Raw genomic sequence first — 57671 nt, 5'->3', positions numbered from 1 at the left:
GCCCGGGAGCCGACATGATCGTGGTGCTGGACCACGCCAGCCGCGAGCCGATCTACGTGCAGATCCATCGGCAGATCATGCATGCGATCGTGACGGACGCCATGCCGGTCGGCGGTGCGTTGCCCTCGACCCGGCAGCTCGCCCGGGACCTGTCGGTCAACTACCACACTGTCCACAAGGCATACGACCTGCTGCGCGTCCGGGGGGTCGTGGAGATGGCGCCACGCGGTCGTGTGCTCGTCCGTCGACCAGATCCGTTGGGCCCACCCGACGAGTGGCTGGCGGAGTGGGACGCACGCTGCACGACCCTGATCGCGGAGGCCTTGGCGCTGGGGGTCTCGCGTGGCGAGATCCTCAGGCGCTGGCGAGGGCTTTTCGACGCCGTCGAACCAGCGCACCCGGCATGACGCCGCCGACGACGATCGTCGTCACGGCACTGGCGGCCGGCCAGGCTCTGGCAACCAGCCCAACGCGCGGGCTCTCACCCCGAGCTGGAACCGGCTCACCACGCCCGCCACCTCCATCAGCTTCCTGACATCGCGGCGGACCGTCCGTTCCGCCAGGTCGAGGCGGGCGGCGACGGCGGCGTCTGTCAGGCCGTCCGCGAGCCCGGCCAGCACGGCCGCACGGCGCTGGCCGATCGCGCGCACGTCCTGTGCGCTCGGCTCCGCGCTGACCGGCGCCAGCTCCCATATCCACTCGAACAACTCCGCCACCGCACGCACCTGATCGGGAGCGGAGACGACCAACCCGGGCGCTCCCGCCGCGGGCCCACCGAGCACGGCGACGCGATTGTCGGCGACCACGACCGACAACGGCACTGACGTCACCACCCGCACGGGGCCCGGCAGCAAGTTCAAAGAGCTGTCGATCGGCTCGCGGGTGCTCACCGCGTCGGGGCGCGCTTCCGCGAGAACACGCACGACCGGCCGACGCTCCGGCGCGTCGGGCACTTCCATCATCGGCATCAGCGCGGAGAGGACAGTCCCGGCCGCCATCACCATCGCCTCGCGGCATCCGGCCAGTGCGCCGCTGACGCGTCTCACCAGGTCGCCTCCGGCAATGACCTCGACCGCAGGAGACGTCCCCGCGCCGGTCCGCCTGTCGGCTCCGCCGATCGCTTCATCCGTCAGGTGGTGCCAATTCTGGACTTCGTCGAATCTCTCGCCAGTCATCCCGCCCCCGACCCGGGTCAACCACGAATCCACGGAAATATATCGCTGTCAAATTAGCGCAGCATCCGCGAACACGCCGTTCGAGACGGCTGTCCATTGTGGCCCCACGATCGAGTGAGGGCGCGAAAGCCCTAGACGGACAGGGCTTCAGGAATTGTGGCCGGTTTAGGCCAACGGGGTCGGTCAGGCCGGCACCTGGATGAGGTTGCAGACATCGAACACGCCGACGACGCGCCACGCGGAGTCGCCGGCGTGGGTGCGGGTCGTGCGATTCGGCGCATAACCGCCTAGAAGCACCACCCTGTTCTGCACCGCGACCTGGATCTCGGCTTCCGCGAGCTCAGGATCGGCGGACAGCCGGCCCACCACCGCCGTCGCCAGCTCCAGATCCGCCGCATGGCGGTCGGCCCGGGGCGGTCGACCCACCGGGCCGTCGTCCGGGAAGCTCGTGTCATACATGGTGCGGACGCCCTTCGGGGTCGGAGCCGTGCGCATCGTCGCGGGAGCCGCCCCGCCCGGCGCCGCGAACCGCTGGCACGCCGGGCAGGACAGTCCCGCACATCCAGGGCCGTGCACCGCATCGACCACGTCGCCGCGGCCGGTCATCGCACCGCCAACCGGATGGCCCCAGTCTCGGGGCCGCACATGGCGGTATTCGCGCGACGTCATGACGGTCTCATGACGACAGCGTCACATCGCCCTCGTGAGTGCTGATGTCGAGCACCTGCGCCGCACGGGCCAGCGTCAGCAGGCGGTTCAGGCGCGGGCTCACCGACCGCAGTGTGAGCCGGCCGTCCTGCCGCCACAGGGCTCGGTGCAGGTCCAACAGCACCTCGATGGCGGCGGCGTCAATGAGCTCGCACGCCGCCAGGTCCACGACCACGAGCCGAGGCCGCAGGGGGAGGATCTCACGGAGCGTGGCCTCGAGAGCGGGAGCCGTCGCGGTCGACAGGCTTTCGGTGACCGCGACATGGATCAGCGGCACCGTGCAGATCGCCCGTCGGGTCGTCGTGTTCACCCGCCCGCTCCCCTTGCCGCCGTCGTCTCCTGCCAGGATGGGCATCCGGTGTGGCGAAGGCCGCGCGGCGGTATGTCAGTTCGATGACAACGGCGCACCCGACCGCCTGCCGATGCGGACGTCTCCGAGGACGGGCATGATGCGAAAGGTGACAGCCGTGCTGGTGATCGAGGATGACAACCGTATTCGCCTGTCGTTGGTGCTCGCCCTCGAGGACGAGGGATACACGGTGGTGGGGGTCGGCACCGCGGAGGAGGGCCTGCTGTTGCAGGGCAGAAACGCGGCCGACGTGGCGATCGTCGACCTGATGCTGCCCGGCATCGACGGCTTCGAGTGCATCCGGCAACTGCGCGAGCGTGACGACGACGTTCCGATCGTCGTAGTCAGCGCGCGCGACGACAAAGCGGACATCGTCGCCGCCCTGGAAGCCGGCGCCGACGACTACGTGGTCAAGCCCGTGGCCATCGAGGAGCTGACCGCTCGGCTACGCGCCCTGCAACGCCGCCTGCGGACTTCCGCACCCACCGACGACGTTCCGGCCCTGGTGTTCGGTGATCTGGAGGTCCGTCCCGAGGCCGGCGAGGTGCGGTTCCGCGGCTCGCAGGTGGCGGTGACCCGCACCGAGTTCCGCCTGCTCTGCGAGCTCGCCGAGCATGCCGGTCGGGTGCTCTCCCGTGCGCAGTTGCTCTCCCGGGTGTGGGGCTACGACGTCGGCGACGAACGCCTCGTCGACGTGCACGTCGGTCGACTGCGCAACAAGATCGAAGACGACTCCGGCGCGCCCAGGCACCTCGTGACGGTGCGGGGGCTGGGCTACAAGCTGCAACGGTGAGACGGCCAAGGGGTCTTCGGGCCAGGATCACCGCGGGGTACGCCGCCGGCGCGCTCGTGCTGTCGGCGTGCCTGGCGCTGGCCTCGTACCAGCTGATCCGCACGACGTTGCTCGACGAGCGCGAGCGCACGGCCGTCCGGGCCGCGTACTTCAACGCGACGATCGTCCACAGTGGCATCAGCGGAGACCAACCCGACGTGCTGGAGGTGCTGCGTTCCCTCGACACCGGAAGCGCCCGCCAACCCGTGCTGCGCCTCGATGGTCGCTGGTACGCCCGGGGTGCCGACAGCGCGGTGACCGACGCCATCCCGGCGCCGCTGCGGAAGATCGTCGAGGGCGGTCGGCCGGCGGTCCAACGCATCGGCTCGGCCTCCGGCCCGGCGGTGGTCGTGGGAGTTCCCCTGACCGGCGGCACCGCGTTTTACCAGGTCGACTCCTTGGCCGAACTGGACGGAACCGTTCGTACCGTCGGCGCCGTGCTCCTGGCGGTCGCCCTGATGACCACGGCGGCGGGCGGCGGGGTCGGCTGGTATGCCACCCGGCGGGTGCTGCGGCCGTTGGGCGAGGTCACCCGTGCGGCGCGGGACATCGCCGGCGGCGACCTGACCGCCCGGTTGGACGCGGCATCGGATCCCGACCTGAGCAGCTTGACCCGGTCGTTCAACGGCATGGTCGACGAGCTCTCCGGACGACTGGAACGTGACCGCCGGTTCGCCGCCGACGTGGCGCACGAGTTGCGATCTCCGCTGCAGACGCTCGCGGCCTCGGCCAGCGTGCTCACCCGGCGACGGGACACCCTCGACGAGCGGTCGGCCGCAGCGGCCAGCCTCGTCTCCGTTGAGATCCAACGCTTTCAGGTGTTGGTCAACGACCTGCTCGAGCTGGCCCGCAGCGATCAACCCGCGCAGCGGGAGCCGGTCGCGGTCGCGGAGCTCGCGCGGCACGTCTGCCGATCCCGCCGCTTGCCGGAGGATCTGGTGATCCTCGTCGACGGCACCCCGCAGCGGTGGCACGTCGACCGCAAGCGGTTCCGCCAGATGCTGGGCAACCTGCTGGACAACGCCGTCCAGCACGGGGGCGGACCGGTCGCTGTCCGGCTCGGCGCGGAGGGGGACCGGTGCTACCTGGAGGTCGACGACGAAGGACCGGGCGTGCCGCCAGCCGATCGCGACACGGTGTTCGGCCGCTTCGTTCGTGGACGGGCCGCGACCGCCCGCGGCGACAGCGCGGGCACCGGTCTGGGGCTGGCCCTGGTGGCCCAACATGCCGCGGCGCATCAGGGCGGCGCCGTCATCCTGGACCGGCCCGGCGGCGGCGCCCGGTTCCGCGTCGACCTGCTGGGGTGCGCGCCGTGACCCGCCGTTTCGCCGCTACGCTCGCGGTCGCCGCCCTCCTGCTGGGCGGGTGTGGCATCACCACGGAGAAGGTCCCGCGCGAGATCGAGGCGCCCCGCGGTCCCTTCCCGGTCTTCACGCCGGCCACCGCGGCACCGCCGGGGGACAACCACGTCGCCGAGCGCCTCTGTTTCGTCCGCGACGGCCGGCTGGTGGCCGTCACCCGCCGGTTGTCGACGGCGCCGACTCTCGCCGAGCAGTTCGCACACCTGTTGGCCGGGCCGACCAACGCCGAACGCGACCAGACCCTGACGACCGCACTGACCGGAACCCCGACGGTGTCCCCTGCGCCCAGCGGAACCGCGGTGGCTGTCGAGGTGCCGGCGGCCGGAATCGGCGCGGGCCGCAGCGACGAGGCCGTCGCCTACGGCCAGGTCGTCTGCACGCTCGCGGGCCGGTCCGACGTCAGCGGGGTGGTGTTCACCCGGGAGGGGCAGATACGCGGTGTCCCGCGCGGTGACGGATCCCTGTCGGAAGGCCCGCTCAGCGCCGTCGACTACGCCGACATCATGAGCTGAACGGGCTGGGCTTCACCCCTTGTGGGGCTGCACGTAGTCAGGCCGATGAGGCTAGGCAGCTCTTCCGCCGCACAGCCGCAGTGCCGAGGCGCTCGCCTACCTCGCCGCCGTGCACGCACCGGTCTGAACGGATCAGGGCACCGCGGCGGGCTCCGGGGTGACGAGGCCGTCGAGCATGACGTGGATGGCCTTCGCGCGGGCGTCGTCGCTGTCCGCGGTGAGGGTCATGCGGACGAAGGAGGCGATGTCCTCGGCGGTGATGCCAGCCCGTAGCCGGCCGGCGGTTCGCAGCCGATCCGTGGCCGGGCCGACCACGGAGGTGATCAGACGCTGGGCGTGGTGGTCGGCCCGCTCGCCCGCACCGGCCAGTTGGGCGAAGGTCGCCGTTTCCCGCTCCGACATGTCGCAGCTCTGGGTGAACACCGCCCGGAAGGCGCTGACCGGGTCAGCGCCTTCCATGGCGCGGTCGGCGTTGTCCTTCACCGCCGCAGCGAGGTCGTCGAGGACCGCCTCGATCAGCCCCTCCTTCTCGGGAAAGTGCCGGTAAAGGGTGGTGGTGCCCACGCCAGCCCGGCGCGCGATCTCGTCGAGGGCGATGTCCGGGCCCTGCTCGGTGAAGGCCTCGCGGGCGGCCGTGACCAACCGTTGGCGGTTGCGGAGCTGGTCCCGGCGGGGAGCCCGCATCGTCGGACCTCCGATCGAAGTGGTGGCGACATCACCACTTTAGCGCTATCGTCAAAACGGTGATGCCACTACCGTTTTACGCGAGGCCGCGGGACGCCGCCTTCTGGACGCTGGCCGCCCTGGGCACAATCGGCGGGGCCCTCGGGATGCTTGGCGTGGTCAGCCCTGAGCGTTTGTCCGGTTTCGAGAACCCACCCGAGCGAGGGCCGGGTGACCACACCGCCGCCGTCCTGGGCAGCAGTTCCTTCGCCGCGATCGGTGAGGGCGGGGCCTACCTGCTCGGAGCAGCGCGGGGCTGGCCCGGCTTTCCCACCTTCGTGATCGCCCGCCGGGCGCTGATGGCGGGTGGCCTCGCTGGGCTCGCGGTCACCGGTCGCGCACCGAGGGCGTTCCTCCATGCCGCGGGCTGGGAGGCACTCGGTGCCGCGGCTGTCGCGGGCGCCCTCTGGCTGGACCGGCGAAACGCCGCGAGGCCGGCATGAGCGTGCCCGCCCCGATCGCCCGCGCCCGCTACGCCAGCGTGACCACCTACCGCCGGGACGGCCGACCGGTCCCCACTCCGGTCGGCGTCGTCGCGGACGCCGGCGAGCTGTTCGTGCTCACCGAGCGCACCAGCGGGAAGGTCAAGAGAATCCGTTACAACGCCACGGTGACCGTCACACCATGCGACATGAGCGGACGGGTCGCCGCGGACGCACCGATGGTGCGCGGCCAGGCCCGGCTGCTGGACCGCGAAGGGACGGCCCGCGTACGCCGCCTGATGTCCCGCCGCTTCCCGATCTCCCGGTTGGTGTTCGCCGCCGACCTGCTCCTGCGCCGACGCGACCGCCGCATCGGCATCGCCATCAGCCTCTGACGCCAACCCCCGAACAGAACAGGTCCACATGCGACTCTCGTCCGATCCCGTGCCCGCCAATCCCCGCCGTTGGTTGGCGTTGATCTTCATATCCCTGGCTCAGCTGATGGTCGCCCTGGACGCGACGGTGGTGAACATCGCGCTGCCCTCGGCCCAGCACGATCTCGGCTTCTCCGACGGCAACCGGCAATGGGTGATCACCGGCTACACCCTCGCGTTCGGTGGCCTCCTGCTCTTCGGCGGCCGGCTGGCGGACATCGCCGGCCGCAAACGGATCTTCCTGGTCGGGCTGCTCGGCTTCGCCGTCGCCTCGGCCGTCGGTGGCGTCGCGGCCGACACCGGGACGCTGCTGACCGCGCGCGCCCTGCAGGGCGCCTTCGCCGCGCTCCTCGCCCCGGCCGCGCTGGCGCTGCTCTCGGTGACCTTCACCGAAGCGAAGGAGCGTGCCCGGGCGTACGCCGTCTTCGGAGCGATAGCCGCTGCCGGTGGTGGCGTCGGCCTTATCCTCGGCGGTGTCCTCACCGAGTACCTGGACTGGCGCTGGGCGCTGTTCATCAACGTCCCGTTCGCTCTCGTCGCGACGATCGGTGCCATTCCCACGATCCACGACACGACCGGGGTGCGCCGACGCGAGCGCCTGGACGTCCCCGGTGTCATGCTCGCCACCGCCGGTCTCGTCGCGCTCGTCTACGGCTTCACCCGGGCCGAGTCGGACGGCTGGACCGCCGGCTGGACGCTGGGCTCGTTCCTCGCGTCCGCCGTCCTGCTGCTCGCTTTCGTGCTGGTCGAGGCGAGAGTGCCCAATCCGCTGCTGCCGCTGCGGGTGGTGACCGAACGCACCCGAGGCGGCGTCTACGCTTCGATCGGGCTTTCCATGGTCGGCATGTTCGGCCTGTTCCTCTTCCTGACCTACTACCTGCAGGTCGTCCAGGCCTGGTCACCGGTCCGCACCGGGCTCGGTTTCCTTCCGCTCATCATCGCGATGATCCTCGGCCCGACCCTGATCGGCGCCCGGCTCAGCCACCGCGTCCGGCCCGGAGTCCTCCTCGCTGGGAGCTTTCTGACCGCGGCGATCGGCCTGCTGTTGCTGACCCAGATGACGGTGGATAGTTCCTACCTGGCGCTGATCCTGCCCAGCCAGGTCCTGCTCGGCCTCGGTACCGGCACGGCGTTCCTGCCCGCGATGAGCCTGGCGACCCACGGGCTGCGCAGGCACGAAGCCGGCATCGCCTCCGCGATCATCAACACGTCGCAACAGGTCGGTGCCTCCATCGGCACCGCGCTGCTCAACACGGTCGCGGCCGGCGCCACGGCGACGTGGCTCCTCGAACACGCCGGAACCGCCAACCAGGCGATCGTGCACGGGTACGCCACCGCAGTCTGGTGGGCGGTCGGCTTCCTGGTCGTCGCCGCGTTCCTCGCCATCACTCTGGTACGCGTACCCCAACCAGACGGCACCGGCACAGCGGACGAACCCAACGACGGTCCAGCCGGCGACGCGACACCCCTGCTGGTCCACTGACCGTCGCCTCCGTGGTGGTCCATGCTGACCGTAAGCATGTCCGCGACGCCTCTCGGTCAATTTCCCAAAGAAATGACCCTAGCGAGTGCGGGCCGCCACCGAAGCCGTTCGGGAAGCCTCCCGATGCACATATTCCTCGAAACCATCAGCGGTAACGAGGCGACGAGTCCAATTCGGGCCGAGCTAGCGTGGAGAAACGGCAGCGGGTTCTGGCACTGGGCAGCGGCCGGCACAACTACTTCATCGGCGTACACGCCCTCGATGTCGAGACGCTCGGCATCGACAAGGAGGCCACACCGGCCTTCCTCGGGTTCAACAAGGAGCACAACCAATGACCGCGGAACCGCTAGGAGCATGGGTCGCCGCCGACTTCGAGCTCGTCGCCGACCTGGATGACCTGATGGCGACCGGCGTCACCGCCGCCGACTCGGGCCGGGTCTTCATCTCGGTGCCGCGCTGGGGCGACCCGGTGCCGTACACGGTCGCGGAGATCGTCGACGGCAAGCCGGTCCCTTATCCGAGCCGGCAGGTCAACGACGAGCTCCTGGTCTCGGTGCAGAGTGTCGTGATCGGCCCCGACGGGCACCTCTGGGCACTCGACACCGGCAGCCTCGCGTTCGCCCCGTGGATCGAGGGCGGCCCCAAGCTGGTCGAGATCGACCTGGACACCGACTCTGTCGTGCGCGTCATCCGGCCCGCGGCCGAAGCGCTGACCGCGACCAGCTACCTCAACGACGTCCGCTTCGATCTGTCGAAAGGCGGCGGCGGATACGCGTACCTCACCGACTCGCAGGCCGAAGGCGCCCTGGTCGTCATCGACCTGGCCACCGGTGACACCTGGGCCAAACTCCGCGGGCATCCCAGCACGCACGCCGAGGACGGCTTCCGCGCCATCGTGCAGGGCGTCGTACGCGAAGGAGAGCTGTACAACGGAGGCGCCGACGGCATCGCGATCAGCGCCACGGGCGATCGGCTCTACTACTGCCCGCTGGCGAGCCGCAGACTCTACAGCGTCCCGACGGCGGCCTTGCTCGATCGGGACCTCGACGACGACAAGGTCGCCGAGCAGATCGTCGACCACGGCGACAAGGGTGCCTCCGACGGTCTCGAGACGGACGCCTCCGGGAATGTCTACGTCACCGCGTACGAGCACAGCGCCGTGTTCAAGCTCGCCACCGACGGCACCTGGTCCACGGTACTGAACACGCCTGGCGCGCTGTGGCCGGACACGCTCGCGGTGGGAGCGGACGGCAACCTGTACGTCAGCCTCAACCAACTGCCACGCACCCCGCTCTTCAACCACGATGTCGACGACCGCATCCCGCCGTACCAGATCGTCCGGATCCCAGTCGGCGCCGCGCCGGTACGCCTGAGGTAGCTGCGATCCCGCCCTAGTCGTGCCGATGGCCAACGCTGCCGACGACCCGCTGAGGTCGAACAGGTGCACATATCCGGGCCCGCCCCGGGCCGGGGTGCTGCTCAGCATCGCTCACGGCGCCTGCCAGGGCACAACGCTGTGCGCCTGGCTAGCGGGCCGGTCCTGTCCGGCCGAGGCCTCCGCCAAGGCTCCGTCGCGGAGGCGAATGACCCGGTCGCAGCGCTCGACCACCTGTCGTTCGTGAGTGGCGATCAGAACCGTCATCCGGTGGTCGCGGCGCAGGTCATCGAGGAGGTCGAGGACGGCGTCGCCTGACTGCGAGTCCAGGTTGCCGGTCGGCTCGTCCGCCAGGAGAACCCGCGGTGATCCCATCAGGGCGCGGGCGATGGCGACCCGTTGTTGCTCGCCGCCGGACAGTCGAGCGGGCAGGGCTTCCTCCCGCCCTGCCAGCCCGACGGTGGCGAGCAGCTCGCGGGCCCGAGCCGTCTTGTTGTAGGCGGTCCGGTACGGAAGCACTGGTGCGATCACGTTGTCCAGGGCGGTCAGCGCGGCGATCAGATGGTAGCGCTGGAACACGAAACCGATGCTGCGGCGGTACGCGGTCAGACCCGTGCGGCCGAGCGTGGTGACCTCCGCGTCATTGACCAGGATCGAGCCCGAGTCGGCCTTCTCGATCGCTCCGATCAGATGCAGCAACGTCGACTTGCCTGACCCGGACGGTCCGGTCAGCGCCGTCATCCCGCCGGCGTCGATCCGCAGCGACACGCCATCGACGGCCGTCAGCCAGCCGTCTCCGGCCCGGAAACGCTTGACGACGTCGACGCACTCGATCGCGGCCGTCTCGTGGTGGTCGGTCAACCCTCTACTCCTCGGCCAACAACGCGGCGGTGGGGACGGCCTGACGCAGCCACAGCGCCGTAACGGTGGCGGCCAGGACGGTGACGACGACGCCCGCGGCGGCCGCGGCCCCCGTGGTGAGGATGACGCTCGCCATCTGGGCGCCGCCGGAGAAGCCGAGAGCCAGACCCGCCGCCGCCGCGGCGCCGAGCAGCGCGCCGACGAGGGCGAGGACCACGCCCTCGTACGCGACCAGGCGTCCCAGCGCGCCACCCGACCAGCCGATCGCCTGCAGGGTGGCCAGTTCGGAGGCGCGGTCGCGCAGGTTGAGGTACAGGACGTCGACGACGGCAAGGACTCCGAGCGCCACGGTGATGACGACCGCGGTCTGATCCACCCCGCGCACCGAGAGGGCGACCGCGTCGCCGAGGACGGTGCCGGTCGCGGCCCCGTGGAAGGTCCGCTGCAGGACGAGCAGCAGTGCGAGCGCGCACACGCTGACCGCGAGCGCGACGCTGCCCACGAGCGCGCGGCCGGGCGTGCGCCACACGTTGGTGAGCGCGAGAGCTGCGATTGACCGGGAGCGGCGCCCAGCGCGCCGGTGCGGTCGGGATACGGTCCGGGAGAGAGCCGCTACCGGATGCCTGCGGCTGCCGCGGACGGCCGGCAACAGCCCGGCCAGGATCGTCAGTCCGATCGCCGCCGGTACGGCTAACGCGGCCTGGCCGATCGGCACGGGCGTGCCGGCCGCATGGCCGGCGGGCCAGGCCAGCGTGGCCGCCAGTACACCGGCGACCAGGCCCAGTAGCACGAGCTCGCCGAGGATCGCGGTGAAGACCCGCCACCGTGCCCAACCGAGGCAGGTCAGGATGGCGAGCTCGCGTTGGCGGTCGTGGACGGCGGCGGTGACCGCGTTGGCCAGGAACAGCCCGCAGACGATCAGAATCAGGCCGAAGAGCAGTGCGCTCTTGCGGTCGATCGCCGTGACCAGCGTGGTGGCGACGTTGAGCTTGGACCAGGGCTCGGCCACGGTCAGGGCGGGGCGGCCGAAGGTGCCCGCGGTCAGCGACACGGTCTGCGGAGCCGGTGAGGACCCGAGGACGATGTCGACGTCGAGCCCGGTGCGCACGGCGATGTCCTGCGCCACCAGGCGTACGCGTTCCCGTGACAGGTCGTCGTAGCCACTGACGCCGACGACACGGACCCGGATGACGCTGATAGCGTCGTCGACCGGTCGCGGCGTCTGGGCGATGAGTTCCCGCAGCGTGTTCAGGGAGATGAGCACGCTGGGTGCGGTCGCCAGGTAGCCGCCGAGGTTGTCGCTGGGCAGCAGCGGGCGCTGGCCGAGCAGGTCTCGCGTGGCCGGGTCGGCACCAATGGCCTGGGTGGGCGTGTAGGTCTCCAGCGGTACGGAGGTGCGCGGGTCGGCCGAGGCGACCTTCGCCTGGTCGAAGACGCCGACCTGGGCGGCGAACACCCACGGCTGAAGGTCGTCGTTGTGCAGTGTCAGCCAGGTCGACGAGCGGAAGCCCGTGTCGTGACCCAACCATGGGCTGGGCACGGCCCAGGCGCCGCTCTGTTCGTCCGGTGGGCGGCCGTTCTCGGCGGGCGGCTGCGGTCGCGGGATGAGGGTGCCGTCCGCGGCGACGGTGTACCGCGGTGTGCCGATCCGGACCACCTCGGTGATCTGGCCGCCAACGGGTGCTCCGTCGCGATAGCCGCCGGCGTCGTCGCGGATGATCCGCTGGTAGGCGTGCTCGATGGGAACGGCGGGTACGTCCGGCAGCCGGGCGACGCTCTGCTGTCGCAGCGCCTTGGTCGACAGGTCCTTCGGCGCGCTGTCCTCGGCGACGGAGGTGACGCGATCGACCGTGGCGGCGATGGACTCGTCGACGTTGGCGTGGGCGGTGAGCAGCGCAGGTGCGGTCGTGACCGGGAATCCCTGGACCTGTGTCCGGGTGAGTCGGTCGGAGGCGGACAGGTAGCGTCCGGCGATGACGGCGCGGTCGAGGCCGACCATCGCCGACTCGGCCTGGGGATCGACGGCCGCGACGAGCAGGGCCATCGGGGCCAGCACGGTGAGCGTGATCCGGTCGCTCGGTGTGGAGTTCCAGGAGGTGTAGCGGCCGTCGGGCAGGACCTGCACGACCATGTCGAAGACGCGGCGGTTGGTGCTGGTCTGGCGCAGCGCCTGATAGCCGACGCACAGCGGCACCCGGGTGCCGTCCTCGGCGACCTCGTGCGGCGCGGGCGTCCCCGAGCCGCAGGCGGCGGCCCCCGGAAACGCGGGCGGGAGCTCGGTGTCGTCCGGCGTCGGGGCCGGTGGCCACAGCACCGGGCGGCGGGTGACGTACACGAACGCCTCGACGTCGTCGGGTGCGGAGGTCAGTGCACGGTCGGCGCTCCAGACCGGGCGCACGCGCAGCACCTGCCGGGTCAGCCGCGGGTCGATCCGGTCAGTGAGGTCCACGTCCACGGTCACCGACGCGAGGGTGTAGCCGAGCATGGCGACCGGTGCCGCGACGTCGACGCCGGGTACGTCCTGGATCTGCTGCCACTGTGCGGGTGTGATGCCGCCATGGGTGCCGGCTTGGAAGTTCGGCTGGATCAGGCCTCTGTCACGCTCGAGGTCGGTGCGAGCACCGGGTGGGCGGACCAGGATCTGGTACGGGGCGCGGCTGCCTTCCGCGACGGTGCCGACCATCGCGAGCCGCGAGGTCGTGGTGCTGGCGGTGAGCACGACGAAGCCGGTCGTCGCGACCAGGACGCCCAGGATCAACGCCAGTGACCGTGCGGGTCTGCGGCGCACGTGCGCGAAGATGTAGCCGAACACGTTGCTTCTGCTCCCTAACGGTTCGGGTCAGGGGGCGCGGGACGCGGAGGGCCGGAATCGAGGTGCATCGCCGCGGCGTCGATGAGCCGGGAACCACCGAGGGCCACGATGACCAGGCGCCTGGTGGGCAGGCGGGCCTTACTCCGGCCGGCTTCCAGGTTGCGCACGGTGCGCACGCTCAGGCCGGCCCGCTCGGCCAGCTGTTCCTGGGTGAGCAGTTCCGCTAGTCGCCGTGACTTCACCCATTGTCCAAAGTCGACCGATGCCGAGGCATCGTCATGGCTGTGCATCGGCGCCCCCGGAACGTGTCGGAATGAAACGTTACATTTGCGTGTAATTTATCCTTCCGGCAAGTTGCGGGTGTGTCAACGGCTACCAGGCGCGACCCGGGCGCAACAGGTCCACCACATCGTCCAAACGCATGAGAATCAGTGCCGTCGCCACGCCGGTGGACGCCGCGATCAGCAGCCCGGCGTCGTGGCTCACGGCGGGGGAGCCGTTCGCGTTCGCGGCGAGGCCGCAGAGTGCCAGAGTCAGCAGCAGCCCATTGCGCACCACATGGATCATGGTCAGCGGACGCTCGCTCGACCCGAAGCACCGGCACGTCGCCGCCCGTCGCGTGGAGATCGCCCGACCGATCGCCGCAGTGAACCCCACGAGGACGGCAGCGGCGGCGGCCAGGCCGGCGCCGCCCGCACCGGGAAGCACCAGGAGCACCACGCACAAGCTTTCGGCGGCCACCACGAACAGGGCCACCGCAGGCGCGCGGCGCGCGGACACCCATGGCCGGACCGACCTGACGAAGGCCTTGAAGGACGGTCGACCACGCACCTTGGACGCCAGAGCAGCAACGAACACGACGGCCATTACGACACGAGTGGCCACCACGACGTACTCCATGTCTCAGCCCTCTCCCGTTGCCATCAGCCGCACCACCATGCCGACCAGCGCGCTGGCGGGGACGAAACCCACGGTTCGTGAGTCGTAGCTGCCATTCGGGTTGTCCCCCATGACCACAAAGGACCCAGGGGGCACGCGCGTGTCGGGCACCGGCACGGCGGGGGGCACGGCGTCTCCCGGCACGGCGGTGACCCGCTTGACCATCAGCACCCGTCGGCCCCAGTCCGGGGCAGTATCGATCCTGGGCACCGGAGGCAGCGCCACCACGACCACACGACCTTCGCGGACCCGGTCCAGCCCGACGCGCCGGACCAGCAGCCGGTCGCCCTCGCGATACGTCGGCCACATGCTGGACCCGTCGACCGTCACCACGAGCAGCCATCGGCGCATCGCCCACCACGCCGCGACCAGCGACGAGGCGACAACTACCGTGGCGACCACCATCACGAGGCCTGCGCAGCCAGCGTTGTCTGGCCGTCCGCGTACCCGTCGGCCTGCAGGCGGTAAAGGCGTGCGTACGGTCCCCGGTTGTCCATCAGTTGGTTGTGGGTGCCGCGTTCGGAGACCCTGCCGTCGCAGAGCACCACGATCGTGTCCGCGTCGCGGACCGCGGAGAGCCGATGGGAGACCAGCACGCTGGTCGTCCCGGACCGGTGCTGGCGGAGCCGCCGGTGGATCTCGTACTCGGCTTCGGGATCGAGCCCCGAGGTCGGCTCGTCGAGGATCATCAGGTCACGCCGGTCCCGCATGAAGGCCCTGGCGAGGGCGATGCGCTGCCACTGCCCGCCGGACAGCAGAGTGCCGGTTCGCCCACCGTCGGGACCGGCGTCGTCCATGAAGATCCTGGACAGCAGAGTGTCGTAGCCGGAGGGGAGCCGTCCTACCAGGTCGTGGGCGTCGGCGCGTTCCGCGGCCGCGGTGATGCGTGCACGGTCCGCCAGCGCCTCGACATCACCCACGCCGATGTTCTCGGCGACCGCGAGGTCGTACTCCATGAAGTCTTGGAAGAGCGCACCGATGCGGGACCTGAACGCCACCGGATCCATCTCGCGCAGGTCCGTGCCGTCCCAACGGATCGCGCCCCGGGTCGGATCGTAGAACCGGCACAGCAGCTTGATCAGCGTGCTCTTGCCCGCGCCGTTGAGCCCGACCAGCGCCGTTGCCTCGCCTTGCCGGATGGTCAGGTGCAGCCCACGTAGGACCCACGGTTGGTCGGGGCCGTAACGGAACCACACGTCGGTGAACGTGATGCCCTCGGCCAGCACAGGGGTGGGCGCGGGTATCTCCGGCACGGACAGATCCGGTCCGATGTCGGTCACGGCACGGAACTGGTGGAACAGCAGCAACGCTTCGTGTGCACCGGCGACCAGCGCCACGATCGCCTGCACGCTGGCCTGCACTCCCGCTACGGCGGCGATCAGCATCGCCACGTCGCCGACGGTGAGGTGGCCGTTCGCGGCCAGCCACACCGCCCACAGCAGGCTCGCGCCGGTGACCACCGACGCGAGCACGGCCAGAGCGGTCTCCGCCCCGGCCTCGCGGCGGTCCTGTTGTTCCTGCTCGCCGCCGGCCGCACGCATCTCGCGGACCATGCGTTCGCGGAACAACGGCCCCAACCCGAGCAGCCGCAGCTCCTTGGCCGCCGGCAGGCTGACCAGCAGGTCGGCATAGTGCAGCTCCCGGCGTTCCAGCGGGGCGAGCCGGCCGAGCAGCGTGGCGCGTTCGCGGCTCAGGCGCAACTGAGCCGCCAGCGCTGGAGCGCCCGCCAGCAGCACCACCAGCGCGAGCCACGGGTCCAGAAGGAACAGCGCGACCACGAAGCCGCTGAGGGTCAGCATGCCGCGGGCGATGCCGAACGCGTGCTCCACCAGCCGGCCCGGACCGCCGCGACCGGCCTGCTGCGCCACCACGAGCTGGTCGCGGAACTGGGGATCCTCGATGTGCCCCATGCCGTTGAGCTGGCCGACCGAGTGGTAGAGCCGGTCCATCGAGAGGATCGCCACCGCGCGGTTGAGTCGTCCGTGCAGGTACTGGCCGACGGCCGGAGAGACCCCCATGAGGACACCCAGCACGACCAGACCCGACACGGGGCCGAGCAGCGCGGGCCAGGCGCCCGGCGCGCCGAGCCGGTCCAGCAGCAGCTTGGTCAGCCATGCCGCCGCCACCGGCATCAGCCCGGACACTGCGGAGTTGAGGGCGTAGGCGATGGTGGCACCTGGCGCCGCCGTAAGGGTCAGCCGCAGGGCGGCGACCAGGTTCGTCCCGACCTGGCGTGGCGACAGGCGCTCGATCATGCGGGGACCGGCGTGGGCAGCGTCTCGACCGTCGCGCTGCTGGCCACCACCCGTCCCCGCGCGTCGACGACACACAACGCCGGCAGGCCGCCGACGCCGAACGCGGTTGCCATCGGGCCGCCCGAAGGCTCGACCACGACCTCGCCGAGCTGGCCGAGGCGCCGAGCGTACTCGCTCGCCTCGTCCGGCTCGCCCACCACGACCGAGACCACCGCACCCGCGAAGCCGCGGGCGTACCCCTCGAAGGCGGGAAGCAGCTCCTGGCACGGCGCGCAGCTCGGCGAGACGAACCCGACGAGCGTCCGCTCCTCGGTCGACGCACGGGACACGACGCGACCGGAGGTCGTGGTAGCCGCGAATTCCTCGACGGTGGCGCCCACTGGCGCCGTGGTGCCGGTGGTGGAGGCTGCCAGCTGGTTGATGAGGTGGGTCTGCTCGCGCAGCCGCCGGATGACGCCGAGGCTGAGCACCAGATCGAACAGGCACAGTGCGCCGACCAGCGCCACCGCTGCGGACAAGTACGCCAACTTGAGCTCCTTCGTGAGTCGGTGCGGGACCGGAGGGCCGCCGAACACCCGCCGGTCCCGCACGTAACGCTGACCGGGCACCAGTTAGACGCAGTAGCCGATCGTCACCCAGCTGCCGCAGGAGACCAGACAGCCCGCGATGTAGATGCAGGAGCGTCGCTGGTACAGACCGCTGACCCCGTTGCGGTAGCAGCGGTACTGGTAGAACGACGGCGGACAGGCTGCCGAGGCCTTGGCCTTCGGCACCAGGGAACTGAGCAGGCGGTCGCCGAGCGAGGCGATTCGATGCATAGAGGTCAACCCTCTCCAGGAATATGCACGAGTGAACGGAACACGCCGGCGCAAGTCACTGTAGGAACGGCCGCGCTGCCCCAACAGGCAACGGACAGGCAACTCACCGGCAAAACACGCCGGTCAATGCCAGCTAGGATTTGACGAAGACGAACTGGTCGAGGTCGAACAGGCTGCCGGTGCCGGTGAAGGTCAGATACACGTTTGCGCTGCCGGTCGGCACACCGCTCAGGTTGGCTGTGACGGTGGCGTAGTTGTTCCATCCGCCGGTGTTGGATATCGCGACAGAACCGAGGACGGGGCCGGACTGCGAGCCAGTACGGATCTGCAGGGTGCCGCCGTTGCCGCCGGAGGACACCCGTGCCTGCAGCGAACGGCTGCCGCCCACGTTGACGTTGTTGTACGCGGCCCAGTCGCCGGCCGCGATGTAGCCGAGCCGCTGCCCACCGACCGCGCCGGAGTTCGCGACGGCCTGCACGCCGCTCTGGGAGCTGAACGCCTCGGCCTGGACGGTCACGTTCGTCCCACCGGTGGGCGGCGGTGTCGTCGGCGGAGTGTTCGGGCCCGGCGCGCAGTTCGCGTCCACGCGCCGCGCGGTGTAACGGATTCCGCCCAGGAGCACAGCCCGGAAGTTGGCCTCCGAATAGGACGCCTGGGTGTGGCCCATGCCGGTGTAGAACGACCGGCCGCCGGCGTATTCCTTGCACCAGGTGATCGGGTGGTCGCCGTTCATGGTGCCGCCGCTGTACGAGGACTCGTTGAGCGAGGCAAGGACGCGTGCGCTCGAGCGGGGGTTGGTGCGGTAGTTGTACCACTCGTCGAATCGCACGACGCTGGAGGGAAGACCGGCCGTCGCCGGGTGGGTGCGGTCCTCGAAGATCACAGTGGCGTTCTGCTGCGCCGGATGCGACTGGAACCACGCGCCGACGAGGTTGCCGTAGAACGGCCAGGAGTACTCCGTGTCGGCGGCGGCGTGCACGCCCACGTAGCCGCCGCCCGCGGCGATGTAGGACTGGAAAGCGTTCTGCTGTGCGGTGTTGAGGACGTCGCCGGTCGTGTTGAGGAAGACCACCGTCTCGTACTGGGCCAGGTTCGCGGTCGTGAACGCCGTCGCGTTCTCGGTCGCGGTGACGGTGAAGCTGTTGGCGGCGCCCAACGTCTGGATGGTCGAGATCCCGACCGCGATCGAGTCGTGCCGGAACCCGGCGGTCCGGGAGAACACCAGCACGTCGTACGGGGTGTCGGCCGCCTGCGCGGAGACGGCGGTGAAGGAGAGAGCGGCGAGGAGGGACAACGCCGCTGCCAGGGCGAGTTTGCGCATCTGGGCTCCAAAGTCGGCTGAAACACTGAGTCGGCTGAAAACTCCGGCCCGGCGCCGATCCGGGCCGGAGTGGGTCTGTCAGGGCTTCACGAAGGTGATCTGGTCGAGGTCGAACCCGGCACTGGTGAAGGTCAGGTAGACGTTCGCCGTGCCGGCCGGCACCCCGGTCAGGGTGGTGGTCACCGTGCTGAAGCTGTCGTAGCTGCCGGTGCTGGGTAGAGAAACCGAGCCGATGACCGGTCCGGTGGTCGAGCCGGTTCGGACCTGGAACGTGCCGTTGGCGGTGCCCGAGTACCTGGTGGTGAGCGAGGTGGCTCCGCCGACGTTCACGTTGTTGTAGGCGGCCCAGTCGCCGGCGACGATGTAGCCGGCTGTCTGGCCGCCGACGGCCGCCGTGTGGTTGGCGACCTGGACGCCGCTCTGTGAGCTGAACGCCTCACCCTGGATGGTGACGTTGCCGCCGCCGCTTGTTCCGGTCGGGAACGTGAACGAGTCGACGGAGAAGAGGTTGTTGGTGCCGGACGGACCCGTGAAGACGAGGTAGAGGGTTGTCGGGGCGGAGGGAAGGTTGGTGAGGTTCGTGGTCACGTCCGTGTAGGTCGTGGCGCTGCCCGTGCTCGGCACCGTCAGCGTTCCCAGCAGGGTGCCGGTCGCCGAACCGGCCCGGACCTGGATCGTGCGGGCGGTGCCACCCGTGGCGGACCGGGCGACCCGCGCGGTGATCGAGGTGGCGGTCGAGAGCGCGTACGGGGTGAACGCGATCCAGTCGCCGTTGTTGACGCTGCCGACGCTCTGGCCGCCCTGGGCCTGAGTCTGGTTGACGATCGTGACGCCGGACATCGAGGAGAAATGCTCGGCCTGACGGGCGCGGGGCTGCAGTGTCACCTGGGCGGTGCCGGTGAGCCCGCCGTTGTCGGTGTAGGTCGCGGCGAGCAGGCCGAACAGGTTCTCCGAGGTGTCGTGCTCGCCGTCGATCGGCGTGACCATGGTGCCGGAGCAGCCGGTCCGCGAGGTGATCGGGTGGCCGTGGGTGTCGTGTCCGAGGACGTAGTTCACCGTGACGCGGCCGCAGTCGATCGTGCCGTCCTCCGGGTCGGTGACGGTCACGGTGTACGGCACGGAGTCGCCGAACGAGAACAGCCGACCGTTGGTCGGTGTGGTGAACGTCAGCGTGGGCGCGGTGTTGCCGACCCGGACGATGACGTTGGCGGTGCCCGTGGCGCCCTGCGGATCCCGCACGGTCAGCGTCGCGGTGTAGGTGCCGTTCGCGGTGTACGTCTTGGACGGGTTGGCCGCCGTCGACGTGGTTCCGTCCCCGAACGCCCACGAGTAGGTGATCGCGCTGCCGTCGGGGTCGCTGCTTCCCGCGGAGGAGAAGGTCACGGGCAGCGGTGCCGACCCGGAGGTCGGTGAGCCGGTCGCGACGGCGATCGGGGCCCGGTTGCCTCCGGTGCCGACGTAGTCGATGCGGTAGACGGCCGAGTTGGCGTCGCCGCCGAACCAGCCGAGCCCGTAGTCGAGGACGTAGAGGGACCCGTCGGCGCCGAAGGCCATGTCCATGATCTGGGTGCCGGACCACGGGAAGGTGTCGATCGCGCCCCGGGAGCCGTCGGCGTTGACCGCGATCGGTTTGATCCAGCGCCGGCCGAACTCGCCGGCGAAGAACTGGCCGTCCAGCGACTGCGGGAACTTGGTCGTCAACGGGTTCGCCGCGTTGTAGCGGTAGACCGGTCCGGCCATGGGCGACTCGGATCCGGAGCCGAACTCGCTCGGGCTGCCGGCGTCGCCGGCGTACCGGATCCAGGCCGGCCGTGCTGCGGGCAGGGTCGTCAGGCCGGTGTTGTTCGGGCTGTTGTTCGTGGCGCCGGCCGCGCAGGCGTACTTGGCGCCGCTGGTGCTCGTGGCGAAGTTGTAGTCGTTGTAGGTCTCGGTGGTGGTGTTGGTCCCGGTGCAGTACGGCCAGCCGTAGTTGCCGGGCGAGGTGACGCGGTTGAACTCGACCTGGCCGCTCGGGCCGCGGGTCGAGCTCGTCGTGCCGGCGTCGGGGCCGTAGTCGCCGACGTACACGACGCCGGTGGGCCGGTCGACGCTCATCCGGAACGGGTTGCGGAACCCCATCGCGTAGATTTCCGGCCGTGTGTTCGCCGTGCCAGGAGCGAACAGGTTGCCGGACGGGATCGTGTAGCCGCCGGCCGCGGTCGGAGTGATGCGCAGGATCTTGCCGCGCAGGTCGTTCGTGTTGCCGGAGCTGCGCTGCGCGTCATAGGCGGGGTTGCGGTCGCTGCGCTCGTCGAGCGGCGCGTAACCGCTCGACGCGTTCGGGTTGGTGTCGTCGCCGGTGGACAGGAAGAGGTTGCCGGCGGCGTCGAAGTCGATGTCACCGCCGACGTGACAGCACAGACCGCGGCTCGTGGCCACCGTCAACGTGATGACCTCGCTGGCCAGGTTGATGGTGAAGTCGGTGTTCAAGGTGAACCGGGACAGTCGGTTCACCCCGGCCCAGGTCGACCACGTGCTCGCCGTGCCGGTATTGGGCGCGTCACCCGATGGTGTCGAAAGCGGTGGTGCGTAGTAGAGGAAGATCTGCCGGTTGGTGGCGAAGTTCGGTGAGGCGGCGATGCCTTGCAGGCCTTCCTCGTCATGGGAGTACACCGGGATCGTGCCGATGACCGCGGTGTTTCCGTTGACGTCGGTGCGGCGCACCACACCGTTTCGCGCGGTGTGTAGCACTGAGCGGTCGGGCAGGACGGTCAGCGACATCGGCTCACCGACCTCGGCGACCCCGCGGGCCAGGGTGACCTGCTGATAGTCGGCGGGAGGAACCGCCGCCGCCGGGCCTGCCGTGTTCAACACGGCCGCGGTGAGGCTCACGAGCAGTACGGCGGCAGCCCCGCCGCGAACGAAACGTTTCAAAGACGAGGGTTGTTGAATCTTGGGCATGGCGACACGACCCTTCAAAGGGTTACGCGAGAGAGGAGGAAATGTTGCGCGCTCGAACGCATTCGCAACAGGTGATGGGTGGTCGCCGACCCAGCCGATCGCCAGTGCTTGAAACTGCATACTAATTTGCGGGCACCAATCTGTCCAGAGTGGTGGTTGGCGAATAGCGAGTGGCCTGATCCGGCCAATTCCGAAACACTTCCGAAAAGGAAAACAGCACCCACCGCCAGGGATCCGGCGCCGACCGGATCCCTGACGGACACCCTTCGGGGTTAGCTGAGCGGGCAGCTGTTGCGGTACTGGGAGATGCCGGACTGGTTGCTCATCGGGCACAGGAACTGGCTGTAGCGGGTGTCGTCGTCGATGAAGATCTTGAACCACGGGATCATGGTGCGGGCCAGCGTCGTGCTGGGCTGGCCGATGTAGTTGTGGCCGGCGCCGGTCACCAGGATGTAGCCGCGTTCGGTCGTGGCCGGGATGCTGTTGTAGAGCGTGGTCAGCCGGGACGGCGGCACGAGCGTGTCGTTCTGCATCGCGTAGATCATGGTCGGAACGCGGTCGTTCGACAGAGTTCCGGACGGCAGGTGCGGCGCATTGCCGATCGCGGCCTGCAGGGAGGGCCGGCGCAGCGCGGCGTCGAGGGCGCCGCCGCCGCCCATCGAGTGGCCCATCACCGCCAGCCGGCCCGCGTCGACGCGGGTGCGGACGGTGCTGCGTTGGGTCAGGTAGTCAAGTGCGGCCAGCAGTTGTGTGCCGCGGCTGGTCGGGCTGTCGTTGAGGTTGTTGGTCTCGATCCCGAACACGACGAAGCCTTGCGAGGCCAACCGCGGACCGAGCCAAGCGATGCCGGCCCAGGTGCCGTTGAGGCCGGGGGAGATGGCGATCCCGCCGAAGGTCCCCTGGTTGGTGGCGGTCGGGTAGTAGATGACGCCGCCGCCGAAGCCGTTGCCACGGGCCACCGAGACCGACGCGATCGCGAAGGGTCCCGTGGTGGCCGAGACGCTGGCCGCTGTCGGGTTCGGGCCGCGCTCGTAGGGGCTGGCCGCGAGAGCGGGGCCGGACAAGGCGGCAGGCGCCAGGACGCCCAGCATCGTCGCGATGCCGAGCAAGGCCGCGCGCAGGCGCGGCGGGCGGGCGAGAGTCGGTTGTTGGTGTCGCGTCATGGGAGTTGGTCCTTTGTTTGGACGGATAAACGTGTAAAACGTTTCACAAGGGCCCTTTTCTGACGCTAAGGCAATCCGCGATTCAGCGTCAATAGGTAGACATCAATTCCCGAATCGACCTTGGCCTAATGTGGACACGACGCTCCGATGTTGACGCTCGCGGCTGTCATGCCTTGTGGGTGGCCTGATCCGGCCAATTCTGGAAACCATTCGGTAATGCCGCCGTAACTCTTGACCGACTTCCAGCTCTCACACAGAATTCAAAAGTACAGGCCTGTTGAAACGTTCCATTCGAACCATCCTCGAATGAGGAGGAGCACATGCACCCTGGTGGTGCCTACAACCTGTCGGCGCGCGCCGCGCGTCGCCGGAAGGCAAGAAGGGCGGTCGGTGTCCTGCTGACCGTCGCCATGGCGATGAGCGCGGCCGCATGCCGCCCGGATCCGGCCAGCGGCCTGCCGACGTGGCCGAAGAAGGCCAACTGGCAGGATCTCGTTCCCGGCCCGGACAGCGACGACGTCCAGCCGGTGGCGATCACCCGCACCCACGGCGGCGTCAGCAACGCGGACGCGCTGCTGGGCAAGGGCGGCGAAACCGTCCTGACCGTCGAGCCCGGCGGCCCACCGGCGGTCGTCGTCCTCGACTACGGCCAGGAGGTCGGCGGCACGCCGTACGTCGACGTCGCCGGGTCGACCGCGACGAGCCCAGCGACGTCCAACACGCTGCGCATCTCCACCAGCGAGGCGCTGCGCTTCCTCAACACCAACGCCACGACCGCGCTGACCGGCCCCGCCAAGGCCGGTGACACCAACGTCCGGGTGGCCTCGAACGCCCCGTTCTACACCGGCACGTCGATCACGATCGGCACCGGCGAGGGCGCCGAGACCCGAAACGTCACCGCGGTGGGCTCGGGTGCGGCTACCAACACCTCCCTGGTCCTGCCCGCCGGTGCCGGCGACCGAAACGTCTCGGTGGCCAGCGTCAACGGATATGCCGTAGGAGCACCGCTGACCGTCGACACCGGCGCGGGTGCCGAAACCGTGACCATCAGCGGCGTCGGTACCGCCGCTGGCGCGCCGACGACCATCGTGTACCCGGCCGCGGCCGGCGCCACGATTGTCAAAACGGCCAGCACCGCGGGCTTCGCGACAGGTGAGCGGGTCGTCCTCGGCTCGGGCGCCACCACCGCGGTGCGCACCGTGACCGGCGTCGGCACCGCGGCCACCACCACCAGGCTGTTCGGCCCGGTCGCGGCCGGTGCCACCAGCGCGACCCTCACCAGTGTGGCCGGCCTGACCGCCGGCGCCGAGGTCGACATCGACCCCGGTCCCGGCCAGGAGCACGTGACCATCGCCTCGGTGGGAACCGCCGGCATGAACAGCACCGTCGCCGCGGCCAACGCCACCTCCGGCACCGCTGTCCCCGCCCTCACCGGCGCGAACTGGATCTGGAACGTCGCCGGTGCCGGCACCGCCACCCCGGCCGGCACGATCTACCTGCGCAAGACGTTCGAGGTCACCGACCCGGCCTCGCTCGCCAGCGCCGTCCTGCGGGTCAACGCTGACGACAGCCACGTCACCTACGTCAACGGCACCCAGGTCTCCACCTCGACGGGGGCCAACAACGCCTGGCAGACCTCGCAGATCACCGACATCAAGTCCCTGCTCGTGGCCGGCACCAACGTCATCGCCACGGCCGCCACCAACGCCGGCAGCGGCGGCGGGGTGCTCGCCGCGGCGCAGCTCGACTCCACCCGGATCGTCAGCGACGGAAGCTGGAAGGCGCTGCCGGGCATCCCGGCGGCCCCACCCGCCGGCTGGAACACCGCGAGCTTCGACGACGCGTCGTGGGCCGCGGCGAACGTCGCCGGCGCGTACGGCATCGCACCGTGGAACACCAACATCGCCGAGCCCGCGAGCCCGACGACCCTGCGGGTGGCCAGCGTCGCCGGCTTCACCGCCGGGGACACGATCGCGGTCGGCACCGGCGCGGGCCGGGAGACCCGCACCATCGCGAGCGTCGGCACCGCCGGCGCGACCGGATCCGGCCTCACCCTGAGCACTCCGCTGTCGATCGTGCACAGCAGCGGCGACCCGGTGCTCAACCTTTCCCAGCCGGGCACCGGCATCACGTTCACGCCCGCGGTGACGGCGGCGCACGACGCCCTGGCCAACGTCGCATCGCCGGGCACCGGGGTGACGTTCACGCCGGCTCTGGACGCGGACGTCGCGGCGGGCACCGCGATCCGCGGCGCGGGCAGCGGGATCACGTTCACGCCCGCTCTGACCGCGGCGCACGCCGGCGGTGCGACCGTCGGCAGCGCGGGCTCGGGCATCACGTTCAGTACCGCACTGTCCGCCGACCACCCGTCCGGGACGACCGCGGCGGGGTTGGGCACCTACGCCAACGACAACGGCGCCCAGATCAACCTGACCGTCACCGACCCGCAGACCTACACCGGCGGGCTGCGCGGCGGCTACCGCTTCGAGGCCATCGAACTGCGCACACCCGGCACGGTGCGGCTCAGCCGGGCCGGCCTGAACTTCAAGGCCTACCGCGCCGGCCCCGACAAGTACGAGGGCTGGTTCCTGTCCAGCGACGACCAGCTCAACAAGATGTGGTACGCCGGCGCCTACACCGCCCAGATGGACATGGTGCCGGTCGGCGTCGCGTCGTGCTTCACCGTGCCGGTCTTCTTCGACGGCGCGAAACGCGATCGGGCGATCTGGTCCGGCGATCTCATGGTCACCGACCCCGTCGCGATGATGTCGATCGGCTCCAACAGCCACCCGTACGTGCGGGGCTCGATCGACAGCATCCTGAACCTGCAGGCGCCTACCGGTCGGCTCACCAGTGCGGTCGGCTTCCGCGGTTGTGGCGCCTTCGACTACGCGGTCACCTACTCCGCGTACTCGGCGATCATCGCGGTGCAGTACTACCGCTACTCGGGCGACGAGGCGTACACCAAGGGGATCCTGCCCAAGCTGGAAGCCGCGACCGCCTTCCACGCGACCCGGCTCGACGCGAACGGCCTGGTCGTCACCAACGACAACGACTACTGGCAGACCCGGCAGAACGGCGAGGTCACCGAGTACAGCCTCGCGTACTACGAGCTCCTCCAGGACATGATCTGGCTGGAGAGCCACGTCGGCACCCCGGAGAAGGTCGCCGAGTACACCGACAAGGCGGCGGCGCTCAAGACCGCGATCAACGCACGGTTGTTCAACGCCGACGCCGGGCTCTATCAGCACACCGACACCCGCCCGGGCGTGTTCCCGCTGGACGCGAACATGAACGCGGTCCGGCTGGGGGTCGCGCCGCAGGACCAGGTGGAGCACATCCTGTCCTACTTCAAGGAGCGGTGGCAGCCGCACGGCAGCGAGATCTCGCAGCCGGCGCCGAGCATGACCGACCCGTACGGCCACACCATCGAACCCCTCAACAACACGTGGGAGATGATGGCCCGCATCCGCAGCGGTGACGCGGCGGGCGCGCTCGAGCTGCTGCGGCGGCTCTGGGGTCTGCAGGTCGACCCGGACAGCGGCTTCTACACGGGCACGTTCTGGGAGTTCGTCATGAGCGACGGCCTACCGGACCGCGGGTTCGACAGCCTCGCGCACGCATGGGGTGCCGGCCCGACCCAGATCCTGACCGAGGCGGTGCTCGGTGCGACCTCGGTCGACCCGGGCTACGCCACCTGGACCGTCAAGCCCCAACCCACCGACCTCAAGTGGGCCCAGGGCACGGTGCCGACCGCGCACGGTGGCCTGACCGTGAAGTGGGCGCAGGACACCAAGGACGGCGAGTTCCACATGCAGGTCGTGTCACCGTCCGGGACCGCAGGTGAGGTCTGGGTGCCGCTGGCGTCCGCGACCGGCAGCGCCAGCGCGGCGTTGACCGAGGGTGCCACGTTCCTGCGCCGGGAGGGCGGCTACGACGTCTACCGCGTCGGGAGCGGCACGTTCGAGTTCGGTTCGGCGCCGGTCACGTTCGACGCCGTCAAGGAGCTGGTGGCCGATTTCAGCACCGATCGCAAGGTGACCAGGAGCTTGACCGACAACCTGGAGTCGGCGCAGCGGGCGCACACCCCGCAGGCCCGCGGCAAGGCCCTGGACGGTTTCGTCGCCCTGGTCGACGCGCAGCAGGGCAGAGCGCTGACGACGGAGAACGCGGCGGTGCTGCGAACACTGGCCAACGCGTTGCGGTAGCAGCGGGAGGTGAACGCCGGCCCCGGGTGCTCGACGCCCGGGGCCGGCTACGGTGTCGGCGGTGGCGCCGTCGTGGTGCGGACCACCAAGGTGGGGGAGAGCTTGACCTGGGCCGAGCGGCGCGAGCGGTCGGCGATGCGTTCCAGCAGCAGCCGGGCGGCGTCGGCGCCGATCTGCCAGCCCGCCTGGTCGACGCTGGTCAGCGAGACCTGGCTGAACGAGGCGAACGTGGTGTTGTCGTAGCCCGCGACGGAGATGTCGCCCGGCACGGACAGCCCGGCCTCAGCGACCGCGTCGAGCACACCCATCGCGGCGATGTCCGCTCCGGCGAAGATGGCCGTCGGCCGGTTCGGCCGCTCGAGCAGCTCGCGCGCGCCCGTGTAGCCGCCCTCGCGGGTGTAGGTCCGCGACACGACGTCGATCTCGGCGTCGAGGCCGTGCCGACGCATCGCGCGCCGGTAGCCCTCCGCGCGGATCATGTTCGGCATCTCCTCGATGCACGACGGCTCGGTCTCGAGGTGTTCGACGTGCGCGATCCGGCGGTGGCCGAGCTCGACCAGATGGTCGACGACCAGAGCGGCGCCGGCGATGTCGTCGTCGGCGACGGTGTCGTAGATGGCACTGCGGGCGTGCCGGCCGACGATGACCGTGGGAATGATGCCGGCGACGTGCTCTAAGTGGGCCCGCGGCGAGATCGGCGCGATGAGGATGATCCCGTCCATGCTGCGGTCGATCATCGACTCGATCGTCCTGGCCTCGGCCTGCTCGCCGGCGCACCCAGGCGCCAGCAGCACCTGGTAGGAGCTGTCGCGCAGCGACGCGGTCACTCCGTTGAGAATCTCGGGAAAGAACGGGTTGGCGATGTCCGGGACCATCACGCCCAGCGTGTACGTCTGCCCGCGTAACCCCCGCGCGGCGGCCGACGGCCGGTAGCCGAGGTCGGCGATCGCCTGGTGGACCTTCTGCTGCATCGCCGGGCTGGTGCCGTAGGCGTTGCGCAGCACCTTGGAGACGGCGGTGGTCGAGACCTGGGCGTGCCGCGCGACGTCGACGATCGTGACCCGTCGCTGTTGCACCGGGCGTGCCATGACCCCACCTCCGCACCCTTGTGGAAAACGTTTGCCGAGGGCGAGACGGGTCGCCGGCTATCCGCGTGAGGCTACGTACCAAGACCTTGCTCGACAAGACCCTTGACGTCGTTCCGGTGAACTTCTAGGGTCGGGCGAAACATTTGGGCAACGTTACCCACGACAGTGGTTGATCCTTACGCCCCAGGCCGGAGCCGCCGACAGGCAGCGACAGCGGGGGGTCTCCAGGTTGTGAACCGAGGGATGGCTGGCACGTCGTATGAAACGTTTCAATCTGGGTCGTACCGGCCCGCCGTGGTGGTTCGTCGTACCGGCGATGGCGCTCTTCGCCTTCGTCGTGCTGGTCCCCAGCGTCCGCGGGGTCTACTACGCGTTCACCGACTGGGACGGCCTCGACCCGAGCTTCTCGTTCGTCGGCCTGGACAACTTCGTCGAGATGTTCCGGGACCCGGACGCGAAGCAGGCGATCTGGCACACGCTGCTGATCGCGGTCTCGATCACGGTCATCCAGAACGGGTTCGGGCTCGCGCTCGCCCTCGGCGTCAACACCATGATCAAGTCGCGGAACGTGCTGCGGGTGTTCCTGTTCGCGCCCGCGGTGATCACGCCGATCGTCACCGCCTACCTGTGGCGCAACCTGCTCTCCACGGACGGCGCGGTCAACAGCTTGTTGGGGGCCGTCGGGCTGGACTCCTGGCAGCAGAACTGGCTCGGAGATCCTGACCTGGCCCTCTGGTCGATCGTCGGCGTGATCGTCTGGCAGTTCGGCGGCTACTCCATGGTCATCTTCCTGGCCGGCATGCAGTCGATCCCGAAGGAGATCTACGACGCCGCGGCGATCGACGGCACCGGGCCGGTGCGCCGCTTCTGGTCGGTCACCCGGCCGCTGCTGGCGCCGGCGTTCACGATCAACCTGATGCTCTCGATCATCGGCGGCATCAAGCTGTTCGACCAGGTGTACGCCCTCACCGGCGGTGGACCCGGACACGCCACCGACACCCTGTCCACCCTGATCTACAAGGACGCGTTCACGCTCGGCGAGTTCGGCTACAGCATCGCCCTGGCCGTCATCCTCACCGTCATCGTCGCGGTCGCCTCCACCGGCCAGTACCTGGTGCTGGCGCGCAACGAAAGGGCGGCGTCATGAACCGCTACACGCGCCGTACGTTCAGCCTCGAACTGCTGATGGTCGCCATCGCGCTGGTCGTCGCCTTCCCGCTGTACGTCCTGGTCAACCTCGCTGTGCGGCCGCCGTCGGACACCTCGTCCCCGCTGCGGCCGACCCTGGCGCCGACGTTGGACAACTTCACCCAGGCCTGGCAACAGGGCGCGCTCGGGGGCGCCCTCGCCAACAGCGCCCTGGTCACCGTCGTCAGCGTGCTCATCGTCATCGCGATCTCGGCGCTGGCCGCGTACCCGCTGGCGCGTGTCACCGCCCGGTGGTCCCGCGGCATCTTCCTGCTGATCATGCTTGGGCTGATGCTGCCGTTCCAGCTCGCCGCGTTGCCCCTCTACCAGACGATGCGCGACCTGCACCTGCTCGGCAGCGCGTGGGCGCTGATCCTGTTCTACTCCGGCCTGCAGGTGCCGTTCACGACGTTCCTCTACATCGGGTTCCTGCGCGCGCTACCCCGCGACTTCGAGGACGCGGCGTTCATCGACGGTTGCACCTCGTGGGAGGCCTTCCGGCACGTCGTGTTCCCGATGCTCAAACCCATCACCGTCACGGCGATCGTGCTCAACGCGGTGAGCATCTGGAACGACTTCTTCACCCCGCTGCTGTACCTGTCCGGCAGCACCCAGCAGACCGTGCCGGTGGCCATCTCCGGTTTCGTCGGCCAGTACGTCTCCGACTGGAACCTGATCTTCGCCGCGCTGTTGATCAGCATGATCCCGATCCTGGTCGTCTATTTCGCGCTGCAGCGCAGCATCATCAACGGCTTCGCCGGAGGGCTCAAGGGATGACGCATCCGTACGGTCTGCGGACCGAGCAGCGAGTCGAACCGCTCGGACTGGACGCCACCTGGCCGCGCCTGTCCTGGCGCCTGCGCGCCGACCGGCGCGGCGCCGCCCAGGGCGCCTACCGGCTCACCGTCGCCGCCAACCCGGCGGACCTCGACGACCCACGCCGCCTGCTCTGGGACACCGGACGCCGCACCGCAGGCGACCTCGAGGCCACCTGGGACGGTCCAGCGCTCCAGTCGGCGACCCGCTACCACTGGCGGGTCGAGGTCTGGGACGAGCGCGGTGACGGCCCGTCGGCGGGACAGAGCTGGTTCGAGACAGGCCTGCTGCACCGCAGCGACTGGTCGGCGGTGTGGATCACCCGCGATCCCGCCGGTCTGCCACTGGTCGACCCCCCGACCGATGACGACGAGCCCAGCCGACCGGCGCTGCAGCTGCGCCGCGCGTTCGACCTGGACCGCGTTCCCGTCCGCGGCCGGCTGTACGCCACCGCCCGCGGCGTCTACGAGCCCCGGCTCAACGGGCAGCGTGTCGGAGACCTCGAGCTCTCGCCCGGTTGGACCGAGTACCGCCACCGGATCCAGTACCAGACCTACGACGTCACCGACCTGTTGCGCGACGGCCGGAACGTGCTCGGTGCGGTCGTGGCTGACGGCTGGTGGTCCGGGTACCTGGGGTTCGACCCGCGCCGCCCCGCCCAGCACTACGGTGACCACCCGAGCTTCCTGGCGCAGCTCGTCGTCGACTTCTCGGACGGTTCCCGTCAGGTGGTCGCCACGGACGCCGACTGGACCGAGCGACCCGGCGCCGTCCGCTCCGCGGACCTGCTGATGGGCGAGTACGTCGACGCCCGCCTCGCGGTACCGGACTGGGACGCGCCGCACGGTTCGGACGCCGGCTTCACCCCGGTGGCCGTCGACGACCCGAGCCCCGGCCCACTGGTCGCCGAACCCGACCAGCCGATCCGTGTCGTCCGCGACATCGCGCCGGTCGCCCTTTATCCCCGGGCGGCAGGGCGCACCATCGTCGACTTCGGGCAGAACCTGGTCGGCCGGGTACGCCTCACCCTGCGCGGGGCGGCAGCGGGCCAGCGGATCACCGTCCGGCACGCCGAGGTGCTCGACAACGGCGAGCTGTACCTGGACAACCTGCGCCGGGCCGACGCGACCGACACGTACGTAGCGGCGGGCACAGGAACCGAGGTCTTCGAACCCCGGTTCACGATTCACGGTTTCCGCTACGCCGAGGTCGACAACCACGTCGGCGAGCTGGAGATCGTCGCCCGGGTGCTGCACAACGACACCCCGTTCGACGGGACGTTCGAGTGCTCCGACCCGATGGTCAACCAGCTCCAGTCCAACATCGCCTGGGGTCAGCGAGGCAACTTCGTCGCCGTCCCGACCGACTGCCCGCAACGCGACGAACGGCTCGGCTGGCTCGCCGACGCGCAGATCTTCACACCCACCGCCAGCCGCAACGCCGACGTGTCGGCGTTCCTGGCCCGGTGGCTGCGCGATGTGATCGACGGGCAGGACGCGGACGGCGCCTTCCGCGATGTCGCACCGGCAGTCTGGATCGACCGAGAGGCCGCACCCGCGTGGGGCGACGCCGGAGTGATCATCCCGTGGCACCTGTGGCGGACGTACGGCGACCGCGTGGCGCTGGAACGCTCCTTCCCATCGATGGTGGCCTGGGTCGACCGCATCCGCCGGCACAACCCGGATCTGCGCTGGCGCCACCGCACCGGGAACTCCTACGGCGACTGGTTGCAGGTCGACGCCGTCACGCCGCGCGACGTGCTGTCGACGGCCTACTTCGCCCGCAGCGCCGAGATCGTCGCGGACGCGGCCGAGGTGCTCGGGCACCACGATGTCGCGATCGAGTACCGGGGACTGCACGGCGCGATCCGGGCCGCGTTCATCGACTCGTACGTCGGCGACAACGGGACGGTCGAGGGCGGCACCCAGACGGGGTACCTGCTCGCTCTCGCCTTCGGGCTGCTGCCGCCCAGCCTGGTGCGCGCCGCGGTGGACCACCTGGCGGCCGACATCGAGAAACGCGACATCCGGCTGACCACCGGATTTCTGGGCGTCGCCCTGCTGTGTCCGGTGCTGACCGAGCACGGCCGCGCGGACCTGGCCTACGCGCTGCTGCACCAGGAGGAGTTCCCGAGCTGGGGCTACTCCATCCGGCACGGCGCCACGACGATCTGGGAGCGCTGGGACGGCTGGACCGAGCACGGCGGGTTCCAGTCGCCGGCGATGAACTCCTTCAACCACTACAGCCTCGGCAGCGTCGGCGACTGGCTCTACGGCCGCGTCGCCGGGATCGACCAGACCACCACGTCCGTCGGCTACCGCGAGCTGCTGCTGCGGCCCGTTCCCGGCGGCCGGCTCAGCTGGGCCCGTGCCCAGCAGGAGACCGTGCGCGGCACCGTCGCGTGCGGTTGGTCGATCAAGAACGGGCGGATCACCGTGACTGCCACGGTCCCGCCCGGCAGTACCGCAACTCTCGAAATTCCCACCTCTCACCCGGCCAGCATCACCGAAGGCGGCCAGCCGGCCGCCGACCAGCCGGGCGTGCGCACAGTCCAGCCGTCAGCCGCGGGAGCAACCGTCGCGCTGTCGTCGGGGCGCTACACCTTCAGCGCCGCGTATCAGGGCGCGTAGTCCCTCAAAACTTCGTGGGAGAGCAGATGAAGAAAGCGAAATTGGCGGCTCTGATCGCGGCGACGGTCTCCGTCACGCTGGCGGCCGCTTGTAGCGGTGGCACCAACGCGGCCTCAGGCGACAAGGCCCAGGACAACACCCTGACCCTCGCATCGGTCGACCAGGGCTCCGTCGAAGAGGTCGTCAAGGCCTTCGAGGCCAAGAACCCCGGCGTGAAGGTCAACTTCACGACCAGCGGTGCCGACCAGTACCAGCAGCAGATCCGCACCCAGCTCGCCTCCGGCACCGCGCCGGACGTCATGTCGGTGTGGCCGGGCAACGGCAACCCCGGCGCCACCTACGTGCTGGCCAAGCCCGGCTACCTGCTCGACCTGTCCGACCAGGCCTGGGCGGCGAAATACCCCGAGGCCGTCAAGAGCGTCGCGCAGTACGACGGCAAGACCTACAACGCGATCTTCGGCCTCAACGGCATCGGCGCGGTCTACAACGAGGACGCGTTGGCCAAGGCCGGGCTCACCGCGCCCGAGACCTGGACGCAGATGATCGACTTCTGCAAGGCCGCCGCGGGCAAGGGGACGCCGGCGTTCGCGCTCGGCATCCAGGACAACTGGGTCACCCAGCTGGTCCTGTACGCCCTCGTCGCCACCACGGTGTACGCGGACGACCGTGGGTTCGACACCAAGATGCAGGCCGGCCGGGCGACCTTCGCCAACTCGCCGTGGACCACCGCGATGGCCAAGTACCAGGACATGGACAAGGCCGGCTGCTTCCAGAAGAACCCGCTCGGCACCAGCTACGAGGCCAGCCAGCAGCTCGCCGCCACCGGCAAGACGCTGGGCCTGGTGCAGGGCAACTGGGTGATCGCGCTGCTCAAGAAGCAGAACCCGACCGGCAAGTTCACCATCAAGCCGTTGCCCGCCACCGACAACCCGGCCAGCTTCGTGATGCCGGCCGCCGCCGGCGCCGGATACGGCGTCAACGCCAAGGCCAAGAACAAGGAGCTGGCGCTCAAGTTCGTCAACTTCGTCATGTCGCCGGACGGCATGAACCTCTACGTCAAGCAGCAGGGCGGCGTGCCGGCCCTGGCCGACACCGGCTTCGACCTGGACCCGTCGCTGACCGAGCTCGCCGACTACATCAACCAGAACCGCACGGTGCCGTTCATGGACCAGCTCTGGCCCAACGCCAAGGTCCAGCAGACGATGCTCAGCGGCCTGCAGGAGATCTTCAGCAAGCAGTCCACACCGGACAAGGTGCTGGCCGCGATGGACACCGACTACAAGGCCGGCGGGTGACCGACTTTCCACCCGACTTCATCTGGGGCGCCGCGACCGCGGCGCACCAGGTGGAGGGCGGCAACGTCAACAGCGACTGGTGGGACTTCGAGCACGACCCCGGGTCGGCGGCCATCGAATCGTCCGGGGACGCGATCGACCACTACCACCGGTACGCGCAGGACTTCGCCCTGCTGCGCTCGCTCGGCCACAACACCCACCGGTTGTCGGTGGAGTGGTCGCGGATCGAGCCGGCGGCGGGGGAGTTCAGCGTCGCCGCTCTCGCCCACTACCGCCGGGTGCTCACCGCACTCGTGGATGCGGGCCTGACACCCTTCGTCACGCTTCACCACTTCACCCTGCCGCGCTGGTTCGCCGCACGTGGCGGGTGGCTGGCCCCGGACGCCGTCGACCTGTTCGGCACCTACTGCCGTCAGGTCGGTGCGGCGCTGGGCGACCTGATGCCGTTCGTGTGCACGATCAACGAGCCGCAGATGGTCGCCCTGCACGGCTATCTCGAGGGCTACCACCCGCCGGGGCTCACCAACCCCGTGCTGTGGAAGCGGGTCGGCGGCGTCCTGCTCGACGCACATCACGAAGCGGTCCGTGCGATCCGCGACACCTCGCCCGCGTCCAGCACCGGGCTGTGCGTCCAATTGCCCTTGCTGGCACCGATCCGCGACGATCCCGCCTGCCAAGCCCTGCTCGCGCTGATGCAACACGAGATCGTCGACCGCTACCTCGACGGGATCACCGGCGACTGGCTGGGCGTGCAGTACTACCGCAAGCAATGGGTCGACCCGGCCTCCCCGACGTTCTTCGCCGCGCCGCCGCCGGACTTCCCGCTCACGCAAATGGGGTGGGCGGTCCATCCCGATGGGCTGCGGCAGGTGCTGCACCACGCCGCCAAACGGACCGGGCTGCCGCTGTACGTCACCGAGAACGGCATCGCCACCACCGACGACCGCGAACGCGTCGACTACCTCGACGGTCACCTCGCCGCGGTCGCCGCGGCCCGCGCCGAGGGCGTGGACGTGCGCGGCTACCTGCACTGGTCGGCGTTCGACAACTTCGAGTGGAGCGAGGGATACCGACCGACGTTCGGCCTGGTCGCCGTCGATCGGACGCGCGACTTCGCACGCGTACCCAGGCCCAGCGCGTACGCGTTCGCCCGGGTCGCCGCCTCTGGACGGCTCGCCGCCCTGCGCGAGCCGAGCACCACCTGACTGCGAGGAAGGGAGAACGGGTGCCAACCAAAAGACGCACGGCGACCGCGATGATAGGCGGGTTCCTGGCATTGACTCTTGTGGCACCCCCGTTCACGACGGGGGCATCCGCGCACGCGAACTCCGGCGGTGACGTCGAGGCCGTCAACCTCGCCGTTGACGGCCGTTACGACTCCCCGCAGGGTCTGGACAATCAGCGACCCACGTTGAGCTGGCAGATTTCCGAGACCCGCCGCGCGGCGTCGCATCCGTGTTACCGCCCCCACGCGAAGATCGCCTGCCCCGGCGACCGGCAGACCGCCTACGAGATCCAGGCCGCGGCCGACCAGGCCAAGCTCAAGGCCGGCAAGCTGATCTGGTCTTCCGGCAAGGTCGCCAGCGCGGACCAGCGCGCGGTCTTCACCAAGACCCTGCGCTCGCGCGACACGGTGGCCTGGCGCGTGCGGGTCTGGGACGCGCTCAAGAGGCCCTCGGACTGGTCGCAGCCGGCCACCTGGTCGGCCGGCCTGCTCCAACAGAGCGACTGGGGCGACGCCCGGTGGATCGACTACCCCGACCGTGCCGAGAACCAGCCGCTGCCGATCTTCGCCCGCCAGTTCGCCGTGCCGCGCGGCAAGAAGGTCGCCGACGCGCGGCTCTACCTCTCCGGTGTCGGGCTGCACCACGCGACCGTCAACGGTCGCGCGGTGACCGACGAGGTCCTGGCCCCCGGCAACTCCAACTACCAGCTCTCCAGCGAGTACCGCACCTATGACGTCACCAAGGCGCTGCGCGACGGCGCCAACACCATCGGGGTCGAGCTCGGTAACGGCACCGCGTACGTGCGGCGCAGCGTCACCAACCCCGCGGTGGGCCGGACCTCGCCCTACTCGTGGTGGCAGAGCCAGCTCAAGGGCAACGGACTGCTCGCCGCCGACGCGGCCGCCGGCGCGACCACGGTCAAGGTCGACAGCGTCACGGGCTACCACGTCGGCGGCACCGTCAACGTCGACACCGGCGGTGGCGGCGACCGCCTCGAGTCGCGGACCATCACCGCGATCGGGACCGCCGGCGTTGACGGCACCGGCATCGCGTTCACCCCCGCGTTGTCCGCCGCGCACGCCGCCGGCGCCAAGGTGACCGGCTCGGGCAACAACATCGCCGCCAGCGACGCCTCCGCTGGTGCGGCCGTCACACCGCGGTTCATCGGCCGTCTGGAGGTCACGTACCGCGACGGCAGCCGTTCGGAGATCGTCACCGACCGGTCGTGGCGTGCGGCGTTCGGTCCGCTGGTGACCGACGCCTGGTACTCCGGCGCCGATTACGACGCCCGGCGCGAGCAGCCGGGCTGGAACGAGGCCGGGTCGAACCTCGGCGCGACCGCCAAGCGCCGCGACGGCACACCCACCGAGTGGGTCAGCGCCGGCATCGCCCCGCCGCCGAACCTGGCCACGCGGCTGGTCGCCCGCGCCGCGGAGCCGGTCGTGGAACAGGAGCGGTTCAAGCCGGTCTCGGTCACCAATCCGGTGCCCGGCACCTGGGTGTTCGACTTCGGTCAGAACATCGTCGGCTGGCCCGAGCTCCATCTGCGTGACCTGCCGGCAGGCACCACCATCAAGGTGGCACCGGCCGAGTCGTTGAACCCGGACGGCACGGTCAACCAGAGCTCGCTCGGCCCTGGCGGCCGCGGCGCTGACCTGTTCAACACCTACACCGCCTACGGCGCTCGCAAGAGCGAGTCGTGGCATCCGCAGTTCAACTATTTCGGCATGCAGTGGGTCCAGGTCACCGGACTGCCCGAGGGCTTCGTGCCGACGCGGGACCTGGTCACCGGCGTACGGCTCCAGGCCGACACGCCCGTCGCGAGCGAGTTCACGACCTCGAACGCGCGGATCAACCGGATCCACAAGATGGCCCGCTACTCGTTCGCCGGCAACATGATGTCGGTCTTCACCGACTGCCCGGGCCGCGAGAAGCTGTCCTACCCGGCGGACTACACCATGCCGATGGGCTCCATCCACCGCAACTACGAGCTCGGCGCCTTCATGCGCACCTCGATGCACCACCTCGTCGAGGGACAGTCGGTCGCCGACAGCCCGATGGCCGGCAACGTGGCGCTGAAGACCCCCGTGTACGACTGGGGCTACACCGGCCGGTTCGGCGACGAGATCAACTGGGGTAACGCGATCATCCTCGTGCCGGCGATGCTGTACGAGCTGTACGGCGACACCCAGACGATGGCGACGTACTACGACCAGATGAGCAAGTTCGTCGACTACATCCAGCGACAGAAGGTCGGCACCGGCGACAACGCACACATCGTCGATGCCGCCCTGACCGACTGGGTGTCGGCGGAGGACACCTCGGGCCGGATCACGGGGACGTGGGGCTACTACGTCATGATCACCAAGATGGCGATGATGGCCGGGCTGACCGGGCACATCGCCGACGCGGCGGAGTACACGGCGCTGGCCGAAGAGATCAAGGCGGCGTTCAACCGCGCGTTCTTCAACGACACGCTCGGCTACTACACCGCCGCCGGCAACGCCGGCACCGCCGGGGCGACCCAGTCGGCCCAGGCGCTCGCGCTCGACACCGGGCTCGTTCCGGAGGACAAGCGGCAGGGCGTCATCGACTACCTGGTCTCCAACGTCTACGCGTTCCACCCCGAAGGTGACGGCCCGCACTTCAGCGGCGGCACCATCGGAATGTCGCCGACCGTGCGCAGCCTCGCGGCGGCGGGTCGCGACGACGTGCTCTGGGACCTGCTCCAAGAGGACGACTACCCGAGTTACGGCTACTTCATGGCGTCCACGTCCGAGAACCCCGGTGGTTTCACGACCATTGGCGAGCGGTGGACGCGCGGCAGTTCCAAGAACCACATGATCCTGGCGCAGATCGAGGAATGGTTCCAGAGCGGTGTGGTCGGCATCCGGTCGGCCGCGGACTCGGTCGCGTACGACAAGCTGGTGATCCAGCCAAAGGCGGTCGGGGACCTCACCTACGCCAAGGGCAGCTACAAGACACCGAAGGGTGAGGCACGTAGCGCCTGGACCAGGTCCGAGCGGCGCTTCGAGCTGAAGATCACGGTACCGACGAACACGACGGCAGAGGTCTGGGTGCCAACCGGCGACGGGCAGTCCGTCCGGACGCCGGATCGAGCCACGTTCGAGCGGGTCGAGGACGGCTACACCGTCTTCACCGTCCCTTCCGGACAGTTCACCTTCAGGGCCGCGTAGGGCTCTGACGGCATAGACAGGCGGTTGCCGGTGAGGTCGCTGATGGGCGGGACCTCACCGGCAACCGCCGCTCGACTCTCGTACAACCAGATCCGGCTGGAACAGGACGTGACGATGTTGGTGGTTACGGCTGTTGAGGGACTCCTCCAGCAGCAGCTGCGCGGCTGTGCGCCCGAGCAGCGCGCGCGGCTGACGCACCGAGCTGAGTGGCACGGTCGCCGCCGCGGCGAAGTCGATGTCGTCGTAACCGACGATGGCCATTGTCTTCGGGCACCCGGACACCGTGGGCGGCCAGTCCCTGCAACAGACCGAGCGCGACCAGGTCGTTGCCGCAGAACGCCGCCGACGGCCGCTGCGCCGCCGGCAGCGCGACGAGGTCGTCGGCGGCCTGCCTGCCCGCCACCACCGACAGGGTTCCCGTGCGGTGGACGGACAGCCGCACCTTTCCGCCGTGCTCGTTGACGAGCGTGGCCGCGCCCGCGTGCCGGTCCTTGACCTGGCTCATCCCGAACGGCCCGCCGACGAAGGCGATGTGCCGATGCCCTCGCTCGACCAGGTGGTCGGCCGCGAGGCGCCCGCCGGCCACGTCGTCGACGGCCACCGAGCAGCGGCTCGGGTGGGCGGAGGTTCGGTCGACCAGAACTACCGGGATGCCGCGGGCGACCAGGGTGTCGATGCGCGGGCTCGGTCCGTCGGAGATCGGCGTGACCAGTACTCCCTGGACCCGTTGTTCCTCGAGCGAGTCCAGGTGCCGCAGCTCCCGTTCCGGTTCCTCACCGCTGTTGCAGACGACGAGCATCTGGCCGGCGTCCTCGATCACCACCTCCGCGGCGCGCACGACGTCGGTGAAGAAGGGGTTGGAGACGTCGAGCACGACGATCGCGATCGTGCGGCTGCGGCCGGCGCGGAGCTGGCGCGCGGAGTCGTTGCGCACGTACCCGAGCTCGGTGATCGCGTCGAGCACCTTGCGACGAGTTCTGGGCATGACGGTCTCTGGACGGTTGAGCACGTTGCTGACGGTCCCGATGAACACGCCGGCCAGGTGGGCTACGTCTTTGATACTCGCCGTCATCGTTTTCCAACCGTCCTCAGGGGAGGGATGCTGCCCGTTCTCTTGAAACGTACCAAATAGCGGACCAGGTGGAAGACGTTTGACCTGGTCCGGTCAACATCGTTTGCTGGCAGGCTATCGAGGTTCGTCCTCGATGGAGGGTGACCTGCACCCGCAGACCGCCGCTGATGGTCCGTCGCGAAACGGTAACGAGCCGGAAACCCTTGACCAGTCTCGGTTCCGATGAATAGAGTTCTTCGCATCGAATTAAAACGTTTCACAAGCCCGTGTTCATCGAAGACCGGGTGCGCGGAGGGGGCTGGTGTGCCACCGGTACTGGCATTAGAAGGCGTGAGCAAGTCGTTCGGCGCCGTCGCGGCGCTGCGTGACGTGCGCCTGGAGCTGCGAGCCGGGGAGGCGCACGCCCTGGTAGGAGAGAACGGCGCGGGCAAGTCCACGTTGGTCAAGATCCTCGCCGGGGTGCACGCGCCGGACAGCGGCAAGGTCCTGCTCGATGGTGCTGCGGTGACCTTCGGGGGGCCGGCCGAGGCCCGCGCCGCCGGCATCGCGGTCATCTACCAGGAGCCGACGCTGTTCCCGGACCTGTCGGTGGCGGAGAACATCTTCATGGGCCGGCAGCCGCTTCGTCGCGGCCGGCGGATCGACAGCGCGGCGACGCGGACGCGCGCCGCGGAGCTCTTCACCAGGCTCGGTGTGCGCATCGATCCCGACCGTCCCGCTCGCGGGTTGTCCATCGCCGACCAGCAACTGGTAGAGATCGCCAAGGCTCTGTCGGCGAACGCCCGCGTGCTGGTCATGGACGAGCCGACCGCGGCGTTGTCCGGCGTCGAGGTCGAGCGGCTGTTCGCGGTGGCACGGTCGCTGCGCGACGAGGGCGCCGCGGTGCTGTTCATCTCGCACCGCTTCGACGAGGTGTTCGACCTCTGCCAACGCATCACGGTCATGCGCGATGGTCGCTGGATCAGCACGGACGACGCGGCGGACGTCACCGTTGACACAGTCATCCGCACGATGGTTGGGCGCGAGCTGTCCACCCTTTACCCGAAGGTCGCCGCCGAGCCGGGCGACACCCGACTCGAGGTTCGCGGCCTGACCCGGTGGGGCTACTTCGACGACGTCACCTTCGACGTACGGGGCGGCGAGATCGTCGCATTGGCCGGCCTGGTCGGCGCCGGGCGCAGCGAGGTCGTCCGCGCCGTCTTCGGCATCGACCGGCCGGACGCGGGTGAGGTGCGGGTCGAGGGTCGGCGGCTCCCGCTCGGTGACACGCCCGCGGCGATCGCCGCCGGTCTGGCGCTGGTGCCGGAGGACCGGCGTCAGCAGGGCCTGGTGATGGAGCTGTCCGTCGAGCGCAACGCGACGTTGCCCCGGCGCTGGGCGCTGGCGAAGGCGGGCCTGCTGGTCGGCGGTGCCGAGCGCCGCTCCGCCGCGACCTGGGCCGAGCGGCTGCAGGTGAAGGCGGGCCACCCGACCGACCCGGTCAGCACCCTCTCGGGCGGCAACCAGCAGAAGGTCGTCCTGGCCAAGTGGCTCTCCACGCAGCCGCGGGTGTTGATCGTCGACGAGCCCACCCGAGGCATCGACGTTGGCACGAAGGCCGAGGTGCACCGCCTGCTCTCGGAGCTGGCGGCCAACGGAGTGGCCGTGCTGATGGTCTCCAGCGAGCTGCCCGAGGTGCTCGGCATGGCCGACCGCGTGCTCGTGATGCACGAGGGCCGGCTGGTCGCGGACATCGCGCGGGCCGAAGCGGACGAAGAGTCGGTCATGTTCGCGGCGACCGGCCAGAAGGAGGAAGCATGACGGCCACCGCGACGCCGGTCGCGCCGCGCACCAACGGGGCCAGCATCGCCCACCGCCTGTTCGTGGTGCGCGAGCTGGGCATCGCGCTGGCGCTGGTGTTGCTGATCGGCGTGACATTCGCGGTCAACACCCGGTTCCTGAACGCGCAGAACGTCAAGGACCTGCTGCTGGGTTCGTCGATCCTGGCGATCCTCGCGGTCGGCCAGGCGATTGTGATCATCACCCGCAACGTCGACCTGTCGGTCGGTTCGATCCTGGGTCTGGCCGCGTTCGCGACCGGCGCCATGTTCCAGAGCTCGCCGAACCTGCCGATTCCGGTCGCGATCATAATCGGGATGGCCCTGGGCGCCCTGTGCGGAGCGGTCAACGGCGGACTGATCGCCGCCGCGCGGGTGCCGGCGCTGGTGGTCACGCTCGGCACGCTCTACGTGTTCCGCGGCGTCGACTACACCTGGGCGACGGGTCGGCAGATCAACGCGGCCGACATGCCCGCGAGCTTCCTGCACATGGGCACCACCACGGTGCTGGGCGTGCCGGTGCTGGCGCTGTTCGCCGTCGTCGTGCTCGCCGGCGCCGGGATCTTCCTGCGCTCGTATCGCAGCGGTCGTGAGCTGTACGCCATCGGCTCGGACCCGGACGCCGCACGCCTGTACGGCATCCCAGTGGGTCGGCGGGTGTTCTGGGCCTTCGTCGCCAGCGGTGCACTGGCCGGCCTCGCCGGAGTCCTGCACGCGGCCCGGTTCGGCACGATCGACGCCAACGCCGGGCTGGGCAGCGAGCTCAACGTCGTCGCGGCGGTCGTCGTCGGTGGCGTGGCGATCTTCGGCGGCAGCGGCTCGGTCTACGGCGCCGCGCTCGGCGCGGTGCTGCTCACGACGATCGGCAGCGCGCTGCCCGTGCTGGGCATCAACCCGTTCTGGCAGCGGGCGGCGGTCGGCGTGCTGATCCTGGCCGCCATCGGCCTGGACCGTTCGCTGGCCGTGCGGATGGCCCGCCGGCTTCGAGGAGGCAGCGCTCGTGGCGCCTGAGACAGTCATCGACCTGGCAGCCCAGCCCCGGACGTCGCGGCAACGGCCGCCGTGGCTGCGCACGTTCGCCTCGTGGGAGACCACCGTCGTCCTCGCGCTGGTCCTGGTCATCCTGATCGGCAGCGCGACCATCGACGGCGTCGGCGACCCGCGCTTCTACCGGTTCGTGATCCTCGAGGCGATCCCGATCGCGCTGATCGCCCTGCCGATGACACTGATCGTGATCACCGGCGAGATCGATCTGAGCGTGGCCAGCACCGTCGGCCTGACCTGCAGCGCCATGGGCGCACTGTGGCAGGCCGGTGTCACGTCGCTGCCGCTGCTCATCCTCGTCAGCCTGGTCCTCGGCGCCGTCCTCGGTGCGGTCAACGGGGTGTTCGTGACCGTCTTCGGGCTGCCGTCGCTGGCCGTCACCATCGGCACCCTCGCCCTCTACCGGGGGCTGGCCTTCGTCGTCCTGGGCGACAAGGCGGTCGCCGACTACCCAGTGTCCTGGACGACGAACATGATCGCGCCGATCCCGGGCACCGTGGTGCCCTGGTTCGTGCTGGTCGTCGCCGTCCTCGCGCTGCTGTTCGGCGTGCTCCTGCACGCCACCCCGATCGGCCGCGCGTTGTACGCCATCGGCAACAACGCGGAGGCCGCCGCGTACTCCGGTATCGCGGTGTTGCGCACCAAGTTCTGGTTGTTCGTGGCCACCGGCGCGGTCTCCGCGTTGGCCGGTGTCTTCTGGACGTTCCGGTTCGCGTCCGCCCGGGCCGACAACGCGGACGGCCTCGAGCTGTCAGTGGTGGCGGCGGTTCTGCTGGGCGGTGTCTCCATCTTCGGCGGTCGCGGTGCGCTGCTCGGTGTGATCGCCGCGGTCGCGCTCCTCGGCACCCTGCGCAACGCGCTGCAACTGGCCGACGTCCCGGCCAACGCGTTGACGATCGTCACCGGAACGCTGCTCATTCTCTCCGTCGTCGGGCCCAACCTCGTACGAACCGTGCGCGAGCGGCTCCGCAGACGGCAACCGACACCCCCGATGGAAAGGACCCAGAGATGAGAATTGGATCCACCCGTCTGCTCGCGACGGCGGTAGCGGCCGCGTTGGCGCTCGGCCTGACCGCCTGCAGCAGCGACAGCACCGAGCCCGATGCCGCATCACCCAGCGGCGGCAGTGGGAACGCGACCGGCACCATCAAGGAAGGCCTGAAGATCACCTTCCTGCCCAAGCAGGTCAACAACCCGTACTTCGACATCTCCGACAACAAGGGCGGCAAGGTCGCGGTCGAGGAGTTCAAGGGGACGTTCGCGCAGACCGGTCCGTCCGAGGGCAGCCCGTCGGCGCAGGTCTCCTACATCAACACCCTGTCGCAGCAGCAGACCGACGTGATCGTGATCTCGGCCAACGACAAGGACGCCGTCTGCGGCGCCCTCACCGAAGCCAAGACCGCGGGTGCGAAGGTCGTCACCTACGACTCCGACACCCGACCCGAATGCCGCGACATCTTCGTCAACCAGGCAACCGGCGACGGCATCGCCAAGAACCAGATCAAGCTGATCTCCGACGCGGTCGGCCCCGACGGCGGCGAGATCGCGATCCTGTCGGCCTCGGCGAACGCGACCAACCAGAACGCCTGGATCGAGCTGATGAAGACCGAGCTCGCCAAGCCGGAGTACAGCAAGCTCAAGCTGGTCGACACCGTCTACGGCGACGACAAGGACGAGAAGTCGTTCCAGGAGGCGCAGGGCCTGCTGGCCAAGCACCCCAATCTCAAGGGCATCATCTCGCCCACGACGGTCGGTGTCGCCGCCACGGCCCGGTACCTGTCCGGGTCCTCGTACAAGGGCAAGGTGGCGCTGACCGGTCTGGGCACGCCGAACCAGATGCGCGCGTTCGTGAAGGACGGCACCTGCAAGGCGTTCGCCCTGTGGAACCCGGCCGACCTGGGCTACCTGGCCGCGTACGCGGCCGGTGCGCTCGCTTCCGGGATCATCACCGGCAAGGAAGGCGACAAGTTCAAGGCCGGCAAGCTCGGCGAATACACCGTTGGCGCCAACGGCGAGGTCGTGCTCGGCGACCCGTTCACCTTCGACGCGGCCAACGTCGACCAGTTCAATTTCGGCTAAGCCGCAGTGACCGCCGGTGTGGGGGACGTTTTCGACCCCACCTCGACCCCACACCGGCCACTGATCACCTCGTCACCGCTATTTCTGGAGAGCACGAATGACCGACATTGACCCGTCCACCCGAAGCCGCGTGCTGGCGGCCTTGCGCGATCAGCGGATCGAGACCGCGTCATGGGCGTTCGGAAACTCCGGGACGCGGTTCAAGGTGTTCGCTCAGGCGGGCGTGCCCCGCAACCCGTACGAGAAGATCGCCGACGCGGCGACCGTGCACCGGTTCACGGGGGTGGCTCCGACGGTGGCGTTGCATATCCCGTGGGACAAGGTCGAGGACTACGCGGATCTGGCCGCGTATGCCAAGGAGCGCGGCGTTGGTCTGGGTGCGATCAACGCCAACGTGTTCCAGGACGACGACTACAAGCTCGGCTCGGTGACCAACCCGGATCCGCAGGTGCGGGCCAAGGCGTTGGCCCATCTTTTCGAGTGTGTGGACATCATGGACGCCACCGGGTCGCGGGACCTCAAGCTGTGGTTCTCGGACGGCACCAACTATCCGGGACAGGACAGCATTCGGGCACGGCAGGACCGGCTCGCGGAGGCGCTCTCGGCGGTGTACCGGCGCCTGGGTGAGGATCAGCGGATCCTGCTGGAGTACAAGCTTTTCGAGCCGGCGTTCTACACAATGGATGTTCCCGACTGGGGCACCGCGTTCGCGCACTGCCTAGCGCTGGGCGGCAAGGCCCAGGTGGTCATCGATACCGGGCACCACGCACCGGGTACGAACATCGAGTTCATCGTCGCGGTCCTGCTGCGGGCCGGCAAGCTCGGCGGGTTTGACTTCAACTCCCGTTTCTACGCCGACGACGACCTGATGGTCGGCGCGGCCGACCCGTTCCAGCTCTTCCGGATCATGTGCGAGATCGTGTCGGCGGATGCGCTGCGGGCCGAGGCGGGGATCGCGTTCATGCTCGACCAGTGCCACAACATCGAACCGAAGATCCAGGCGGTGATCCGCTCGGTGATGAACGTGCAGGAGGCCACCGCCAAGGCGCTGTTGGTCGACGCCTCCGCGCTCGCCTCCGCCCAGCGCGACGGTGATGTGCTCGCTGCCAACGAGGTGCTGATGGACGCGTACCAGACCGATGTCCGGCCGCTGTTGCGTGACCTGCGCGGCGAGATGGGTCTGGAGCCGGATCCGATCGCCGCCTACAAACAGTCCGGCTACCTCGAGACGGTGACGTCTTCGCGGGTGGGTGGCAACGCCGCCGGATGGGGAGCCTGAGCATGTCCATCGTGGAAGAACTGATCGACCGGTCGAACCGGCTGGGATCCGATCCGCGTAACACGAACTACGCGGGTGGGAACACGTCCGCGAAGGGCGTCGACACCGATCCGGTGACCGGCGGCGACGTGGAGCTGTTGTGGGTCAAGGGTTCCGGCGGAGACCTCGGCACCCTGACCGCGCCAGGGCTGGCCGTGCTGCGGCTGGACCGGCTGCGGGCCCTGGCCGACGTCTATCCGGGCGTCGAGCGGGAGGACGAGATGGTCGCCGCGTTCGACTACTGCCTGCACGGGCGGGGCGGGGCGGCGCCGTCGATCGACACCGCGATGCACGGCCTGGTCGACGCCGCGCACGTCGACCACCTGCACCCCGACTCCGGGATCGCGCTCGCGACCGCGGCGGACGGGCCGGCGCTGACCAAGGAGATCTTCGGCGACCGGGTGGTGTGGGTGCCGTGGCGCCGGCCCGGGTTCCAGCTGGGTCTGGACATCGCGGCGGTCAAGCGGACGAACCCAGCCGCGATCGGGGTGATCCTGGGCGGCCACGGCGTCACCGCCTGGGGCGCGACCAGCGACGAGTGCGAGACCAACTCGCTGGAGATCATCGAGGCGGCAGCGGCATACCTGGCCGAACATGGCCGCCCAGAACCGTTCGGTCCGACCATCGCGGGCTACGCGCCGCCCGCACGACAGGAGCGGCGCGAACGGGCGGCCGCCCTGGCCCCGGTGATCCGGGGTTTGGCGTCCACCGACCGTGCGATGGTCGGTCACTTCACCGACACGGACGTGGTGCTGGACTTCCTCGCCCGTGCCGAACATCCGCGACTGGCCGCGCTGGGCACCTCGTGCCCGGACCACTTCCTGCGCACCAAGGTCCGCCCACTGGTTCTGGACCTGCCTCCGACCGCGCCGTTGGAGGCGGTCGTCGCCCGTCTCAAGGAACTCCACGCGGCGTACCGGGAGGACTACCGCGCCTACTACGAGCGGCACGCGAGCCCCGACTCACCGGCGATGCGCGGCGCCGATCCGGCCGTCGTCCTGGTGCCCGGTGTCGGGATGTTCTCGTTCGGCGCCAACAAGCAGACCGCCCGGGTCGCCGGCGAGTTCTACGTCAACGCGATCAACGTGATGCGCGGCGCGGAGGCGGTCTCCCGCTACGCGCCCATCGACGAGGCGGAGAAGTTCCGCATCGAGTACTGGGCTCTGGAGGAAGCCAAGCTCCAGCGGATGCCGAAGCCGAAGCCTCTGGCGACCCGGGTCGCGTTCGTCACCGGCGGCGGCTCCGGCATCGGCCGCGCCATCGCGCACCGGTTGGCCGCCGAGGGCGCCTGCGTGGTGGTGGCCGACCGCGACTCTGCCGCTGCGGCAACCGTGGCAGCGGAGATCGGTTCGACGGATGTTGCCGTGGCGGTTACCGCGGACGTGACCGATACGGGTGCGGTCGTCGCGGCGCTGCGCTGCGCGTCGCTGGCGTTCGGCGGTGTGGACCTGGTCGTCAACAACGCCGGCCTGTCGATCTCCAAGCCGTTGCTGGAGACCACCGACGGCGACTGGGACCTGCAACACGGTGTGATGGCCCGCGGCTCGTTCCTGGTGGCCCGCGAGGCCGCCCGCATCCTGGTCGAACAGGGCATGGGCGGCGACGTCGTCTACATCTCCTCCAAGAACTCGGTGTTCGCCGGCCCGAACAACGTCGCCTACGGCGCGGCCAAGGCCGACCAGGCGCACCAGGTGCGCCTCCTGGCCGCCGAGCTCGGCGGCCACGGCATCCGGGTCAACGGCATCAACCCCGACGGCGTCGTACGCGGCTCCGGCATCTTCGCCGGCGGCTGGGGAGCCAAGCGCGCCGCCGTCTACGGCGTCCCCGAAGAGGAGCTCGGCGCCTACTACGCCCAACGCACCCTGCTCAAACGCGAGGTCCTCCCGGAACACGTCGCCAACGCCGTCTTCGCGTTGACCGCCGGCGACCTGTCCCACACCACCGGCCTGCACATCCCCGTCGACGCCGGCGTCCCCGCCGCATTCCTGCGGTAGGCAGAACGCGGGAAAGGAATGATTCTCGTGGACGCGACCCCGAAGGTGGATCCGCCGGTCCTCGACGAGGACGCTCTCGCCGTGTTGCGGCTGCTCGCGCAGGGGCTGCCGATCGACACCGTCGCCGTGCGCCTGGGGGTCTCCGGGCGCACGGTGCGGCGTCGAAGCCGGGCCATCTGCCAACGGCTCAACGTCTCCGCGCCCATCGCCGCCGCGGTGTGGGCCGCACAGCGAGGACTTTTGTGAGCACAGCGGTAGCAGCGGTCGACCTCGGTGCCTCCAACGGGCGGGTGATGGTCGCCCGCGTCGAGCGGGACCGGCTCGACCTGACCGAGGTTGCCCGCTTCGAGAACGTGCCGGTCCGGGTCGCCGGCACCTTGCACTGGGACATCCTGCGCCTGTACGACGGCGTGCTCCAGGGTCTGCGTGCCGCCGGCCCGGTCGCGTCGGTGGGCATCGACTCCTGGGCCGTCGACTACGGGCTGCTCGACGCTGACGGCCGCCTGCTCGGCAACCCCGTGCACTACCGCGACAACCGCACCGAAGGGATCATGGCGAAGGTCGCCGCGGAGGTGACACCTGCGCAGCTTTACTCGACGACCGGCATCCAGTTCCTGCCGTTCAACACCATCTACCAGCTTGTCGCGGCCTCCGGCAGCGCACAGCTCGCCGCCGCCGCTCGCCTGCTGATGATTCCCGACCTGATCGCCTACTGGCTGACCGGGCGCGCCGCGTCCGAGGTGACGAACGCCTCGACCACCCAGCTGCTGGACGCCCGCACCGGCGACTGGTCCCTGGACCTGGTCGGCCGGTTGGGAATCCCTGCCACACTCCTGCCAGAGCTATGCCGCCCGGGAGACGACCTTGGACCGGTCCTTCCCGACGTCGGTGTCGCGGACGGCGTGCGCGTCACCGCGGTCGGCTCCCACGACACCGCCTCCGCGGTGGCGGGTGTGCCCGCCCGCGGTGACCGGTTCGCCTACGTCTCCTGCGGCACCTGGTCGCTGGTGGGCGTCGAGCTCGACCAGCCCGTCCTGACCGAGGACAGCCGGCTCGCGAACTTCAGCAACGAGGCCGGCGTCGACGGCACCGTGCGCTACCTGCGCAACGTCATGGGCCTGTGGATGCTCCAGGAATCAGTGCGGACCTGGCGGTCGCAGGGCATGAACGTGACGCTGACCGACCTGCTGCGCGATGCCGCCCGCCTGCCGGCGTTCTTCTCCGTCGTCGACCCCGACGACCCGACGTTCCTGCCGCCGGGCGACATGCCGGCGCGCATCGCCGACGTGTGCCGCCGCACCGGCGAACCCGTGCCGGTCGACCCGCCGGCCATCACCCGCTGCATCCTGGACAGCCTCGCACTGGCGCACCGGCGCGCCGTCCGGGACGCCGTGCGGCTCAGCGGCCGCGACGTCGACGTCATCCACCTCGTCGGCGGCGGCGCCCGCAACGCGCTGCTGTGCCAGCTCACCGCCGACGCGTGCGAACTGCCGGTCGAAGCAGGACCGATCGAGGCGGGCGCCCTTGGCAACGCGTTGGTCCAGGCCCGCGCTCTCGGCGCCGTCGACCGCGACCTGTTCGGTATGCGGGCCTTGCTGCGGGCCACTCAGGAGCTCCGCCGCTTCGAACCGGTCGACACGGCGGCCGCGCGTTCCGCCGACGCGCGGCTACGCGTGCGCACGACTCGCTGAACCGTCCACTCGGCAAACCCTGATCCACTAAGGACGATTCTGTCCACATCGGTGTGGCCTGATGCGGACGCCGGTATTGACTAAGCAACATCGACAACCGACTCTGTCAACACAGAGACGTTCCGCCGGCGTTTCCATCCGGTTTCCCTGCCGCTCGAACGGACGCCTCTCATCCCCACCCCACCCACCTGTGCGTCCGTGTAGGCACCGTCAATGAAACGTTTCATGATGGTGGGTCGCGGACGCGGACCCTAGGAGGATCCGTGCAGGAACTCAGCGTCCGACCGAGCCGCGGACGGCGCCGCAGAATCATCGTCGCGGCCCTCACCGGCGCCGTGACCCTCGTCGCGACCGCCGCAGCGGTCATCACCGCCGCAGCACCCGCCGCGGCCGCACTGCCGACCTGGCCGGCCAACCCCAACTGGCAGAGCCTCGTGCCGGGCCCGACCAGCGACAACGTGCGCGCCGTCGCCATCACCCGGACCGCGGGAACCGTCACCAACGCAACGGCGCTGACCGGCCAGAGCACCGGCTCCACCGTGCTGACGCGACCGTCGTCCGGGGGCCGCTCCGCCGTGGTGGTCCTCGACTTCGGCAAGGTGGTCGGCGGCACGCCGTACATCACCGTCTCCAGCGTCTCGTCGTCCACGCAGAACGTGCGCATCTCGACCAGTGAGGCCCTGCCGTTCCTCACGAACTCGAGCGGCGCGTACGTCAACGACAACGGCTCGCAGATCAACTTCTCGGTCAACGGCGCACGCACGTACACCGGTGCCCTGCGTGGTGGGTTCCGGTTCGCGGCGATCGAGCTCACGACGGCCGGCTCGGTCACGCTCACTGCCGCCGGCGTCAACTTCCGGGCCTACCGGGCCGGACCTGACCGCTACCAGGGCTGGTTCATGTCCAGCGACAACCAGCTCAACAGGATCTGGTACGCCGGCGCCTACACCGCGCAGATGGACATGGTCCCCGCCGGCGTCGCATCGTGTTTCACCGTGCCGGTCATCTTCGACGGCGCCAAGCGGGACCGGGCCATCTGGTCCGGCGACCTCATGATCACCAACCCGGTGATGATGCTGTCGATCGGCACCAACGGAGTCCCGTACATCAAGGGATCGATCAACAGCATCACCAACCTGCAGGCGTCCAACGGGCGGCTGACCAGCGCGGTCGGCTTCCGCGGCTGCGGCGCGTTCGACTATGCGGTCACCTACTCCGCGTACTCGGCGATCCTCGCCATCCAGTACTACCGCTACAGCAATGACACCGCCTACATCAACGGCTTGCGGTCCAGGCTCGAGTCCGCCGCCTCCTACCACGCCACCCGGGTCAACGCGAACGGCCTCGTCGTCACTAACGACAACGACTACTGGCAGACCCGACAGGACGGCGAGGTCACCGAGTACAACCTCGCCTACTACGAGTTGCTCCAGAACATGATCTGGATGGAGAGCCGGGTCGGCACCGCCGCCCGTGTCACCGAGTACACAAACAAGGCGGCGGCGCTCAGGACCGCGATCAACGCGCGCCTGTGGAACGCGTCGGCCGGCCGTTACCAGCACACCAACACCCGGCCGAACGTGTTCCCGCTGGACGCGAACATGAACGCGATCCGCCTCGGCGTCGCGCCGGCGGACCGGGTGCAGAGCATCCTGACCTACTTCCGCAACGGTTGGCAGGCGCACGGCAGCCCCATCTCGCAGCCGTCACCCAGCATGGCCGACCCCTACGGCCACACCATCGAACCGCTCAACAACACCTGGGAGCTGATGGCCCGGTTCGGCAGCGAGGACACCGCCGGCGGACTCGAGCTCATGCGGCGGCTGTGGGGTCTGCAGGTGGACCCGAACAGCGGCTACTACACGGGAACGTTCTGGGAGTTCGTCAACAGCAACGGCCTGCCGGGCCGCGGCTTCGACAGCCTCGCCCACGCGTGGGGCGCCGGCCCGACGCAGGTCCTCACCGAGTCGGTCCTCGGCGCGACCGCGGTGAATCCCGGCTACACGACCTGGCAGGTCAAGCCCCAAGCAGGCGACGTCACCTGGGCGCAAGGCCAGGTGCCCACCCCGAGCGGATCCTTGAGCGTCCGGTGGGCTCAGGACTCGACTGGTCAGTTCCATCTGCAGGTCGTCTCGCCGAGCGGCACCGGCGGAGAGGTCTGGGTGCCGTTGGCCAACGCCACGACGGCGACCAGTTCCGCGATTACGTCGGGCGCGACGTTCCTGCGGCGTAGCGGGCGCTACGACGTGTACCGGGTGGGTGCCGGCACGTTCGAGTTCGGCTCGACACCGTAGGGGAGAGGTTTCCTCGAAGGCGATGAACGCGAGCCCGGCTCGGCGGTGACGAGCCGGGCTTCGTCGCGGTCCGGTCCGTTATCCGGCAGTGCGTCTCTCTGGTGGCGTGCGGCTCTCGGCGGCGTCCGCTTCCCTAGCGCTCCAGCTCGCCAGGAAAGCGACAGCCTGCTCGGTCGGGCTGGCCGGTTCGAAGGTGTAGGTGATGATGGTCAGCCCCGGGTCTGCCGGGAGGTGAAGGGCTTCACCGGTGAGGTCGAGGTCGCCGGCGATCGCGTGGTGCAGCGTCTTGCGGGCCGTGTAGTGGAGTTTGACGTTGTGCGTGGCCCACCAGGTGCGGAACTGGTCGCTGCGGGTGCTGAGCTCCCCGACGAGGTCGCTCAGACCGCGGTCGTACGGGTTACGGCCGGCCTCGGTCCGCAACGCTGCGACGCAGTCGGCCGCGACGGTCTGCCACTCGCGGTAGAACTCTTGGGATCCAGGGTCGAGGAACAGGTACCGGGCGAGATTGAAGGCGCGTGCTCCCCGGTGCGCGTCAGCGAAAAGGCACGGCCGAGGCGGTTGGTCGCCAGGATGTCCATGCGTCCGTTGCGGGCGTACGCCGGGGAGCCGATCGTGTCGAGGATCCGCTGCACGCCTGGACGCACGCCGGTCCGGCTGCCCGGGCGCCGCGGTTCGCGAGTCGGGCCGTGAGCGGCGTTGGCTGTGTCCGCCAGGTCGAACAGGTGCGTTCTTCCTCGTCCAGCTGCAGCGCCCGCGCCAGGCCGTCGAGCACCGGCACGGAGACACCGGTCAGGTTGCCGCGTTCCAGCCGGGTGTAGTAGTCGGTGCTCATCCCGGCGAGCATCGCGACCTCTTCGCGGCGCAGCCCCTTGACCCGCCGCTTGCCGCCGAAGACCGGGACCCCGGCCTGCTCCGGGGTGAGGCGTTCGCGGCGGGAGGTGAGGAAGTCCCGCACCTCGTCCCGGTTGTCCATGTCTTCGACCGTACGGCGCTGACCCGCTCGCAGGGAGGGTCTGGCATTACCGGGGAAGGCCGTCACTGCCTGATCAGGCGAAGATGGCGTTTCCTCTGAGAGGTGACTGCACTGATCACTCTGAACAATGGCGTACGGATGCCGATCCTGGGGTTCGGTGTCTTCCAGGTCCCGGCGGAGCAGACCGAGCAGGTGGTCTCCGACGCCTTGGCGGCCGGTTACCGATCCCTCGACACCGCCGCCTCCTACGGCAACGAGGAGGCGGTCGGGCGGGCGATCGCCAGCAGCGGCATCCCACGTGGCGACCTGTTCGTGACCACCAAGATGTGGATCCAGCACACCGGAGAGGACACTGCCCGGCGGGAGTTCGACCTGTCGCTGCGCCGGCTCGGCCTGGACTACCTGGATCTGTATCTCATCCACCAACCGCTCGGTGACTACTACAGCTCCTGGCACGCGATGGAGAAGGTGTACGGCGAGGGCCTGGCCAGGGCGATCGGGGTGTCCAACTTCCACCCCGACCGCCTCGTCGACCTCATGACCCACAACGACATCACCCCGGCGGTCAACCAGATCGAGACGCACCCGTTCTTCCAGCGCCGCGAAGACCAGGACCTGATGCGTGCGCATGGCGTGCGGATCGAGTCCTGGGGGCCGTTCGCCGAGGGCAAGAACGACCTGTTCACCAACCCGACCCTGACCGAGATCGGCGCCGCGTACGGCAAGTCGGTCGCGCAGGTCGTCCTGCGCTGGCTCATCCAGCGCGACGTCGTCGTCATCCCGAAGTCCGTGCGGCCCGACCGGATGGCCGAGAACCTCGACGTCTTCGACTTCGCACTCACCGACGACGAGATGACCCGCATCGCGGCTATGGACACCGGCCGGACGGCCTTCTTCGACTACCGCGACCCCGAAATGGTCAAGTGGCTAGGTGGGCGGCGTGTCGACTGACCGGACGCCTGCGGTACACCGCCGCTCCGTCTTGGCTGGAGCCGTCCTGGCTGCCGTGAGCGGCTGCACCGCCTCGCGGAGGGGCGCAGACGAAAGGCGCGGCACGCGCTCTCGGGTCCTGCTGGCCTACTTCTCACGGGCCGGCGAGAACTACTGGAACGGAGGGCGTCGGCGCCTAGCGGTCGGCAACACGCAGGTCGTCGCCGAGACCATCGGCCGGCTCATCGCCTGCGACCTGCACCGCATCGAGGCCGCCGACCCGTACCCCGACGCGTATGACCCCATGGTCGCGCGCAACGTTCGTGAGCAGCGGGCCGACGCCCGCCCGGCGATCGCGACGCCGTTGCCGTCGATCGACCGCTACCACACGGTGCTGCTCGGCAGCCCGATCTGGAACGTCCGCGCACCCATGATCATGTCGACCTTCACCGAAGGCCTCGACCTCATCGGCAAGACGGTGCACCCCTTCACCACCCACGCGACGAGCGGACTCGGAACGACCGAACGCGACTACGCCGAATCGTGCCCAGGGGCGAACCCCGGCGAGGGTCTCGCCATCCGCGGCGTGGAAGCAGCCGACGCCACCCCAGCCGTCGAGGCGTGGCTGCGCCGCATCGGCCTCAAACCGTAAGGAGACAGCAAATGGAGAAGCGCACACTCGGCAACGGGCTCGAGGTCTCGGCTATCGGACTGGGCTGCATGGGGCTCAGCCACGGCTTCGGACCGCCGGTCGACCACGAGGACGGCATCGACCTCGTCCGTGCTGCCGTCGACAGCGGCGTCACCTTCTTCGACACCGCTCAGGTCTACGGACCGTTCACCAACGAAGATCTCGTCGGACGGGCTCTGGCGCCGATCCGGGAGCAGGTCGTGATCGCCACCAAGTTCGGCTTCGCCTACGAAGGCGACCGCTCCACCGGCCTGAACAGCCGGCCCGAGCACATCAAGGCCACCGTGGAGGACTCGCTGCGCCGCCTCGGCGTGGACCACATCGACCTGCTCTACCAGCACCGGGTCGATCCCCGAACCCCGATCGAGGACGTCGCCGGCGCGGTCCGTGACCTCATGGCCGCAGGCAAGGTCGGCCACTTCGGGCTGTCCGAAGCCGGCGTCGACGTCATCCGCCGCGCGCATGCCGTGCAACCGGTGACCGCCCTCCAGAGCGAGTACTCCCTGTGGTGGCGTGAGCCCGAGGAGAAGATCCTTCCCACGTTGTTGGAGCTCGGCATCGGGTTTGTGCCCTTCAGCCCGCTCGGCAAGGGCTTCCTCACCGGCGCGATCGACAACACCACGCCGTTCAGCGAGAACGACGTCCGCAATACCCTGCCGCGGTTCACCGAGCACACCCGCGCCGCCAACCAGGCGCTCGTCGACCTCATCTCGACCATCGCCACCCGCACCGGCGGGACCAACGCGCAGATCGCACTGGCCTGGCTGCTGGCCCAGTACCCGTCGATCGTCCCCATCCCCGGTACGACGAAGATCCACCGCATGCGGGAGAACGTCGCCGCAGCGGACATCCGCCTGGCACCCGACGACCTCGACGACATCACCTCGGCCGCGGAGGCGGTCACCGTCCAGGGCGAGCGCTACCCCGAACACATGCAACAAATGATCAACCGCTGACGTCGGCGTTATGCGCGAACCGCTCGAGCAGGACGGCAACGGTCGCCTGGTCGAACCCCACTCCGGGAAAGTTCGCCAGGCTGTGCAGGGGAAAGTTGCCGAGCAACCGCATCAGGCTGGGGTCACCGAGGATGCCGAGCGGCGCACCATCGGTATCGGTTCCGACCGCACGGCGCAGCGCGTCGGCTCCCGCCGGGTCGGCCAGCCAATCTTCCAGCGTGGCCATGGCGTCGAGCGGGACCGGGATGTCGGGTGCGGCGATCGCCGCCGTCGTCGACAGCCGAAGGTCTCGTGAGGAGGCACCGACAAAGAGTTGGTATGTGCCCGCCTCGACCACCCACCGTCGGTGGGCAGAGGACCAGTACGCCAAATCCCGCGCGCCGAGGTGGAAGGTCACGGTGCGTTGTTCACCAGGATAGAGGGAGATCTTGACAAACGCTTTCAGCTCCCGCACCGGTCGGGTGACCTTCCCGTGCGGAGCGCCAACGTAGAGCTGCACGGTCTCCTTGCCGACGCGGTCGCCGGTGTTCTTCACGGTGCAGGTCAGTTCGACCGCGAGGTCGTCCCCCTCGACGCTGCCCGTCACTACCGCGTCGACGTCGCCGTAGGCGAAGGTGGTGTATGACAAACCATGTCCGAACGGATAGCTGACCTGCCGATCCGCGAAGTCGTAGCCGCGATAGCCGACGAAGATGCCCTCGCCGTACCGGACGTGTCCGTGCTCCCCGGGAAAGTTCAGGTGCGCCGGGCTGTGCTCCAGCCGCAGCGGCAATGTCTCGGCGAGCCGGCCGGACGGGTTTGCCTTGCCGAGGAGCAGGTCGGCGATGGCACCGCCGGCCGCCTGCCCGGCCAGCCAACACTCCAGGACCGCCGAAGCATCGTCTTCCCACGTAGACAGGCAGACCGCCGATCCGTTCGCCAGCACGACGACGACCCGCGAGTTCACCGCCCGGAGCGCGCTCAGCAGGGCGACCTGGTTGGCGGGCAGATCCATGTGGTCACGGTCGAAGCCCTCCGACTCGGCAGCCGGCGGCAGGCCCAGGAACAGGACCACCGTCGTCGCCCGTTTCGCTAGCGCGACCGCCTCAGCGGTCAGCCGTGCGTCCTGGTCGCCGTCGAGTCTGAAGGCGGGCGCGAAGGCGACTTCGACCCCTGCCGGAACCGCCTCGCGCAACTCCTCGAGCGGCACGTCCACCCGGGTCGGGTTGACCTGCGAGCTCCCCGCGCCCTGAAAACGCGGCGTGCGGGCGAACTCGCCCATCACGGCAATCAGGTCACCCGCGTCCGGACGCAACGGCAACACGCCGTCGGCGTTCTTCAACAGCACCGCACAGTCTGCGGCGGCCGTTCGGGCCAGCTGGTGATGCGCCGCGGCGTCAAAGCCGTTGGCACGGCGAGCTGCGGTTGCCTTATCCACAAGCGACAGTACGCGGAGCACCGCCCGATCGAGCAGCTTCTCGTCGAGCAGACCGTCACGCACAGCCGCCACCAGAGCGGCGTCGCTGACCTCCGTGTTGGGTGGCATCTCCAGGTCGAGGCCGGCGGCGAGCGCGGCGACCCGGTCGTGCACGGCGCCCCAGTCCGAGACCACGACTCCCTCGAAGCCCCACTCCGCACGCAGCACCTCGGTCAACAGCCACCGGTGCTGCGAGGCGTGGATTCCGTTGATCCGGTTGTACGCGCACATCACCGTCCACGGCTGTGCCTCGCGGACGACACGTTCGAACGCCGCGAGGTAGATCTCGCGAAGAGTCCGCTCGTCGACGTCAGCACTGACCCGCAACCGGTCGGTTTCCTGGTTGTTCGCGGCGAAGTGCTTCACTGACGCTCCCACGCCCCGGCTTTGCAGCCCGCGGACGAGCGCCCCTAGCGTCCCGGAGACCAGGGGGTCTTCCGAGTAGTACTCGAAGTTGCGGCCACACAGCGGTGACCGCTTGATGTTGATGCCCGGTCCGAGAACGACGGCCACGCCCTGGGCGAGCGCCTCGTCTGCGATCGCGGTACCGATCTCCTCCACCAGGTCCGGGTCCCATGACGATCCGAGCGCGGAAGCGGTGGGAAAGCATGTGGCCGGCAGGCTGCGACCGATGCCAACCGGATCACCGTGATCAGGCTGGCGCCGCAACCCGTGCGGGCCATCCGCAACCATGACCGACGGGATGCCCAACCGCGGCACCGGCGTGGTGTGCCACATATCGGATCCGCGGCATAACGACACCTTCTCCTGCAGCGTGAACTGACCCAACCGATCCACCAGAGCAGCCCTCCTCGCATCGCGGATTGCAGTGCGACATTCCCGCGGGTTCAAAGAATCTGTCTTATGGATGTTCCCGACCGCACACCTAATACTGCAACGGCACTTTGGTCAGTGACGTTGCCGCTGGTCGAGCGTTGTTTTTGGTGTGGATGTGGTCGATCGGTGGCTGACGGAGCTTGATCGTTTCTGTGAGCGGATCGGGCCGCGGTTCGGTCGGGTCGAGCCGCGGTCGCGGGCCGCGCGTTATATGTGCGGGTTGGCTGCCGGGTTGGACCGTCGTAACGGCTGGACGATCGCCGAGCATGCCGGCGAGGTGAGCCCGGACGGCATGCAGCGGTTGCTGCGCCGGGCGGAGTTCGACGTTGACGGGGTCCGCGACGACGTGCGTGAGCTCGTGGTCGGCCACCTCGGCGATCCGGACGCG

The 57671-nt window shown here is 69.4% G+C and carries 45 protein-coding genes and 5 pseudogenes; 29 read left to right on the top strand and 21 right to left on the bottom strand.

Annotation, left to right across the window (positions count from 1 at the left end; genetic code table 11):
• Positions 1-14 precede the first annotated feature (14 nt).
• Complete coding sequence (locus CHC05_RS36350) at positions 15-407, top strand: GntR family transcriptional regulator (RefSeq protein WP_089255180.1); 393 nt, start codon at positions 15-17, stop codon at positions 405-407.
• 21 nt (positions 408-428) lie between these two features.
• Here the strand turns inward: CHC05_RS36350 and CHC05_RS36345 are convergent, their stop codons facing one another.
• The 3 genes from CHC05_RS36345 to CHC05_RS36335 all read right to left on the bottom strand — a co-directional run bounded on the left by CHC05_RS36345 (position 429) and on the right by CHC05_RS36335 (position 2193).
• Positions 429-1175, bottom strand: a complete 747-nt coding sequence (locus CHC05_RS36345; RefSeq protein ID WP_144022928.1) for a helix-turn-helix transcriptional regulator — start codon at positions 1173-1175, stop codon at positions 429-431.
• A gap of 183 nt (positions 1176-1358) precedes the next feature.
• Positions 1359-1781 carry a BON domain-containing protein gene (locus CHC05_RS36340; RefSeq protein ID WP_179266535.1) on the bottom strand — a complete coding sequence of 141 codons (423 nt, stop codon included), beginning with the start codon at positions 1779-1781 and terminating at the stop codon, positions 1359-1361.
• A 70-nt stretch (positions 1782-1851) separates the two neighbouring features.
• Positions 1852-2193, bottom strand: coding sequence for an STAS domain-containing protein (locus tag CHC05_RS36335; protein ID WP_179266534.1), 342 nt, complete (start codon positions 2191-2193; stop codon positions 1852-1854).
• 148 nt (positions 2194-2341) lie between these two features.
• Between CHC05_RS36335 and CHC05_RS36330 the strand changes: the two genes are divergently transcribed.
• From CHC05_RS36330 to CHC05_RS36320, 3 genes are read left to right on the top strand one after another with little or no spacing between them, the layout of a single operon-like run.
• Positions 2342-3025, top strand: coding sequence for a response regulator transcription factor (locus CHC05_RS36330; protein ID WP_089255237.1), 684 nt, complete (start codon positions 2342-2344; stop codon positions 3023-3025).
• Positions 3026-3051: 26 nt separating this feature from the next.
• Complete coding sequence (locus CHC05_RS36325) at positions 3052-4380, top strand: sensor histidine kinase (RefSeq protein ID WP_089255236.1); 1329 nt, start codon at positions 3052-3054, stop codon at positions 4378-4380.
• A complete protein-coding gene (locus CHC05_RS36320; RefSeq protein WP_089255235.1) occupies positions 4377-4937 on the top strand; it encodes a GerMN domain-containing protein in 561 nt (186 codons plus the stop codon). Before CHC05_RS36325 ends, CHC05_RS36320 begins: the two co-directional genes overlap by 4 nt.
• A 132-nt stretch (positions 4938-5069) precedes the next feature.
• On the opposite strand, the gene CHC05_RS36315 is transcribed toward CHC05_RS36320, so the two are convergent.
• On the bottom strand, positions 5070-5621 hold the full coding sequence (locus CHC05_RS36315) for a TetR/AcrR family transcriptional regulator (RefSeq protein WP_089255176.1): 552 nt from the start codon (positions 5619-5621) through the stop codon (positions 5070-5072).
• A 62-nt stretch (positions 5622-5683) separates the two neighbouring features.
• On the opposite strand from CHC05_RS36315, the gene CHC05_RS36310 reads away from it, so the two are divergent.
• From CHC05_RS36310 to CHC05_RS36295, 5 genes are all read left to right on the top strand, one after another.
• Positions 5684-6103, top strand: coding sequence for a hypothetical protein (locus CHC05_RS36310; RefSeq protein WP_144022927.1), 420 nt, complete (start codon positions 5684-5686; stop codon positions 6101-6103).
• Entirely contained in the window at positions 6100-6477 is a 378-nt protein-coding gene (locus tag CHC05_RS36305) for a PPOX class F420-dependent oxidoreductase (protein ID WP_089255174.1), read from the top strand. The genes CHC05_RS36310 and CHC05_RS36305 overlap by 4 nt, the downstream gene beginning before the upstream one ends.
• Before the next feature lie 28 nt (positions 6478-6505).
• Positions 6506-7999: an MFS transporter gene (locus CHC05_RS36300; protein ID WP_089255173.1), complete on the top strand. Its 1494-nt coding sequence runs from the start codon at positions 6506-6508 to the stop codon at positions 7997-7999.
• A 188-nt stretch (positions 8000-8187) separates the two neighbouring features.
• Entirely contained in the window at positions 8188-8334 is a 147-nt protein-coding gene (locus CHC05_RS41875) for a hypothetical protein (protein ID WP_179266533.1), read from the top strand.
• On the top strand, positions 8331-9377 hold the full coding sequence (locus CHC05_RS36295; RefSeq protein WP_089255172.1) for an L-dopachrome tautomerase-related protein: 1047 nt from the start codon (positions 8331-8333) through the stop codon (positions 9375-9377). The genes CHC05_RS41875 and CHC05_RS36295 overlap by 4 nt, the downstream gene beginning before the upstream one ends.
• A gap of 111 nt (positions 9378-9488) precedes the next feature.
• Here the strand turns inward: CHC05_RS36295 and CHC05_RS36290 are convergent, their stop codons facing one another.
• From CHC05_RS36290 to CHC05_RS36240, 11 genes and pseudogenes are all read right to left on the bottom strand, one after another.
• Complete coding sequence (locus CHC05_RS36290) at positions 9489-10235, bottom strand: ABC transporter ATP-binding protein (protein WP_144022926.1); 747 nt, start codon at positions 10233-10235, stop codon at positions 9489-9491.
• Between the two features lie 4 nt (positions 10236-10239).
• Positions 10240-13047, bottom strand: a complete 2808-nt coding sequence (locus CHC05_RS36285) for an ABC transporter permease (protein WP_089255171.1) — start codon at positions 13045-13047, stop codon at positions 10240-10242.
• Positions 13048-13061: 14 nt separating this feature from the next.
• Positions 13062-13289, bottom strand: coding sequence for a helix-turn-helix transcriptional regulator (locus CHC05_RS36280; RefSeq protein WP_245871398.1), 228 nt, complete (start codon positions 13287-13289; stop codon positions 13062-13064).
• A 130-nt stretch (positions 13290-13419) separates the two neighbouring features.
• Positions 13420-13947 (bottom strand): MauE/DoxX family redox-associated membrane protein, encoded by a 528-nt coding sequence (locus CHC05_RS36275; RefSeq protein ID WP_089255169.1) that lies wholly within the window; start codon positions 13945-13947, stop codon positions 13420-13422.
• A 3-nt stretch (positions 13948-13950) separates the two neighbouring features.
• Positions 13951-14391, bottom strand: coding sequence for a S26 family signal peptidase (locus CHC05_RS36270; protein WP_089255168.1), 441 nt, complete (start codon positions 14389-14391; stop codon positions 13951-13953).
• Entirely contained in the window at positions 14391-16241 is a 1851-nt protein-coding gene (locus tag CHC05_RS36265; protein ID WP_089255167.1) for an ABC transporter ATP-binding protein, read from the bottom strand. Before CHC05_RS36265 ends, CHC05_RS36270 begins: the two co-directional genes overlap by 1 nt.
• Positions 16238-16768 (bottom strand): TlpA family protein disulfide reductase, encoded by a 531-nt coding sequence (locus CHC05_RS36260; protein WP_179266532.1) that lies wholly within the window; start codon positions 16766-16768, stop codon positions 16238-16240. Before CHC05_RS36260 ends, CHC05_RS36265 begins: the two co-directional genes overlap by 4 nt.
• A gap of 84 nt (positions 16769-16852) precedes the next feature.
• Entirely contained in the window at positions 16853-17059 is a 207-nt protein-coding gene (locus CHC05_RS36255; RefSeq protein WP_089255165.1) for a hypothetical protein, read from the bottom strand.
• Positions 17060-17195: 136 nt separating this feature from the next.
• A pseudogene (locus CHC05_RS36250) lies at positions 17196-18380 on the bottom strand (ThuA domain-containing protein); the annotation flags it as partial.
• Between the two features lie 78 nt (positions 18381-18458).
• Positions 18459-21320: a carbohydrate-binding protein gene (locus CHC05_RS36245; RefSeq protein ID WP_089255163.1), complete on the bottom strand. Its 2862-nt coding sequence runs from the start codon at positions 21318-21320 to the stop codon at positions 18459-18461.
• A 272-nt stretch (positions 21321-21592) separates the two neighbouring features.
• The gene (locus CHC05_RS36240; RefSeq protein ID WP_144022925.1) at positions 21593-22483 is read right to left on the bottom strand and encodes a dienelactone hydrolase family protein; all 891 of its coding nucleotides are present in this window, start codon (positions 22481-22483) and stop codon (positions 21593-21595) included.
• Positions 22484-22803: 320 nt separating this feature from the next.
• Here CHC05_RS36240 and CHC05_RS36235 point away from each other — a divergent pair, with 320 nt between their 5' ends.
• Positions 22804-26691: an alpha-L-rhamnosidase C-terminal domain-containing protein gene (locus CHC05_RS36235; RefSeq protein WP_089255162.1), complete on the top strand. Its 3888-nt coding sequence runs from the start codon at positions 22804-22806 to the stop codon at positions 26689-26691.
• 47 nt (positions 26692-26738) lie between these two features.
• Here CHC05_RS36235 and CHC05_RS36230 read toward each other — a convergent pair whose 3' ends face one another.
• Complete coding sequence (locus tag CHC05_RS36230) at positions 26739-27779, bottom strand: LacI family DNA-binding transcriptional regulator (RefSeq protein ID WP_089255161.1); 1041 nt, start codon at positions 27777-27779, stop codon at positions 26739-26741.
• Between the two features lie 259 nt (positions 27780-28038).
• Here CHC05_RS36230 and CHC05_RS36225 point away from each other — a divergent pair, with 259 nt between their 5' ends.
• From CHC05_RS36225 to CHC05_RS36200, 6 genes are read left to right on the top strand one after another with little or no spacing between them, the layout of a single operon-like run.
• The gene (locus CHC05_RS36225; protein ID WP_089255160.1) at positions 28039-28926 is read left to right on the top strand and encodes a carbohydrate ABC transporter permease; all 888 of its coding nucleotides are present in this window, start codon (positions 28039-28041) and stop codon (positions 28924-28926) included.
• The gene (locus CHC05_RS36220) at positions 28923-29744 is read left to right on the top strand and encodes a carbohydrate ABC transporter permease (protein WP_089255159.1); all 822 of its coding nucleotides are present in this window, start codon (positions 28923-28925) and stop codon (positions 29742-29744) included. Before CHC05_RS36225 ends, CHC05_RS36220 begins: the two co-directional genes overlap by 4 nt.
• On the top strand, positions 29741-32413 hold the full coding sequence (locus CHC05_RS36215) for an alpha-L-rhamnosidase (protein WP_089255158.1): 2673 nt from the start codon (positions 29741-29743) through the stop codon (positions 32411-32413). The genes CHC05_RS36220 and CHC05_RS36215 overlap by 4 nt, the downstream gene beginning before the upstream one ends.
• A gap of 26 nt (positions 32414-32439) precedes the next feature.
• Entirely contained in the window at positions 32440-33708 is a 1269-nt protein-coding gene (locus tag CHC05_RS36210) for an ABC transporter substrate-binding protein (RefSeq protein ID WP_089255157.1), read from the top strand.
• On the top strand, positions 33705-34913 hold the full coding sequence (locus CHC05_RS36205) for a glycoside hydrolase family 1 protein (protein WP_089255156.1): 1209 nt from the start codon (positions 33705-33707) through the stop codon (positions 34911-34913). The genes CHC05_RS36210 and CHC05_RS36205 overlap by 4 nt, the downstream gene beginning before the upstream one ends.
• 20 nt (positions 34914-34933) lie before the next feature.
• The gene (locus CHC05_RS36200) at positions 34934-38131 is read left to right on the top strand and encodes an alpha-L-rhamnosidase (RefSeq protein ID WP_245871397.1); all 3198 of its coding nucleotides are present in this window, start codon (positions 34934-34936) and stop codon (positions 38129-38131) included.
• 54 nt (positions 38132-38185) lie between these two features.
• On the opposite strand, the gene CHC05_RS43205 is transcribed toward CHC05_RS36200, so the two are convergent.
• Both CHC05_RS43205 and CHC05_RS36195 read right to left on the bottom strand, forming a co-directional pair.
• Complete coding sequence (locus CHC05_RS43205; RefSeq protein WP_281257793.1) at positions 38186-38392, bottom strand: substrate-binding domain-containing protein; 207 nt, start codon at positions 38390-38392, stop codon at positions 38186-38188.
• A gap of 61 nt (positions 38393-38453) precedes the next feature.
• Positions 38454-39203 (bottom strand): annotated as a pseudogene (locus CHC05_RS36195) (LacI family DNA-binding transcriptional regulator); the annotation flags it as partial.
• Positions 39204-39533: 330 nt separating this feature from the next.
• Between CHC05_RS36195 and CHC05_RS36190 the strand changes: the two are divergent.
• The 9 genes from CHC05_RS36190 to CHC05_RS36150 all read left to right on the top strand — a co-directional run bounded on the left by CHC05_RS36190 (position 39534) and on the right by CHC05_RS36150 (position 51440).
• Entirely contained in the window at positions 39534-41003 is a 1470-nt protein-coding gene (locus CHC05_RS36190) for a sugar ABC transporter ATP-binding protein (protein WP_245871396.1), read from the top strand.
• Entirely contained in the window at positions 41000-42031 is a 1032-nt protein-coding gene (locus tag CHC05_RS36185; RefSeq protein WP_089255153.1) for an ABC transporter permease, read from the top strand. The genes CHC05_RS36190 and CHC05_RS36185 overlap by 4 nt, the downstream gene beginning before the upstream one ends.
• Entirely contained in the window at positions 42021-43076 is a 1056-nt protein-coding gene (locus CHC05_RS36180) for an ABC transporter permease (protein ID WP_245871395.1), read from the top strand. Before CHC05_RS36185 ends, CHC05_RS36180 begins: the two co-directional genes overlap by 11 nt.
• Complete coding sequence (rhaS, locus tag CHC05_RS36175; protein ID WP_089255152.1) at positions 43073-44143, top strand: rhamnose ABC transporter substrate-binding protein; 1071 nt, start codon at positions 43073-43075, stop codon at positions 44141-44143. Before CHC05_RS36180 ends, rhaS begins: the two co-directional genes overlap by 4 nt.
• A gap of 97 nt (positions 44144-44240) precedes the next feature.
• Entirely contained in the window at positions 44241-45422 is a 1182-nt protein-coding gene (gene rhaI / locus CHC05_RS36170) for an L-rhamnose isomerase (RefSeq protein ID WP_089255151.1), read from the top strand.
• A 2-nt stretch (positions 45423-45424) separates the two neighbouring features.
• The gene (locus CHC05_RS36165) at positions 45425-47455 is read left to right on the top strand and encodes a bifunctional aldolase/short-chain dehydrogenase (RefSeq protein WP_089255150.1); all 2031 of its coding nucleotides are present in this window, start codon (positions 45425-45427) and stop codon (positions 47453-47455) included.
• A 27-nt stretch (positions 47456-47482) separates the two neighbouring features.
• Positions 47483-47701 carry a helix-turn-helix domain-containing protein gene (locus CHC05_RS36160; protein ID WP_218824790.1) on the top strand — a complete coding sequence of 73 codons (219 nt, stop codon included), beginning with the start codon at positions 47483-47485 and terminating at the stop codon, positions 47699-47701.
• Positions 47698-49146, top strand: coding sequence for a rhamnulokinase (locus CHC05_RS36155; protein ID WP_089255148.1), 1449 nt, complete (start codon positions 47698-47700; stop codon positions 49144-49146). The genes CHC05_RS36160 and CHC05_RS36155 overlap by 4 nt, the downstream gene beginning before the upstream one ends.
• Positions 49147-49409: 263 nt before the next feature.
• Positions 49410-51440: an alpha-L-rhamnosidase-related protein gene (locus tag CHC05_RS36150; protein WP_089255147.1), complete on the top strand. Its 2031-nt coding sequence runs from the start codon at positions 49410-49412 to the stop codon at positions 51438-51440.
• Between the two features lie 78 nt (positions 51441-51518).
• Here CHC05_RS36150 and CHC05_RS43335 read toward each other — a convergent pair.
• Positions 51519-52072 (bottom strand): annotated as a pseudogene (locus tag CHC05_RS43335) (MmyB family transcriptional regulator).
• Positions 52073-52224: 152 nt separating this feature from the next.
• A pseudogene (locus tag CHC05_RS43330) lies at positions 52225-52413 on the bottom strand (helix-turn-helix domain-containing protein); the annotation flags it as partial.
• 102 nt (positions 52414-52515) lie between these two features.
• Between CHC05_RS43330 and CHC05_RS36140 the strand changes: the two are divergent.
• Genes CHC05_RS36140 through CHC05_RS36130 form a run of 3 tightly spaced genes read left to right on the top strand, consistent with a single transcriptional unit; the run spans position 52516 to position 54990 of the window.
• Positions 52516-53364: an aldo/keto reductase gene (locus CHC05_RS36140; RefSeq protein WP_245871394.1), complete on the top strand. Its 849-nt coding sequence runs from the start codon at positions 52516-52518 to the stop codon at positions 53362-53364.
• Complete coding sequence (locus CHC05_RS36135; protein WP_218824789.1) at positions 53345-53995, top strand: flavodoxin; 651 nt, start codon at positions 53345-53347, stop codon at positions 53993-53995. Before CHC05_RS36140 ends, CHC05_RS36135 begins: the two co-directional genes overlap by 20 nt.
• An 11-nt stretch (positions 53996-54006) precedes the next feature.
• Positions 54007-54990 (top strand): aldo/keto reductase, encoded by a 984-nt coding sequence (locus CHC05_RS36130; protein WP_089255145.1) that lies wholly within the window; start codon positions 54007-54009, stop codon positions 54988-54990.
• Here CHC05_RS36130 and CHC05_RS36125 read toward each other — a convergent pair.
• Positions 54980-57298 (bottom strand): glycoside hydrolase family 3 C-terminal domain-containing protein, encoded by a 2319-nt coding sequence (locus CHC05_RS36125; protein WP_245871393.1) that lies wholly within the window; start codon positions 57296-57298, stop codon positions 54980-54982. The two genes, CHC05_RS36130 and CHC05_RS36125, sit on opposite strands and share 11 nt — an antisense overlap.
• Positions 57299-57398: 100 nt before the next feature.
• On the opposite strand from CHC05_RS36125, the pseudogene CHC05_RS42890 reads away from it, so the two are divergent.
• Positions 57399-57671: pseudogene (locus CHC05_RS42890) on the top strand (IS701 family transposase); the annotation flags it as partial.

The sequence above is a fragment of the Asanoa hainanensis genome (assembly GCF_900188485.1).
GTDB classification, from domain to species: Bacteria; Actinomycetota; Actinomycetes; order Mycobacteriales; family Micromonosporaceae; genus Asanoa; species Asanoa hainanensis.
This window is presented reverse-complemented; position numbering and strand designations above follow the sequence as displayed.

Bases quoted from the DNA above. Each gene is read 5' to 3' on its own strand.
- CHC05_RS36350 (WP_089255180.1), top strand. From the start codon at position 15: ATGATCGTGGTGCTGGACCACGCCAGCCGCGAGCCGATCTACGTGCAG.
- CHC05_RS36345 (WP_144022928.1), bottom strand. From the start codon at position 1,175: ATGACTGGCGAGAGATTCGACGAAGTCCAGAATTGGCACCACCTGACG.
- CHC05_RS36340 (WP_179266535.1), bottom strand. From the start codon at position 1,781: ATGACCGGCCGCGGCGACGTGGTCGATGCGGTGCACGGCCCTGGATGT.
- CHC05_RS36315 (WP_089255176.1), bottom strand. From the start codon at position 5,621: ATGCGGGCTCCCCGCCGGGACCAGCTCCGCAACCGCCAACGGTTGGTC.
- CHC05_RS36310 (WP_144022927.1), top strand. From the start codon at position 5,684: ATGCCACTACCGTTTTACGCGAGGCCGCGGGACGCCGCCTTCTGGACG.
- CHC05_RS36305 (WP_089255174.1), top strand. From the start codon at position 6,100: ATGAGCGTGCCCGCCCCGATCGCCCGCGCCCGCTACGCCAGCGTGACC.
- CHC05_RS36300 (WP_089255173.1), top strand. From the start codon at position 6,506: ATGCGACTCTCGTCCGATCCCGTGCCCGCCAATCCCCGCCGTTGGTTG.
- CHC05_RS36295 (WP_089255172.1), top strand. From the start codon at position 8,331: ATGACCGCGGAACCGCTAGGAGCATGGGTCGCCGCCGACTTCGAGCTC.
- CHC05_RS36275 (WP_089255169.1), bottom strand. From the start codon at position 13,947: ATGGAGTACGTCGTGGTGGCCACTCGTGTCGTAATGGCCGTCGTGTTC.
- CHC05_RS36270 (WP_089255168.1), bottom strand. From the start codon at position 14,391: ATGGTGGTCGCCACGGTAGTTGTCGCCTCGTCGCTGGTCGCGGCGTGG.
- CHC05_RS36265 (WP_089255167.1), bottom strand. From the start codon at position 16,241: ATGATCGAGCGCCTGTCGCCACGCCAGGTCGGGACGAACCTGGTCGCC.
- CHC05_RS36255 (WP_089255165.1), bottom strand. From the start codon at position 17,059: ATGCATCGAATCGCCTCGCTCGGCGACCGCCTGCTCAGTTCCCTGGTG.
- CHC05_RS36245 (WP_089255163.1), bottom strand. From the start codon at position 21,320: ATGCCCAAGATTCAACAACCCTCGTCTTTGAAACGTTTCGTTCGCGGC.
- CHC05_RS36240 (WP_144022925.1), bottom strand. From the start codon at position 22,483: ATGACGCGACACCAACAACCGACTCTCGCCCGCCCGCCGCGCCTGCGC.
- CHC05_RS36235 (WP_089255162.1), top strand. From the start codon at position 22,804: ATGCACCCTGGTGGTGCCTACAACCTGTCGGCGCGCGCCGCGCGTCGC.
- CHC05_RS36230 (WP_089255161.1), bottom strand. From the start codon at position 27,779: ATGGCACGCCCGGTGCAACAGCGACGGGTCACGATCGTCGACGTCGCG.
- CHC05_RS36225 (WP_089255160.1), top strand. From the start codon at position 28,039: ATGAAACGTTTCAATCTGGGTCGTACCGGCCCGCCGTGGTGGTTCGTC.
- CHC05_RS36220 (WP_089255159.1), top strand. From the start codon at position 28,923: ATGAACCGCTACACGCGCCGTACGTTCAGCCTCGAACTGCTGATGGTC.
- CHC05_RS36215 (WP_089255158.1), top strand. From the start codon at position 29,741: ATGACGCATCCGTACGGTCTGCGGACCGAGCAGCGAGTCGAACCGCTC.
- CHC05_RS36210 (WP_089255157.1), top strand. From the start codon at position 32,440: ATGAAGAAAGCGAAATTGGCGGCTCTGATCGCGGCGACGGTCTCCGTC.
- CHC05_RS43205 (WP_281257793.1), bottom strand. From the start codon at position 38,392: ATGGCCATCGTCGGTTACGACGACATCGACTTCGCCGCGGCGGCGACC.
- CHC05_RS36185 (WP_089255153.1), top strand. From the start codon at position 41,000: ATGACGGCCACCGCGACGCCGGTCGCGCCGCGCACCAACGGGGCCAGC.
- rhaS (WP_089255152.1), top strand. From the start codon at position 43,073: ATGAGAATTGGATCCACCCGTCTGCTCGCGACGGCGGTAGCGGCCGCG.
- rhaI (WP_089255151.1), top strand. From the start codon at position 44,241: ATGACCGACATTGACCCGTCCACCCGAAGCCGCGTGCTGGCGGCCTTG.
- CHC05_RS36165 (WP_089255150.1), top strand. From the start codon at position 45,425: ATGTCCATCGTGGAAGAACTGATCGACCGGTCGAACCGGCTGGGATCC.
- CHC05_RS36130 (WP_089255145.1), top strand. From the start codon at position 54,007: ATGGAGAAGCGCACACTCGGCAACGGGCTCGAGGTCTCGGCTATCGGA.